51 protein-coding genes, 7 tRNA genes, 1 other RNA gene and 1 other annotated feature (1 of these 60 running past the window's edge) are annotated in these 57671 nt (G+C 27.7%); of the genes, 10 read left to right on the top strand and 49 right to left on the bottom strand.

The features are described from left to right. Both OIF33_RS16860 and OIF33_RS16855 read right to left on the bottom strand, forming a co-directional pair. Positions 1-650 carry the 5' portion of an MFS transporter gene (locus OIF33_RS16860; RefSeq protein WP_322505398.1) on the bottom strand. 517 nt of this gene lie to the left of the window's left edge, so the window shows 650 of its 1167 coding nt (coding positions 1-650); its start codon is at positions 648-650; the stop codon falls past the left edge of the window. 404 nt (positions 651-1054) lie between these two features. Beyond that, positions 1055-1816, bottom strand: a complete 762-nt coding sequence (locus OIF33_RS16855; RefSeq protein WP_322505397.1) for a tRNA threonylcarbamoyladenosine dehydratase — start codon at positions 1814-1816, stop codon at positions 1055-1057. 309 nt (positions 1817-2125) lie between these two features. Between OIF33_RS16855 and OIF33_RS16850 the strand changes: the two genes are divergently transcribed. Next, positions 2126-2821, top strand: coding sequence for a 5'-methylthioadenosine/adenosylhomocysteine nucleosidase (locus OIF33_RS16850; protein WP_322505396.1), 696 nt, complete (start codon positions 2126-2128; stop codon positions 2819-2821). Between the two features lie 140 nt (positions 2822-2961). Here the strand turns inward: OIF33_RS16850 and OIF33_RS16845 are convergent, their stop codons facing one another. From OIF33_RS16845 to dnaX, 11 genes are all read right to left on the bottom strand, one after another. Further along, positions 2962-4191 (bottom strand): DUF1015 domain-containing protein, encoded by a 1230-nt coding sequence (locus tag OIF33_RS16845; protein WP_322505395.1) that lies wholly within the window; start codon positions 4189-4191, stop codon positions 2962-2964. Between the two features lie 118 nt (positions 4192-4309). Continuing rightward, the gene (locus tag OIF33_RS16840; RefSeq protein WP_322505394.1) at positions 4310-5215 is read right to left on the bottom strand and encodes a D-2-hydroxyacid dehydrogenase; all 906 of its coding nucleotides are present in this window, start codon (positions 5213-5215) and stop codon (positions 4310-4312) included. A gap of 67 nt (positions 5216-5282) precedes the next feature. Then, on the bottom strand, positions 5283-6359 hold the full coding sequence (locus tag OIF33_RS16835; RefSeq protein WP_322505393.1) for an alanine--glyoxylate aminotransferase family protein: 1077 nt from the start codon (positions 6357-6359) through the stop codon (positions 5283-5285). 201 nt (positions 6360-6560) lie between these two features. Next, the gene (locus tag OIF33_RS16830; RefSeq protein ID WP_322505392.1) at positions 6561-6743 is read right to left on the bottom strand and encodes a hypothetical protein; all 183 of its coding nucleotides are present in this window, start codon (positions 6741-6743) and stop codon (positions 6561-6563) included. A gap of 69 nt (positions 6744-6812) precedes the next feature. Then, on the bottom strand, positions 6813-6992 hold the full coding sequence (locus tag OIF33_RS16825; protein ID WP_322505391.1) for a hypothetical protein: 180 nt from the start codon (positions 6990-6992) through the stop codon (positions 6813-6815). A gap of 162 nt (positions 6993-7154) precedes the next feature. Next, on the bottom strand, positions 7155-8534 hold the full coding sequence (locus OIF33_RS16820) for a hypothetical protein (RefSeq protein WP_322505390.1): 1380 nt from the start codon (positions 8532-8534) through the stop codon (positions 7155-7157). Between the two features lie 298 nt (positions 8535-8832). Continuing rightward, positions 8833-9111 carry a pro-sigmaK processing inhibitor BofA family protein gene (locus OIF33_RS16815; RefSeq protein ID WP_322505389.1) on the bottom strand — a complete coding sequence of 93 codons (279 nt, stop codon included), beginning with the start codon at positions 9109-9111 and terminating at the stop codon, positions 8833-8835. Positions 9112-9126: 15 nt separating this feature from the next. Continuing rightward, positions 9127-9405: a YaaL family protein gene (locus tag OIF33_RS16810; RefSeq protein WP_322505388.1), complete on the bottom strand. Its 279-nt coding sequence runs from the start codon at positions 9403-9405 to the stop codon at positions 9127-9129. An 83-nt stretch (positions 9406-9488) separates the two neighbouring features. Beyond that, positions 9489-10085 (bottom strand): recombination mediator RecR, encoded by a 597-nt coding sequence (gene recR, locus OIF33_RS16805; RefSeq protein WP_322505387.1) that lies wholly within the window; start codon positions 10083-10085, stop codon positions 9489-9491. A 90-nt stretch (positions 10086-10175) separates the two neighbouring features. After that, positions 10176-10514 carry a YbaB/EbfC family nucleoid-associated protein gene (locus OIF33_RS16800; protein WP_322505386.1) on the bottom strand — a complete coding sequence of 113 codons (339 nt, stop codon included), beginning with the start codon at positions 10512-10514 and terminating at the stop codon, positions 10176-10178. Positions 10515-10625: 111 nt separating this feature from the next. Beyond that, positions 10626-12272: a DNA polymerase III subunit gamma/tau gene (gene dnaX / locus OIF33_RS16795; RefSeq protein WP_322505385.1), complete on the bottom strand. Its 1647-nt coding sequence runs from the start codon at positions 12270-12272 to the stop codon at positions 10626-10628. Positions 12273-12461: 189 nt separating this feature from the next. On the opposite strand from dnaX, the gene OIF33_RS16790 reads away from it, so the two are divergent. After that, positions 12462-12956: a dihydrofolate reductase gene (locus tag OIF33_RS16790; RefSeq protein ID WP_322505384.1), complete on the top strand. Its 495-nt coding sequence runs from the start codon at positions 12462-12464 to the stop codon at positions 12954-12956. Positions 12957-13199: 243 nt separating this feature from the next. Then, entirely contained in the window at positions 13200-13670 is a 471-nt protein-coding gene (locus OIF33_RS16785; RefSeq protein ID WP_322505401.1) for a GNAT family N-acetyltransferase, read from the top strand. 59 nt (positions 13671-13729) lie between these two features. On the opposite strand, the gene brnQ is transcribed toward OIF33_RS16785, so the two are convergent. The 10 genes from brnQ to OIF33_RS16735 all read right to left on the bottom strand — a co-directional run bounded on the left by brnQ (position 13730) and on the right by OIF33_RS16735 (position 22236). After that, complete coding sequence (brnQ, locus tag OIF33_RS16780; RefSeq protein ID WP_322505383.1) at positions 13730-15016, bottom strand: branched-chain amino acid transport system II carrier protein; 1287 nt, start codon at positions 15014-15016, stop codon at positions 13730-13732. A 469-nt stretch (positions 15017-15485) separates the two neighbouring features. Further along, positions 15486-15992: a hypothetical protein gene (locus OIF33_RS16775; protein ID WP_322505382.1), complete on the bottom strand. Its 507-nt coding sequence runs from the start codon at positions 15990-15992 to the stop codon at positions 15486-15488. A gap of 165 nt (positions 15993-16157) precedes the next feature. Then, an RNA gene (ffs, locus tag OIF33_RS16770) (signal recognition particle sRNA large type) lies at positions 16158-16422 on the bottom strand. 2 nt (positions 16423-16424) lie between these two features. Beyond that, positions 16425-16514: transfer RNA gene (locus OIF33_RS16765), tRNA-Ser, on the bottom strand. 196 nt (positions 16515-16710) lie between these two features. Then, on the bottom strand, positions 16711-17481 hold the full coding sequence (gene lgt / locus OIF33_RS16760; protein ID WP_322505381.1) for a prolipoprotein diacylglyceryl transferase: 771 nt from the start codon (positions 17479-17481) through the stop codon (positions 16711-16713). 201 nt (positions 17482-17682) lie between these two features. Beyond that, positions 17683-18402: a hypothetical protein gene (locus tag OIF33_RS16755; RefSeq protein ID WP_322505380.1), complete on the bottom strand. Its 720-nt coding sequence runs from the start codon at positions 18400-18402 to the stop codon at positions 17683-17685. Between the two features lie 12 nt (positions 18403-18414). Continuing rightward, on the bottom strand, positions 18415-19308 hold the full coding sequence (locus OIF33_RS16750; RefSeq protein WP_322505379.1) for a permease: 894 nt from the start codon (positions 19306-19308) through the stop codon (positions 18415-18417). A gap of 2 nt (positions 19309-19310) precedes the next feature. Then, entirely contained in the window at positions 19311-19901 is a 591-nt protein-coding gene (locus OIF33_RS16745; RefSeq protein WP_322505378.1) for a GTP-binding protein, read from the bottom strand. A gap of 20 nt (positions 19902-19921) precedes the next feature. Beyond that, positions 19922-20848: a GTP-binding protein gene (locus OIF33_RS16740; RefSeq protein ID WP_322505377.1), complete on the bottom strand. Its 927-nt coding sequence runs from the start codon at positions 20846-20848 to the stop codon at positions 19922-19924. Positions 20849-21042: 194 nt separating this feature from the next. Beyond that, positions 21043-22236 (bottom strand): phospholipase C, encoded by a 1194-nt coding sequence (locus OIF33_RS16735; protein ID WP_322505376.1) that lies wholly within the window; start codon positions 22234-22236, stop codon positions 21043-21045. 333 nt (positions 22237-22569) lie between these two features. On the opposite strand from OIF33_RS16735, the gene OIF33_RS16730 reads away from it, so the two are divergent. Further along, on the top strand, positions 22570-24042 hold the full coding sequence (locus OIF33_RS16730) for a protein adenylyltransferase SelO (protein WP_322505375.1): 1473 nt from the start codon (positions 22570-22572) through the stop codon (positions 24040-24042). Positions 24043-24181: 139 nt separating this feature from the next. On the opposite strand, the gene OIF33_RS16725 is transcribed toward OIF33_RS16730, so the two are convergent. From OIF33_RS16725 to OIF33_RS16695, 7 genes are all read right to left on the bottom strand, one after another. Beyond that, positions 24182-24844, bottom strand: coding sequence for a glucosaminidase domain-containing protein (locus OIF33_RS16725; protein ID WP_322505374.1), 663 nt, complete (start codon positions 24842-24844; stop codon positions 24182-24184). 109 nt (positions 24845-24953) lie between these two features. Next, a complete protein-coding gene (locus tag OIF33_RS16720; RefSeq protein ID WP_322505373.1) occupies positions 24954-25319 on the bottom strand; it encodes a DUF2809 domain-containing protein in 366 nt (121 codons plus the stop codon). Positions 25320-25473: 154 nt separating this feature from the next. Beyond that, on the bottom strand, positions 25474-25932 hold the full coding sequence (locus OIF33_RS16715; protein ID WP_322505372.1) for a hypothetical protein: 459 nt from the start codon (positions 25930-25932) through the stop codon (positions 25474-25476). A gap of 63 nt (positions 25933-25995) precedes the next feature. Beyond that, the gene (tadA, locus tag OIF33_RS16710; RefSeq protein WP_322505371.1) at positions 25996-26427 is read right to left on the bottom strand and encodes a tRNA adenosine(34) deaminase TadA; all 432 of its coding nucleotides are present in this window, start codon (positions 26425-26427) and stop codon (positions 25996-25998) included. A 2-nt stretch (positions 26428-26429) separates the two neighbouring features. Further along, entirely contained in the window at positions 26430-27695 is a 1266-nt protein-coding gene (locus OIF33_RS16705; RefSeq protein ID WP_322505370.1) for a hemolysin family protein, read from the bottom strand. A gap of 153 nt (positions 27696-27848) precedes the next feature. Then, positions 27849-27923 (bottom strand) — tRNA-Arg (locus OIF33_RS16700). A 54-nt stretch (positions 27924-27977) separates the two neighbouring features. Continuing rightward, positions 27978-28547 carry a TetR/AcrR family transcriptional regulator gene (locus OIF33_RS16695; RefSeq protein WP_322505369.1) on the bottom strand — a complete coding sequence of 190 codons (570 nt, stop codon included), beginning with the start codon at positions 28545-28547 and terminating at the stop codon, positions 27978-27980. A gap of 166 nt (positions 28548-28713) precedes the next feature. Here OIF33_RS16695 and OIF33_RS16690 point away from each other — a divergent pair, with 166 nt between their 5' ends. Continuing rightward, positions 28714-29598, top strand: a complete 885-nt coding sequence (locus OIF33_RS16690; protein ID WP_322505368.1) for a phosphatidylserine decarboxylase — start codon at positions 28714-28716, stop codon at positions 29596-29598. A gap of 152 nt (positions 29599-29750) precedes the next feature. Here the strand turns inward: OIF33_RS16690 and OIF33_RS16685 are convergent, their stop codons facing one another. Both OIF33_RS16685 and OIF33_RS16680 read right to left on the bottom strand, forming a co-directional pair. After that, positions 29751-30890: a Card1-like endonuclease domain-containing protein gene (locus OIF33_RS16685; RefSeq protein WP_322505367.1), complete on the bottom strand. Its 1140-nt coding sequence runs from the start codon at positions 30888-30890 to the stop codon at positions 29751-29753. A 224-nt stretch (positions 30891-31114) separates the two neighbouring features. Beyond that, a tRNA-Arg gene (locus OIF33_RS16680) sits at positions 31115-31191 on the bottom strand. A 187-nt stretch (positions 31192-31378) separates the two neighbouring features. Between OIF33_RS16680 and OIF33_RS16675 the strand changes: the two genes are divergently transcribed. After that, a complete protein-coding gene (locus OIF33_RS16675; protein ID WP_322505366.1) occupies positions 31379-32254 on the top strand; it encodes a DegV family protein in 876 nt (291 codons plus the stop codon). Between the two features lie 73 nt (positions 32255-32327). Here the strand turns inward: OIF33_RS16675 and pepT are convergent, their stop codons facing one another. Next, entirely contained in the window at positions 32328-33548 is a 1221-nt protein-coding gene (gene pepT / locus OIF33_RS16670) for a peptidase T (RefSeq protein WP_322505365.1), read from the bottom strand. 233 nt (positions 33549-33781) lie between these two features. Between pepT and OIF33_RS16665 the strand changes: the two genes are divergently transcribed. Then, positions 33782-34942, top strand: a complete 1161-nt coding sequence (locus OIF33_RS16665) for a L,D-transpeptidase family protein (RefSeq protein WP_322505364.1) — start codon at positions 33782-33784, stop codon at positions 34940-34942. A gap of 30 nt (positions 34943-34972) precedes the next feature. Here the strand turns inward: OIF33_RS16665 and OIF33_RS16660 are convergent, their stop codons facing one another. Further along, positions 34973-35944 (bottom strand): 3'-5' exoribonuclease YhaM family protein, encoded by a 972-nt coding sequence (locus tag OIF33_RS16660; RefSeq protein WP_322505363.1) that lies wholly within the window; start codon positions 35942-35944, stop codon positions 34973-34975. 139 nt (positions 35945-36083) lie between these two features. Here OIF33_RS16660 and OIF33_RS16655 point away from each other — a divergent pair, with 139 nt between their 5' ends. Further along, positions 36084-37352: a CCA tRNA nucleotidyltransferase gene (locus tag OIF33_RS16655; protein ID WP_322505362.1), complete on the top strand. Its 1269-nt coding sequence runs from the start codon at positions 36084-36086 to the stop codon at positions 37350-37352. Positions 37353-37461: 109 nt separating this feature from the next. Here OIF33_RS16655 and OIF33_RS16650 read toward each other — a convergent pair whose 3' ends face one another. From OIF33_RS16650 to addB, 3 genes are all read right to left on the bottom strand, one after another. Then, positions 37462-39120 (bottom strand): GGDEF domain-containing protein, encoded by a 1659-nt coding sequence (locus tag OIF33_RS16650; RefSeq protein ID WP_322505361.1) that lies wholly within the window; start codon positions 39118-39120, stop codon positions 37462-37464. 149 nt (positions 39121-39269) lie between these two features. Then, positions 39270-43091: a helicase-exonuclease AddAB subunit AddA gene (gene addA, locus OIF33_RS16645; protein WP_322505360.1), complete on the bottom strand. Its 3822-nt coding sequence runs from the start codon at positions 43089-43091 to the stop codon at positions 39270-39272. Then, the gene (gene addB, locus OIF33_RS16640) at positions 43081-46557 is read right to left on the bottom strand and encodes a helicase-exonuclease AddAB subunit AddB (RefSeq protein WP_322505359.1); all 3477 of its coding nucleotides are present in this window, start codon (positions 46555-46557) and stop codon (positions 43081-43083) included. Before addB ends, addA begins: the two co-directional genes overlap by 11 nt. Positions 46558-46775: 218 nt before the next feature. On the opposite strand from addB, the gene OIF33_RS16635 reads away from it, so the two are divergent. Beyond that, positions 46776-46940, top strand: a complete 165-nt coding sequence (locus OIF33_RS16635) for a hypothetical protein (protein ID WP_322505358.1) — start codon at positions 46776-46778, stop codon at positions 46938-46940. Positions 46941-47029: 89 nt separating this feature from the next. Here the strand turns inward: OIF33_RS16635 and OIF33_RS16630 are convergent, their stop codons facing one another. Next, entirely contained in the window at positions 47030-47911 is an 882-nt protein-coding gene (locus tag OIF33_RS16630; RefSeq protein ID WP_322505357.1) for a metallophosphoesterase, read from the bottom strand. Positions 47912-48107: 196 nt separating this feature from the next. Between OIF33_RS16630 and OIF33_RS16625 the strand changes: the two genes are divergently transcribed. Further along, positions 48108-48290: a hypothetical protein gene (locus OIF33_RS16625; RefSeq protein ID WP_322505356.1), complete on the top strand. Its 183-nt coding sequence runs from the start codon at positions 48108-48110 to the stop codon at positions 48288-48290. Between the two features lie 37 nt (positions 48291-48327). On the opposite strand, the gene OIF33_RS16620 is transcribed toward OIF33_RS16625, so the two are convergent. The 11 genes from OIF33_RS16620 to OIF33_RS16570 form a co-directional block, all read right to left on the bottom strand. Continuing rightward, a tRNA-Ser gene (locus OIF33_RS16620) sits at positions 48328-48419 on the bottom strand. 5 nt (positions 48420-48424) lie between these two features. Further along, a tRNA-Ser gene (locus tag OIF33_RS16615) sits at positions 48425-48515 on the bottom strand. A gap of 107 nt (positions 48516-48622) precedes the next feature. Beyond that, the gene (locus OIF33_RS16610) at positions 48623-48889 is read right to left on the bottom strand and encodes a hypothetical protein (protein ID WP_322505355.1); all 267 of its coding nucleotides are present in this window, start codon (positions 48887-48889) and stop codon (positions 48623-48625) included. 286 nt (positions 48890-49175) lie between these two features. Continuing rightward, a tRNA-Ser gene (locus OIF33_RS16605) sits at positions 49176-49266 on the bottom strand. A gap of 33 nt (positions 49267-49299) precedes the next feature. Continuing rightward, positions 49300-49390 (bottom strand) — tRNA-Ser (locus tag OIF33_RS16600). 113 nt (positions 49391-49503) lie between these two features. Next, positions 49504-50352: a hypothetical protein gene (locus tag OIF33_RS16595; protein ID WP_322505354.1), complete on the bottom strand. Its 849-nt coding sequence runs from the start codon at positions 50350-50352 to the stop codon at positions 49504-49506. 197 nt (positions 50353-50549) lie between these two features. Then, positions 50550-51827 carry a serine--tRNA ligase gene (serS, locus tag OIF33_RS16590; protein ID WP_322505353.1) on the bottom strand — a complete coding sequence of 426 codons (1278 nt, stop codon included), beginning with the start codon at positions 51825-51827 and terminating at the stop codon, positions 50550-50552. Between the two features lie 85 nt (positions 51828-51912). Continuing rightward, positions 51913-52116 (bottom strand) — a binding site (T-box leader). 57 nt (positions 52117-52173) lie between these two features. Beyond that, on the bottom strand, positions 52174-52407 hold the full coding sequence (locus OIF33_RS16585; RefSeq protein ID WP_322505352.1) for a DUF1667 domain-containing protein: 234 nt from the start codon (positions 52405-52407) through the stop codon (positions 52174-52176). A gap of 13 nt (positions 52408-52420) precedes the next feature. Continuing rightward, a complete protein-coding gene (locus OIF33_RS16580) occupies positions 52421-53815 on the bottom strand; it encodes an NAD(P)/FAD-dependent oxidoreductase (RefSeq protein ID WP_322505351.1) in 1395 nt (464 codons plus the stop codon). A gap of 172 nt (positions 53816-53987) precedes the next feature. Continuing rightward, positions 53988-56744, bottom strand: coding sequence for a UPF0182 family protein (locus OIF33_RS16575; RefSeq protein WP_322505350.1), 2757 nt, complete (start codon positions 56742-56744; stop codon positions 53988-53990). Positions 56745-56894: 150 nt separating this feature from the next. Next, positions 56895-57398: an HD domain-containing protein gene (locus OIF33_RS16570; protein ID WP_322505349.1), complete on the bottom strand. Its 504-nt coding sequence runs from the start codon at positions 57396-57398 to the stop codon at positions 56895-56897. Between the last annotated feature and the right edge of the window lie 273 nt (positions 57399-57671).

Genomic DNA, 57671 nt, shown 5'->3' with positions numbered 1-57671 from the left:
AATCCTAATGCAAGCATGTATGCAATTATTAATTTATTAGACAAAGCTTCAAATATAGTCATTTTATCTTTTTCTTTAACTACCTCTGTTCTAGGAATCTTAACGAATATAAAACATATAAATACTATTAAATAAATTATACCCACTGCAAAATATATAGTTCTCCAGTTTATTCCCCTAGCAGTTAATGCACCGAAAAGCCCTTGACCAACAGATGAGCCTAACCCGTAACAAGCATGCATAACATTCATTATTACATTTTGGGCCGTCAATGCTAGTATAGGAAGAACAGTATTACATGATATTGCAACCATTGCTATTCCCGCACTACTTATTACCATTCCTGTATATAACATTGTATAATTTTTTGTAAAAAACAAAAATATAAGTGATAAAAATATCACCATTAATCCACCTAAAAATACTTTTTTCTGTCCTAACTTTTCGCAAAGCATTCCACCTATAAATGTTAATACCATATATGCAGCTGAAGTAGATATAAGTAAATTACTTATAGTATTATCGTTAACTCCAAATTCTTGTTTAAATACAGGTATGAATATACCTTTTGTATTTTCAACTATAGCCGCTAATATCATCATTATAAATAGGAAAGCTAATGCAACATAATTTTTTTTCTTACTGTTCATCATTATTTCTCCTTATTATTTTTTACGATAAATAAAATTAGACCTTAATTCAAATCGAGCTTAACATGCTTAATTTGAAATTTAATCAAATCTATATTATTACTACCTTGACATACTTTTAAAAATATAGATTTAAAGTAGCTAACCATCAAATAAAAACATAAAAATTATACCATAAAAAAGTTAAATAGTACTTAATAATATCCCCATAATACAATAATTAAAAAGTTCTTTATATTTATGAAATATAGAATATTTCTAATATTAAACAAAAATCCATACTTTAAGCGGATGTTGATTTTTATATAATTCTTCAGACCTATCTAAAAATCAATTATAGTTTAAAATATAGCCAAATAAAAAAAGAAAAACATCTAAGAAAACTTAGATGTTTTTTCTTTATATTAAAGATATTCTTTTATTAAGTCTTTAACTACCTCTGATGCTATTATCATACCTGCTACTGGAGGTACAAAAGATATACTTCCTGGTATTTGTCTCTTTGAAGCACATTTTTTAGTTCCACCAGTACAAACACATCCTGTTTTACAAGTAACTACATCTTCAACCTTTGGTTTTCTAGGCATTTCTTCTGAATAAACAACCTTTAACTTCTTAACGCCTCTTTTTCTTAGCTCATATCTCATTACCTTAGCTAAAGGACATACCTTTGTCTTATATATATCAGTTACTTTAAATTCAGCAGGATTTAATTTGTTTCCTGTTCCCATTGAACTCATAAGTTTTATTCCTTTTTGCTCACAATAAACAGCAAGAGCTATTTTAGCTGAAACTGTATCTATAGCATCTACTACGTAATCTACATCATCAGGAATTATTTCTTCTAAGTTATCTGGAGTAACAAAAACTTGTATAGTCTCCACATTACATTTTCTATTTACTGAAAGAACTCTTTCTTTCATAACTTCTACCTTATCTTTACTTACAGTTTTATATGTAGCATGTATTTGTCTGTTTAAGTTTGTTAAACAAACAGTATCGTCATCAACTAATATTAAATTTCCTACTCCTGCTCTAGCTAATGCCTCTACAGTGAAACTTCCTACTCCACCTACTCCAAATACCATAACTTTGCTATTTGCTAATTTATCTAAAGCATCTTTACCTATAAGTAATTCTGTTCTTGACAATGAATGTTGTAACATAAAACTTCTCTCCTTCTTAAGTTAATAAAATTTCCCCTATGTTAATCTTCCAATAATACTCTAAAAGTAAGTATCTAAAGAACTATATATTCCCTAGAATCTTATTTGATAATACACAAATTCATTAATATTATATACATTATAGTGATTATAAATAAAGTTTTTTCATGTATATTAACACAGAATTCTTTAATATATCAATGTATCTACAAAATTTACTTAAAATAATTCCAATATTTAAATTTCTATGATATCATCTTTTTTTAATATATAATAACTTTATGAATTTATTTTAAGGAGGAGTTAGAAATGACTTTAGGAATCATAGCTGCTATGAGCGAAGAATTAGAAATTCTTTTAAAAGATATGGAAGTAAAATCTAAAGATACTAAAGCTAACATGACTTTTCACCAAGGAACTCTTTGGGGTCAAGAAGTTGTAGCTGTTGTATGTGGTATAGGTAAGGTTAACGCTGCCGTTTGTACTCAAATATTAATAAGTGAATACAAAGTTAATAAAGTTATAAATGTTGGTGTTGCTGGTGGTATAGGAATGGAAATATACCCAGGTGATGTTGTTATAGCTAACTCACTAGTACAATACGATATGGATACTTCTGCTTTTGGAGATCCTATAGGACAAATCCCAAGATTAGATACATTTGATTTCAAATGTTCAAAAGAATTAGTTGAGCTTTGTGAAGAAGCTTGCAAAGAAAATGAAGATATAAAGAGCTTCACTGGAAGAATCGTTACTGGAGACCAATTCGTTGCTAGCGTTGAAAAAGTTAGATGGTTAGGAGAGGAATTCGGAGCTTCTGCTTGCGAAATGGAAGGTGGAAGTATAGCTCACGTTTGTTACTTAAATAATATTCCATTCGTTGTTATAAGATCAATATCTGATAACGCAAATAATGGAGCACATATGGACTTTGCTGAATTCACAGCAATCGGAGTTAAAAACTCTACTTCAATATTAAAATCAATGATTTTAAAAATGGCTTAATCTTTAAAGTTTGTTTAGGAGCTTTATAGCTAATAAAATTGATAAATATATTCCGAGAATTAATTGTATTTCATCAAGAATTTATGCAAATATTCTCTTTATAAATTTTATTAGTTTTGCTCTCTTAACAAACTTTTTTATTATATTTCGTGAATGAATATACCACTTCTTAGTTTTGGTTCAAACCAGGTTGATTTTGGTGGCATTATTAGTTCTTGATCTGAGATTTCCATTACTTCTTCTAAGCTTGTTGGATAAAGAGCAAAAGCAATCTTCATATCTTTATATACTCTTTTTTCTAATTCTTTAAGTCCTCTTATTCCACCAACAAAATCTATTCTTTCATCATTTCTTACATCTCTTATTCCCAAAATAGGCTCTAAAATATTATTTTGAAGTATTGATACATCTAAATTCTTAACAACATCATCCTCTTTGCTAAGATATTTTAATTTGAACCATTGATTATTTAAATACATTCCAAATTCACCTTTATTTTGTGGTTTAAACTGTTCTCCCTCATTAACTTTAGTAACCTGAAACTTATCTTCTATTTTTGATATGAATTCTTCTTCACTTAAACCATTTAAATCTCTAACTACTCTGTTATAATCCATTATTGACAGTTGAGTTTTAGGAAATAATACTCCTAGGAAATAATTACACTCATCCTCCAGTAAACATTGACCATCTTCTCTTCTTTCTAAACATACTTTAACGGCAGCCTCAGACCTATGGTGTCCATCTGCTATATATACTGAGTTAACCTCTTTGAAATCACTTATTACTTCATTTATTATATCTTCATCATCTATTTTCCAAACTCTATGAAAAACTCCATCATCAGCAATAAAATCATATAAAGGTTTTTCTGAACATATCTGTGAAACCTTATTATTTATTTTTTCTGAATCCCTATAAGTTAAAAAAATAGGTCCAGTTTGAGCATTACACGCCTTTATATGATTAATCCTATCTGCTTCTTTTTTAGCTCTTGTAAACTCATGCTTCTTTATAGTGTTATTTAAATAATCATCAACAGCTAGGCATGAAACAATTCCTTTTTGAGATTGCCCATTTAAACTTAATTCATAAACATATAAACAGTCCTTTTCTTCTTTTATAAATACCTTATTCTTAATAAAGTTTTCTAAATTTTCACCTGCTTTTTTATAAACTTCTTCTGAATATTCACTAACATTTCCTGGGAAATAAACCTCAGCTTTATCAACATTCAAAAATGAAAACTCGTTATTTTTAACTATTTCTCTTGCTTCCTCTCTATCTAAAACATCATAAGGTAATGCCGCAACCTTTTCTACCAAATCACACTTTGGTCTTAAAGCTCTAAAAGCTTTTATATTAACCATTTTACTCACTCTCCCTTTTATACCTGGCTCTGCTTTAAGTAAATATTGAAATTAATATATTCTTACAATTCTACTTAAAAATCAACAATAGCTTAAAATAGAGCCTATACTTCAATTTTTATTTATCTAGAACCTCTTTTATTATTTCAACAACTTCTTCTCCTATTTTTCCTTGAGCTTCCTTCGTTGAAGCCCCAATATGAGGAGTAACACTTACTTTAGGATGGTTTATTAATTCAAAATTCTTACTTGGCTCCTCACAAAAAACATCTAATCCAACTCCACCTAAAGTTCCATTATTCAAATTATCCAATATGGCTTTCTCATCTAGTGCCTTACCCCTAGAACTATTTATTATAAATACACCATTTTTAACTTTCTTTAATTCTTCACTTCCAATTATACAATTGGTTCCTGAAATATTTATAGAAATAAAATCTGATTCTTTTAATAGTTCATCAAATTCTACTTGCTTATAATTTTTATTTGAACAATCGACCTTTATTAAATCAAAATATATTATTTTCATTCCTAAGGCTGTACACTTTTTAGCTAACTCTATTCCTATTCTCCCCATTCCTATTATCCCTAAAGTTTTTCCTCCTAATTCAGTTCCAACATAACTTTTTTTATTCCAAAGACCTGATTTCATTGTTATATTAGATTGATTTAAAAATCTCGCTAGTGAAAACATATGAGCTAATATTAATTCTGCAACTGATGATGAACTAGCATTAGGAGTATTTCTTACCTCTATACCCTTTTCTTCAGCATATTTAACATCTATATTGTCAATTCCAACGCCACCTCTTATAATTAATTTTAAATTTCCTCCCTTAACAGCCTCGTCTATCAAATCTTTTCTTATTTTAGTAGCAGATCTTATTACTATGCAATCTACATCTTTTATTTTTTCTTTCAATATTTCTAAATCATAGTGATTAGTATCAACTTCATAACCTAAGCTTTTCAATTTATTGATAGCTTCTTTATCTAAACCATCATTTAAAAGTATTTTTAACATCCTCAAACAGCCCCCTGTAAATTATTTTTTATTAGAAAAGCCCACACTAACCAGTGTGGGCTTAAATTTATTTTAATCCTAAAATATCATTTATATTAGTTAACAATTCTTTTATATCCTTAACCTGGCAGTCAGCCATATGCGCTATTCTAAATGTCTCATCTTTTAGCTTTCCATACCCATTAGATATCTGAAATCCTCTTTTCCCAAGTTCTTTATTTAATGCCCCAACATCTATATTCCTATTATTTTTTATGGTTGTAAGAGTATTTGAATAGTATCCTTTCTCAGGATAAATTTCAAAATATTTTTCTGCCCATTCTCTAACTATCTTAGCCATCTCAATGTGTCTATTGAATCTATTTTCTAATCCTTCTACATTTAATATATAGTCTAATTGATAATCTAAAGCATACATGTGTGAAATAGAAGGTGTTGATGGATACTGATAATCTTTCTTTTTAATATATTTATATAAAGCTAATAAATCTAAATATGTCCCTCTAAACTTAACTTTTTCTGCTCTTTCCTTAGCCTTTTCTGAAAATGTACATATTGCCATTCCTGGAGGAAGTCCTAGAGCTTTTTGTGAAGAAGTAATACATATATCTATGTTAAACTTATCAACTTCAATCTTACTTCCACCTGCAGAACTAACTGCATCAACGCAGAATATAACATCTGGATATTTTTTAAGAACTTTACTTATCGCTTCTAAATCATTCATAACTCCTGTAGATGTTTCATTATGAGTCACGGTTATTAAGTCATATTCACCAATTTTAAGAACTGAATCAACTAACTTTGCATCCAGTCCCTTCCCCCAAGGAACTTCAAACTTATCCACAGGAACATTATTACTTATCCCCATTTCATACCATCTATCCCCAAAAGCACCCACAGAAAAAACGGCTGCTTTCTTTAGTGTACAACTTCTTATAGCTCCCTCCATTAATCCACTGCCTGAAGTTGTTGATAGTAATATTTCATTGTTAGTAAAAAATAACTTTCTTAAATTATCGCTTATTCTCCTTTGCAATTGAGATGCCTCTTTACTTCTATGACCAATCATAGGAGTAGCCATTTTTTCTAGAACCTCATCTCTTACCTCGACAGGTCCTGGTATAAATAACTTCTTATGCATCTAATCCCCTCCCTTTGTTTATTCAACGATTATTTTATTTAATAGTATATTACAAATTTTCCTCATTGGTGATAATAAAATTTTTATATTACGTGAAATTAAGCAAATCTGAAAGACCTGCTAAAAATCAACATTCACTTAAAAAATTTTATAAATAAAAAGAGTTTTATTATTTAAATAATAAAACTCTTTAAAGTATTCTTAAATCATATCCTGTAAAATGTTGAATTTATTCTCCATTTCTTTTTCGCAAGTTCCACTATGAAACTTACTACAATTTAAACAGCTTTTACAAGAATTCATTGAAGATACAGCTTCTCTATGTCTAGCTGAATAATCAACGCAATTTTCAGCTATATCTATAAATTCTTCACTAATAGCCATACAAATTCTCCTTTCTCAGAACAATACTATATTTTTAGTATTTTCTAAGAAAGATTTTTTTATACTAATTTATTCCTCTTCATCATTCCAAAACAAAACTGATTCTGTTTCTCTACAATACTTTACACATATACATTGACCTAAGTTTCTAGGACAAAGTCTACAAAGACAATTTTCCTCAGTTCCATCACATCTATTATTCTTAAAATCTATACAATACTTACAATTTATACTTGTTCCAACAGCCATAATAACCCTCCTGCCTATATCTTACATATAGTTAAGTATATCACTTTTAATTAATTCTTTAAAATAAAGTTTTTAATCAATAAATTTATATATAAGGTTAATTATTTAGCTGTTTTTTTTAATATAGTATAAAAATTAAAACTAATTTTAATTTGATTATTGCTATTCTTTATTAGTCTCATTTTCTATCTCATCATAAACAAAGTTTTTTAGCATATCATCAACATCATCAATGTATAAATCCTCTTCTAAGATTTTATTTTCTTGAATATGGTCTATTTTTTCAGATTCCATATTCTTAAATGTCTTATTAAATTCATCCTTTAATATTTCCTCTTCCTCTACATCAAAATTGCTTATTTTTTCTAAGATTTTATTTTTATTATGAGAGTTTTCTTCCTCTTGGAAGATTTCTTTTTCTTTTATATCTTTACCCTCTTCTAAAAGCCCAGTAGTTTCATCAAACTCAATAAATTCTTCTCTATAGGGTTGTATTTCATTAGATTCTTCCTGAGCATATGCCTCTATTTCTTCTACCAATACTTTTTTTCTATATAAAGCTTCTAAGAAAATAAATATACCAACCATAGAAACAACAGAGAGTATATTAACTATAAATGTTCCATTAACATAACTTATACTTGGAATAAACATTATAAAGAAATATCCTATACCTGTCATAACTGTAAAACCAACTAACATGCTCATAAATACATATATAACATACCTTGGTATTTCAAAAAAATATGGTCTTTTTAGATATTCAACATTTACTATTTTCATAAGTAAATATGAAAGATAAACCAACAGTGCTGATATTGATAATAAAATTATTAAAAGTAAAGATTGCCTCAAAGCTGAAAATGTACTAGGCTCAAAATCTAAAAACAATAACTTAAATACTAATAATACTTGTTCTCCAATCATATTTAAAAAGTTTCTTATCCAACTAAGCCTATCACTAATCAAAATTCTACTTATAGCAAAAAATATAATCATTCCATCCGCCAAAAATATTGGTAATATTCCTGCTAATAGTTTATCCTTAACAATTAAATTCATAGTAAAAATTATAGAAGTAAATAGTATTCCGATTGTAAGAAAATAAAATGAACTTATAAATAACTTATCAATACTAAAAATATCTTTATAAGGAAAATAACAAATCATTTTGATTAATATGTTGATTAATATAGCGCCTAAAGAAACACCATAAATAAGTATAGCTTTAGAGATAAAATATTTTTTTATATTATCTCCTCCTATAGAAATATTTTCTCTTATTTCATCCTCTTTATCTTTAAATAAAAATCCAACTACCCACACTAAAAATAAAAAGAATATAAATTTATTTATATGACTCATAGAAAAACATGTATTTATTATAGTTCTATCAATATTTCCTCCATCTATTTGAGAAAAATATTTTATAGTATGATAGTTTCCCATTAAAAAGAAAGAAGAAACTCCTAAAATTATTAGGGCTATAATTCCTCTTACTCTATATTTCTTTAGTAATAAATCATCTAATAAAACTCTCATATAAATCTCCATTCGCAAAAGTATAAACTCTCTATATTTATACTTTTAAATAAATATTTTTATGATTTTTTTTATTGATTTAAGTAGCAAATTTTATTTCATAACATATATTGATATAAAGAATGATTAATTGCTTCTTCATTTTTTTGACTACTCCTCTCCTTAGAAAAGGAAGAAGTACTTAATGCATTCCTTGCTTACTTTGCAAGTTTCCTCCCATCTAAAAAAATAAAAAAACAGGTGATTTCACCTGTTTTTTTATTTCTATAATATAAATTTTCGTAAAATTACTTTTCAATTATCTAACAAAATATCGGAATAATACCATTAAAATTACTCCCGGTATTCCTAAAATTCCTGCTATTAAAGCTGTTAATAAATTTATTCCAATAGTTATACCAAAATAAGCTCCAAAATAATTAACAATCATAAGCAGTATAGCACCAAAAATACTGTTAATAACTAATCCTATTATCTTTTTCATTGATCCAAATATTAATTTTAAAATTAATACTGCAACAAGCACACCTATAATCAGAAGAATTATATCATCTAACGATAAAGCTCCCATATCCATAAACATACCACCTTTTTAAATTATACTTATCTTGGCATTCTTAAATATATGTTCTAAACTAACTTTTATACCTCTTTTTTTAGCTTCTCTTAAGAGGTATTCATATCTAGCATTAATGTCTTGCTCTTTATATATTAAAGAATCTATAAGTTTATCATCATAAGCATTTTGAAAAGCTGACCTAGCAACCTGCATTTCTAATATGGTTTGCTCAATAGCTTTCAATATCTCTTCATCCTCATTTGAGTAATCTATTTTTTTTATTAAGTAATCAGAAATTTTCTTTTTATCCATACCAACACCTCCAACTTATTCTTTTGAAATTATATCCAAAATGTCCAAGTTATATTCCGGTGTTATAAAATTTTGACTTTTACTTAAATAACTGTTCTACCCTCTAATGCTTTAGATAAAGTTACTTCATCTGCATACTCTAAATCTCCACCAACAGGTATTCCAGCTGCAATTCTAGTAACCTTAACATCTAATGGTTTTAATATTTTTGAAATATACATAGCAGTAGCTTCTCCTTCAATAGTAGGATTTGTTGCTACTATAACTTCCTTTACATCTCCACTCATTCTCGCTACTAATTCTCTTATTCTTATATCTTGTGGACCTCTTCCTTGCATTGGAGAAATAGTTCCATGTAAAACATGATATAATCCATTAAACTCCTTAACCTTTTCCATTGTCATTATATCCTTAGGTTGCTCCACAACACATATTATATCCTTTTCTCTATTAGGATTTGAGCATATGGCACAAGGATCTGTATCTGTAAAGTTTCCACAAACTGAACAATATTTTATAGTTCCTCTTGCTTTTATTAAAGCATTGGCAAATTCCTCAACCTCATCCTTTGGTAAATTTAAAATATGTAAAGTTAATCTTTGAGCTGATTTTTTCCCTATACTAGGTAGTTTAGCAAACTCTTCAATTAACTTTTCTATAGCTACTGGATAAAATTCCATCCTTTTTCCTCCTTAAATTAATTCTCTCTATTTATAAAAAACTCTGCTGAGAAATTTCAGCAGAGTTTTGAAATTTAATAAGTATCTCTATTAGAATAATCCTGGCATTCCCATTCCACCAGTTAATTTACCCATCTTTTCTGAAGTTTCTTCAGAAGCTTTTTGTAAAGCTTGCTTAACAGCTGAGAAAACTAGATCTTCTAACATTTCAACATCATCTGGATCTACAACTTCTGGCTCTATATTAAGTGCAATTAATTCTTTCTTTCCGTTAACTTTTGCAACAACTGCACCACCGCCAGCTGAACCTTCGAATTCTGTTGATTCGATTTCCTCTTGCATTGATTGCATTTGCTTTTGAAGCATTTGTGCTTGCTTCATTAGATTATTCATATTTCCCATTCCGCCTGGAAATCCACCTCTTGCCATACTTACATCCTCCTTAAAAATTAACTCTTTAATATTATATAGTATTTTTGAATAATTTACTATATTATTAGATTATATGATTATGTGTTCTTTTGTTACTATTTTTTTATGCTATTCTTCGACTATTTCTAGTCCATCACCCATTATTCCTGAAAGTCTAGCTTCTAAATCTGCTTCTTCAGCTTTTTCTTGTTCTGTGCCTCGTTCAACACTATAAACAACCCTTACAGGCTCTTTTAAAACTTCTGAAAAGACATCATTTACTATTTTAGAGAAATCATGCTTTTCAAGTCTTTCTTTATTATGTCTATATTCATAAGTGTATCTAAACTCAACGACTCCTTTGTTACAAGAAACATTGCTTATTCCTTTTGCTAAAGCTATGTACACCATATACTTTCCTCTACTCTTAAAAGCTTCAAGAATATCTTTCCAAACCTTTCTTAAGTATTCAGGAGTTAATGTTGAATTTTCATTCACAGCTTCATAATTATTTGAACTTTGAGAAGCAACTTGTTGTCTAAGGTTATTATTAGTATTTTTATTAATAGTTTCATTAGAAACTTCTGATTTAACAGCCTCTAAATTAGTATTAACTTTTATATTGCCACTCTTTATCATTTGCTCTAATTTATTTATCCTAGCAAGCATAACTTCCTTAGAAGTATCATACTCGATTTTACACATTTTTATTACAGCAAGTTCTAAATAAACTCTAGCCTGCTTACTAAGCTTAGCATCTTCATCACATTCTTGCACAATCCTTATGCATCTCATGATTTCTTCAACCTTTAACTTAGCACCTTGCACTTTAAGCTTTTCGATATTTTCTTCTGCAGTATCTAAAACTTCTTCTGGGTTTGAAGTTACCTTTATCATAAGCAAGTTTCTATAATGTACTATTAAATCTTTTATGAAAAGAGTCATATCCTTTCCTGTAAGAACTAATTCTTCTATGATTTCCATAGCACTCTCTATGTCTCTCTTTATTATAGAATCTACTATTTTAAATAAATTATCATTAGTTACAAGACCCAGCATAGAAACTAATTCATCATAGTCTACCTTACCATCCCCTATGGAAATAGCTTGATCTAATATGCTTAGGGAATCTCTCATAGCTCCATCAGATACTCTTGCCACAAGGTCTAAACTTTTATCATCACAGAATATTCCTTGCTCTGTAACTATTTTTCTAAGTCTTCCTGTTATATCTTTTCTACTAATTCTCTTAAAGTCAAATCTCTGACATCTTGATAGTATAGTTATAGGTAGTTTTTGAGGATCTGTTGTTGCTAGTATAAATACTACATTCTTTGGTGGTTCTTCTAAAGTTTTTAAAAATGCATTAACTGCACCAATAGAAAGCATGTGAACCTCATCCATTATATAAACCTTAAATTTAGCTTCTTGAGGTGGATATTGAACATCGTCAATTATATCTCTTATGTTATCTACCCCGTTGTTTGAAGCTGCATCAAGTTCTGTTATATCTATTGCTAACCCTTCATTTATTTTTTTACACATCTCACACTGATTACAAGGCTCTCCGTCTTTTAAATCTAGACAGTTCAAAGCCTTAGCCATTACCTTAGCTGTAGAAGTTTTACCGGTTCCTCTAGTACCACAAAATAAATATGCATGAGCTGTTCTTTCATTTATTATCTGATTTTTTAATGTAGTGGTTATATGTTCTTGACCTACAACATCATGAAAAGTTTGTGGTCTCCACTCTCTATACAAAGCTTTATATGCCAAATTATTCACCTCTCTAAGCCTGCATTAACATATAATTATTATACATCAAAACAAACCATAATACCTATTATACTTGATTTATATTTTTTCTCAGTTAAACTATTATATCATGATTAATATTTTCTTTTTTTAAAATATTATATAATTAACTTAGTAATATAATTAAGTTAACCTTGAAAGGATTTTTATATGTTTTCTATAATTGTTGCCAAAAGTATTAATAATATCATTGGGGTTAATAATTCCATGCCCTGGAATATTCCTTCTGATTTAAAAAGATTCAAGGAACTTACTATGGGCAAAAAAATATTAATGGGAAGAAAAACTTTTGAATCTCTTCCTTGTGTATTGCCTGGAAGAACCCATTTAGTATTAACTACAAATAAAGATTTTTCTTATGACCATAAAGATGTAATTATTTATAATGATTTAGAAAAATTAATTAAAGAGTATGAAAATAGTAAAGAAGAAGTTTTTATAATAGGTGGCGGTAAAATATATTCTGAGCTTTTAAAATATTCCTCAAAATTATATATAACTGAAGTCTTAAAAGAATTTAAAGGGGATACTTATTTTCCAGAAATAAATTATTCTAATTGTATAAAGACTTATGAAAGCCCTATTTATGAAGAGAATAACATTGAGTTTAAATTCTTAAATTACAAAAAAAATAAATATATTTAGTCATCATTTATTTAGAGGTGATCATAAATGCTTATTCCTTATGACTTAATAAAAAAATTCAATTCAAGTTGTGATAAAAACATAAATAAATTAGATAAGAAAAAAATTTTTTTACTAAAAGCTATTTTTGTTATTTTATTAATTTTATTTTTAATATTAATTATTAAAAATCAGAATGAAATATTAGCTTAAAGTACATTATTCTAATATTAAACAATAATAATCTACATTACTTTAGGAGGAATCATGATAAGAGAGATCCAAGAAAAGGATAATAAACAAGTAGAAGAACTTATACGAACATGTCTAATTGAATTTGGAGCTAATAAACCTGGGTGTGCTTGGTCTGATCCTAATTTAGGTTGTTTTTTTCAAGTTTATCAAGAAGATAAATCTAAATATTGGGTTGTAGAAGAAAATAATAAAATAATTGCTGGTTGCGGTATTGGTCCTTTACATGGAGTTGACAATGTATGTGAACTACAAAAAATGTATTGTCTAAAAGAATCTAGAGGCAATGGAATTGCAAATGAACTATTAAAGTTAGCTTTAGAATTTGCAAAAAAACACTATAAAGAATGCTATCTTGAAACTTTTAGTAATATGACTGCAGCAAATAAATTTTATAAAAAACATGGTTTTGTACAACTTGATAAACCATTAATAGAAACAGAACACTATGCTTGTGATGTATGGTATAAATGTAAATTATAAAATAAAAAACTAGGTAAATTTATATTACCTAGTTTTTTATATACTTTATATTTAATTACTTAACAAGCTTCTTCTAAAGCTACAATTTCTCTTTTCTTAAATATTAAACCTGCTACTAATCCTCCAACTATAGCTGGAACAACCCAGTTAAATCCTAAGTTTGCAAGAGGCAATTTATGAACAAATGCAATTTTCATTCCTAAACTATCAATTACAGTAAATAAACTTATTAAAAGAGTTACATAAGTTGCACCCTTTATGACCGCATTATTTGAAATGAAATTTCCAAATATACTCATTATCACTAATAATATAGAAACTGGATAAATTAAACTTAATATAGGTACTGCTATTTGTATTATTTTATCTACTCCTAAATTAGAAGCTAATGCACTAAATATACATATTGCTATTACTATATGCTTATATTTTAACTTTTTATTAGTAACATCTTCAAAGTACTTAGCAGTAACAGAAGTTAATCCTACAGCGGTTGTAAGACATGCAAGTCCTATCACTATTGCTAACATGATAGTACCTGTAGAACCTAATACTCTGTTAGTTATATTCATAAGTAAAGTTGTTTGAGAAATACCACTATCATATAAAGCTGAAGCTGTAGCTCCTAAATATGTCAATCCACCATAAACCATAGCAAGTCCAATACATGCAATTAAAGCAGATTTTATTGTAAGTCTTCTCTTTTCACCTTTATCCTTATATCCTTTACTAGCAAACGAAGCCATAACAAGAGCTACAATTCCACCAGTTCCTAAGGCATCCATTGTTTGATATCCTTGAGTGATTCCATTCATAAATGACTTCCCTGAATTAACTTTTTCTAATTCTCCAATAGGATTAGTAATTCCTTTTATTATTAATACTGCTAATGCTAATAATAATAAAGGTGTTAGAACTTTTCCTATTATGTCCATAACCTTATTAGGTTTTATTGTTAATATAATTACTATTAAAAAGAATACTATAGAGAATAAATACGGATTAATGTTACTAAGTAAAGGTGATATACTCATTTCAAATGTTGTTGCAGCAGTTCTTGGAACTACCAGTATAGGACCTAAACAAAGCATCATTAAAACTTCTAAGGTAATTCCAAACTTTTTACCAGCCTTTCCTGCTACCCCTTGGAATGATCCTGTTTTAGAAATAGCAACAATTGATAAAAATATTATTCCTACATCGGATATTATGAATCCTAAAAAACTAACTAACCATTCACTTCCTGAAGTTAATCCTATGTATGGAGGGAATATTAAATTTCCTGCTCCAAAGAATATAGAGAATAAAGCGAATCCTATTATTAATATATCTTTCTTTTTATTCATGTCTTTTGTACAACCCCAATCTAATTAATTTATATTTTTCATATAAAAAAGCCACATAGTGTAAAACTATGTGGCCTTAGTTGCCTAGGATTAAAAAAAGCCACATAGTGTTTATCTATGTGACTCTACATGCATTGTAAACTTAGCCATCATAGATACAAACTTTTAGTTTGCATCTATGATTCCGTATGTATCATAAACACAAACTTAACTATAATAGCTAAAGTAAAAGGTATTTAATTGTAAAGCCTTAGTTAAGTTTAAATTATTCATCTTACCATACTCTCCAAAAATTTTAATTTGTTATGTTAATAGTATTTTAATTGCTTAAATGCAAAAAGTCAATAAAAAATAATGAGATAATATCAAAATAATTCAACAAATTCTATAAATAATATAAAAACATATTTATAAATTTAGTTGTTAGAGTTTGATACAACCTAATTATCTAAGTTTAATATATAAACTTTTAGCATCCAGCATAATATAATAAAACCTTATCTATTATATGAGATATTTCTTTATTAGATTGAATAAATTTATTTGCATTATTTTTTATATCTTCTTTGTTTTCAGAATTTTTTAATACCTCTAAAGATGATTTAGCATCATTTAAACTATTTAATATATCATCATTATAGGAAACAAATTCCTCTGGAACATTTAAACTTGTGAAATCATCAACTAAAGACTGAAAAAAGTTGTTTGATTTATTTAACTCTTCAATCATAATATCATTTAATTCTCCTGTTTCAGATATAGTTCTCATATTATTTATTGAGCCATCTACACTTATATTAACAATAGTTGATGAAAGCTTGTCTATATATTCTTCTTTACTTTTCTGTTTTTCTTCTTCGCTTCTTTTTTCTACGGGACTATTTGTTACATTCTTTTCAACGCCTACACTTCCACATCCAAGGATGAATAATGATAAAGTCGCTGATAATATTCCTACCAAAATTTTTTTTCCCATAAACTCCTCCGTAAAATTACATTTTTATCGTAAGTTGACGTATATAATTATACCAATAAGTCTAAAGTTTATTTATTAACTATTTGTAAATATATAGAAAACATAATTTTACAAATAAAAAAAACTTTTAACTAAATAAGTTAAAAGTTTAAAAACATAATAAAACCGTGCACCTCACTTCGACAATAGCTTATGAACGTTACCTATGCAGTTAGCTCAAGCCAGACTGATCCACGGCACATGAAAATGACTGCTTATCGCTGCTTCCTTCCGGACCTGACGAGGTTCACAGGTTTTCATTGCGTGGGGCCCAACTCTCAACACCACTTACATAGGGCAGACTCCACAAGCTAGAGCCTCTATGAGGACTTCGATCCTGCTGTAGCGGATTGCAGGTTACAGGGCACCGCTAACTCCCCATCTAGCACGGCATGGCGGAGAGAGAGGGATTTGAACCCTCGGTAGAGTTTCCCCTACACACGCGTTCCAGGCGTGCTCCTTCGACCACTCGGACATCTCTCCATAATAAATATTAATTTATGATACTTTTTCATTCTAACATATAAATCTAACCAATTCAATACTGAAAATTTAATTATAATTATTCCATTTTTATAACAAATTTTCCTTCAAATAAAAATTTTTAATAAAAAACCAATATGTATAAGTAAGAGCTCATACATATTAGTCTATATTAAAATCTAATTTATAACTATTCTTATTCTTTTTTCCTTGCTTTTATGATAATAAATATTATAGCTCCTACTCCAACTATAATCCCTAATAAGCTTATTAGCTGAGCAACTCTAATATTCATAAAATATAAGCTATCTGTTCTTAATCCTTCAATGAAAAATCTTCCTAATGAATATAAGGCTATATAAGATGAAATAACTACACCTTTATATTTATTTGTAATATTGTATAAGATTATCATTAAGATAATAGCAACAAATATATCCCATATGCTCTCATATAAAAACGTAGGATGATAATAAGTTCCGTTTATGTGCATTCCTTTTTGAATAAACTCTGGAAACTTACTTATAAATTCACTACTAACAGGCCCCCCATGAGCTTCCTGATTAAAAAAGTTTCCCCATCTTCCTATTCCTTGAGCTAATATAAAAGCTGGTGCTACAATATCTGCATAAGCTAAAAAATCTATTTTTTTAACTTTACAATAAATAAATGCAGTTAAGAAAGCTCCTATTATTCCCCCATGAATAGCTAGTCCACCTTGTCTTATATTTATCATTTCCCAAAAGCTATGATAATTTTCAAGCTCAAAAAGCACATAATATGCTCTAGCTCCTATAATAGCAAAAGGAAAACACCATAAAAACAAATCAAGTATAACATCAAAGTTTAAATTCTTTTTCTTAGCATTAATGCTTATTAATGCCATTGCTATTAGAATTCCTAAGGCAATTATTATCCCATACCATCTAACCTCAAAACTCCCAATTGAAAATGCCACTGGATTCATCTAATCCCTCCAATTCCTTTTTAGTTTTTATAATAATATTACAGAAAAATTGTTAAGTAAATATGTATCTCAAAACCTTTAAAAATAAAAAATCTAAAAAGTAATTAAAATATTAGTTACTTTTTAGATCTTATATAAAATAAACCTACTAAAATATTTTCTTTATAATCTTTTTTTATGTGAACCTTTATTTAAAACTTCTTATTGCAAAGTATCAGTATAGAATGCATTTATTAGTGGTATTTTTATCTCTTCTCCAGCATTATTCCTAATTGTTTTAGATTCAACTATTCCTTTAATTTTTATTTCACTTCCATTATTTAAATCAGGCAAATCTCCTTTACATAATACCCCTAAATAAGTTGAATCAACTATACAACAGGTCATTTCTATTTGTGTTATTGCAAATTCACCCTTTTCATATAAATCACTGACATATAAAAGTCCTTCTATAGAAATTTCTTTTCCTATGTAGTCATCTAAGTGAATTATTAGTTCCTCTACAGAGTTATGAAAATTTTCTTCTGTAAAAACTAAAGCCTCTTCAATATTTACAGCATCATGAGAGTGACTATGATTATGACTTAAATCCTTATGTCTATCATGATATAATTTAACTCCTTTTAAACTTAAAGAAACTTGATTAATATTTAGTCCATTAGCTATATTTAAAATTACTAAAGCAAAAATAAATATAATATATCCTGTTTTAAGAAATTTTCTAGTAGATACCTTGAAAATATTAAAAAACTGAATAATTAAAAGTAAAAATAATATTATTGTAGATAAAATCATATATGCTTTCATATCTCTTGATATAATCAAAAAAATTTTTTCATTTAACAACATTTTTATAATTATAAATTCAAAACAAACTAATATAAGAAACCATATGAATTCACTAAAATTAAATTTTCTCATATAATTTCCTCCTTAAAACACCAAAGCTGAAGCTATAAAACAAAGTGAAAAGACTACAAATAAAAGCTTAATTACAAAGGATTTTTTAAATACTGAAAATAACATTATTGTGTTTTTTAAATCTATCATTGGTCCTATAATTAAAAATCCAGTTATTGATCCTAAAGAAAATCTATTCATAAAAGTACTAGCAACAAAAGCATCAGCTTCTGAACATAAGGAAATTAAGAATGAAAATACCATTAGTATTATTATTGATAATACTGTACTATTTTCAAAGTAAAAAATACTCTCCCTTGGCACAAAAGTCTGAAATAATGATGCCAAGGTAGCACCAATTATAAAATACTTACCTATTTCATAAAATTCAATGGAGGTATGCTTTAAAAGCCTTATTGGCTTACTAGAATCATCATCTATTTCTGAACAGCCACAAAGACATCTGCCCTCTAAATCTAAGACCTTATCTTCTCTTAAAATATTATTTCCTTCACTTAAACAAAGCATAATTAGCCCAGCTATAACTGCTACTCCAAACCCAATCCCTACTCTCAACAATACTACTTTTATGTTTCCATCAAAGGCATAATATGTTGATAAAATAACTAATGGATTAACTATAGGTGCAGCTAACATATAAGTTATTGCTACATTTATAGGAACATTCTTACCTAATAACCCCTTTGTTATAGGTACAGTTGCACACTCACAAACAGGTAAAAAAACACCTATTATACCAGCTTGAATTGAACCTAATAATTTATTTTTAGATATTATTTTATTAAATATATTATTTGAAATATAAACTTGCATAAAGGAAGATAGCACTGCCCCTATAAGTATAAAAGGCAGCGCTTCTATTACTATACTAGAAAAAATTATAGAAAATTTATTTAAAAGCTCCATACTTATCCCATCATCCTATTTATAAGTCTATCTTTATTAAAATTCATATTTCTCTCTTCCTTGCCTATGCAATTAATTATATGTGCATTAGGGTTAAATCTTCCTATCATTTCTTTATATTCTTTTAAAGAAGCTGGACTTATTTCATTACATTTATTTAAAACAATAAGATTGCTTAATGATATGTTCGGTATTATCATTGATGGTATGTTCTTTAAAAACATATTAAAGGTTGTCATATCTATTAAATTAACTATAAGCCCAATTTTTAAATATTCTTTAAGCTTTCCATCCTTAATTTTCTCTATAAATACTTTTGTTTCTGCAGCACCATTACATTCAATTAAAATTCTCCTAGGCGCATAAAATTTTATACTTCTTATTAAATCTTCTTCATTCATTTCATCCATGCTAGAAAAATATTTTACATTAACATTTCTATTAAATTTATTTGTAAATAAGGATTCTTTTCCTGATTCACATTGTATTATCAATATTTCTTCTTTAGAAAAGTCATTTAAAATATGATTTATAAAAGATGTTTTTCCAGATGATAAAAAACCTGTAATCAAATCAATAGAACACTTTTTCACCTAACCCCTCCCCCTTATTATTATGAAAATAATTTATCTATACTATCTTTATTTAAATTTCTTCCTATGACACAAACTCTTCCTGTATAATCACTTTTATAATCAACTATGGAAATATCATTTGGAACAAAATCAAATTTAAACCATTTATCATTCTTTGATTTAATTATTCCCTTTGCCCTTAGAACTTCACCATGTTTATTATTTTGAAATTCATTCAGGATTTTTAATAACTCAGAATACTCAAAAGTTTTCGGTGTTTCTACTCCCCAATTTTCAAAGAACTCTGGTGCAGATACTCTTCTTAATCCAATAATCCTAGGCTTTTTAATAGTTGTACTACTTATTAATTCCTCAACTTTTCTCTCAGATACCTGAATTATTCTCTCTGCACTTAACTTGTCCAATTCAGTTGTTATAATATTAGCTTTACTATTTATACTTTTTATTTTATTACACACCTCTGTAATTTCGTCGTTAGAAAGTTTTTCTACTCTGGTTAGTATTATTGTGTTCGCATTAACTAACTGACTCCTATAAAAATCACCAAAGTTTCTCATATACATATCAACATTTTGAGCATCAACCATAGTAATTTTCATATTTATTCTTAACCCGTCTATTCCAGCTTCATTTATAGACTCAAGCACCTGAGAAAAATTAGCTACTCCTGAAGGTTCCACTATAATTCTGTCAGGTCTATAATTCGAGATTATATCTAATATATTCTGCTTAAAATCACCTTTTATTGTGCAGCATATGCAACCTGAATTAATTTCTTTCACCTCAATCTTTCTATCTTGAAGTAATGCTCCATCAATTCCAACTTCTCCATATTCATTTTCCACAATAGCTACCTTCTCATTATCTACTAAAGTATCTAAAAGCTTTTTTATTAAAGTAGTTTTACCAGCTCCTAAGAATCCAGAAATTATATCTACTTTCATTTGAATCCTCCCAATATAGCAACAATATTCTTATTGATTATATTCTTAAAATAAAAGGATTATTACTTTAAGTACTAATCCTATAAAAGCTATTTAAATATATGTTTTAAACTATTACGATTTTCAGATAAAGTAAAAAAAGCCTAAACAAGATTTTTATCTTGCTTAAGCTTCTTTAATACTACCAAAACCTATTATTTTATATTATATGTTGTATTTCCAATCCATTCATTTATATCCTTATCCACTACAACATTTCCATTTGATATTATCTTTATATTTGCAGGTTTATAGTCATCTGCAAATTCTGTAAATTTACTTTTTCTAATCCACATATTTTGTATATCATCAATTTTTAAATTTTCATCTTTTAACTTAAATGTATAAGTATCTTGACTTCCACTCATAAAGTCATCTCCAGGGTTGTCCATTTTCCACTCTTGAGTTTGTCCATCCTTTGTTTTTATTCCAAAATACATATAGTCATTTGTTCCAGAATAATCTTCATTACAAGTTGTTATGTAAGCCACTAATTCATTTACATTTTTGTTGTTTGATGAAGTATTTTCATTTGATACATCATGTAAAAATCTATATATGTACCCTGCTGTTCCTTTTTGAGAGTTTGCTAAAGCTACTTTTGCTGCATAATCCCAATCTTCCCAACTACAATTCATATTAGCACGACTATAATATAAATCCTTTGCTGTTTTAGCATAACCTCTAACAAATTCTTTTGACCATGAATTGAAATCTTCATTAGTCAATATATTAGCATAAAAAGCTTCATCAGTTTTACTTCCTGTTGTATTTATTTTATAATGATCTTTTTTCTCTTCTGCGAAAGTCTCAAATTTAACGTGTCCTGGACTATCAACTGCAGTTACATTAGCAGCATGATATGGAGTATCTGCATCTCCAAAGTAATGCATTGCTTCCCCAAGATAAAAAGTACCTTGTTTATAATTTCCTTTTTCCCACTCATATCTAGCTAAGGCTGAAAATTTCCTTATTTGAGATTCTGCTGTATCTGGTATTGAATAAGATAAATACCAATTATTGTCCTTTGAAAAATTATTTTCTGTATCAGGATCCCAAAAATGATCTTGATATAAATCATAAGCATTTTTATCATAATCAGGATAAGTAGATCCTAATTGAAAATCATGCATGTTCTGTTTCAAAATTTGTAAATTATCTCTTATACTTGCTGATTCACTATTTGATAAATCGTTTTCTAAAATTTCAACACCCTGAGTTGCAATCATAGCATGAGTCCCAGTTCCATCAGCCTTTCCATCCCAAGCATAAACTTTAGTTGTACGCACAGACCATAATCCAGCTGCTAAAGTTGCACAAATAAGTACTTTAAAAATTTTTCTTTTCATTTTTATCCCCCGTTATTCTTTTAAGCTTAAATATCCCCTTTGTTTAATAACCATTAATACTTGTATTTACATTATACCATAAAATTACCAGCAACTCACTAAAAAATTGAATATTTTTTAAATGAATTTTAAATACAATTCAAATTGTGATAATAATTAATTCATTTCTTTTATGAAAATCATTATTTTTAGTTATATATACTATAAAAACTTATATTTAATAGTGTTATAATGAGGTAAATATTGTTTTTAATTTAATATAAGAATTTTACACATAATAATAGGGATGGAATAAAATTTGAAATAAATTATAAAACAAAGGATTTGAAAAATATGAATGATAAAAATTTAGAATTAAAGGCAGGATTTAATTTAGAAAATAGTTATTCAACTCTTCCAAGTATATTTTTTAGTGAACAAAATCCTAAGGGTTCAAAAAATCCAAAACTTATTAAATTTAATTCCTCTCTTGCAAAGGAACTTGGACTTAATGAAGAAGTTTTAAATAGTGATTTTGGGCTTAATATATTTGCAGGAAATAAAACTTTTGAAGAAATTAAGCCAATTGCTCAAGCCTATGCTGGCCATCAATTTGGTCATTTTACAATGTTAGGTGATGGTAGAGCGGTTCTATTAGGTGAACATATATCTAAAGATGGAAAAAGATTTGATATTCAGCTTAAAGGTTCAGGAAGAACTATATATTCAAGAGGTGGAGATGGAAAAGCAGCTCTTGCTCCTATGCTTAGAGAATATATCATAAGTGAAGGAATGTATGGCCTTGGAATTCCTACTACTAGAAGTCTCGCTGTTGTTGATACTGGCGAGGAAATAATAAGACAAAAATTTGAAACTGGTGCTATATTAACTAGAATAGCATCTAGTCATATTAGAGTAGGTACCTTTGCTTATGCGGCACAGTGGGGAACTCCAGAAGATATTAAAGCTCTTACCGACTACACTATTAGAAGACATTTTCCTAACATAGAGAATAGTGAAAATAAATATATATTATTCCTTGAAGAAGTAATAAATCTTCAAGCAAGGCTTATATCACAATGGCAAAGCGTTGGATTTATTCATGGAGTAATGAATACTGATAACGTAGCTATTTCTGGTGAAACTATAGACTATGGTCCATGTGCATTTATGGATACCTATAATACTAATACAGTATTTAGTTCTATTGATGTTGCTGGAAGATATGCCTATGGAAATCAACCTAGTATAGCTATGTGGAATTTAGCTAGATTTGCAGAAACCTTGCTTCCTCTTTTCAGTGATAATTTAGAAGATGCAATTGAAATTGCAGGAAAATCAGTATCAAACTTTTCCAAAATATATAAAGAGTATTGGTTTGATAAGATGAGAGCTAAACTTGGTTTATTTAATAAGAAGCCTGAAGATGAAGCCTTAATTGAAGACCTTTTAAGTACAATGCAAAAATATGCTGCTGATTATACTAATACTTTTGTTGCTTTAACTCTTAACAAAATTGAAAATGAACCAATTTTTAATACTGATGAATTTAAGACTTGGTATACTCTTTGGAAGAATAGATTGAAAGAAGAAAATAAATCAAATGAGGATGTTAAAAACTTAATGATGAAAAATAATCCTTACGTAATTCCTAGAAATCATAGAGTAGAAGAAGCTTTAAAAAGTGCTGAAAAAGGAGATTATACTGTTATGAATAATCTTTTAGAAGTATTAAAGAACCCTTATGATTATTCTCAAGCTTTTGAGTGTTATACTGAGTTACCTGAAAAAAATAATATTCCTTATGTAACATACTGCGGAACTTAAAATTTTTTGCTATAAATAAAAAGGCTATATCAAAATTAATAAAAAACTTATAAATTTATTTCAAGAATTGCTAAATTACAGTAAGAATTTATAAAGTTTTATTATTTAAAGTTTTGATATAGCCCAATTTTTTTATTTATTAAAATATATTTATTACCTCTATATCTTGATTTCCTGCACTTTCAAGCATTTCATTGTACATAGCAAGAATCTCTTCTCCATAAGTTTCACTTGGAGCCCAACTTTTACTTAAATCAACTACTGATTCAGCCTTTCCAAGTATTGAAGGAAAATGTCTAGGGTCATTAGTCTCAACTTTCGGATATCCTTCAGCACCTGCATATAAAGCTAAATGATCTAAATGAGCTTTTACTCCTTCATTCCAACTTTTAAACCTCATGTGAGCATTAGGATCTTTATCACTCCCACCTTTGTTAGTTTTTAACCCACAAGGATTATGATACGAAGCATCTAAAACTCCACCAAAATTACCATACGCAGTTTCTTTTGCGGCTTGTACATAAGCTAAAGCTGGATTTACATCACCATGTTCACCTGAATATTTCCAATATAAATCAGCTAATTCAATAAACTCACTAGTAGCTCCTTTTCCCTCTGCCCATCTTTTAGCATCATTAGCTGTTATAAAAGCATTTGAAACTATAGGAACATCCTCTTCTGTTTCTATCTCTATATTTATATTTTGAGCTTCAGTTATATGAATCACATCTATATTTATAAGTGTCAACATTATAAGTATTGATACTAATAATGTATCTATACTAAATTGATCTTCATTCACAAGAAGTCCTCCTAATACTATTACATAATATTCTCTCTAAAATAATATGCCCTCATCTCTTCATTTATGTAAAAAAAGTGAACTCAAAATTTGAGTCCACTTTAAATAATTAATTTTTATTTATAAATTCCCAGAAAACTAAAATTAAACATCCAACTAAATAACATAAAATATCTTTTATATCAAAGGACGTTCCTATAAGTATTGTGAAGAACTTACTATTTTGAAGATTTAATAATTCAACAATTTTAAAGTATTGTAAAACTTCAACTAAAACACCAAATAAGAAGATATAAAGAGGTAAAAATTTTATTTTCCTTCCTACTACTCCTCTTATGAATGTATATATTACTATTACAACTAAAACATCACCAATATATGGTCTAATAAAATTATCTTTAACAAAAAGCGCAATAAAAACTTCAACTATTAGCAATACAAAAAATGTAAATAAATATTTTTTATTTATTTTCATAAAAACACTTCTTTCACACTATCTTATGTAATTAGTTCTAAAAACCTTTTAATTTTATCTATTAATATTTTCTAAGTTTTAAAACTGTTTATTAATTATATAATATAAACAAAATCAGTAAGTAAAGCTTTACTTACTGATTTAAAAAACATTATTATGAAACCTTTAATGATCTTACTTTACATTCTTTTTGTAAGTAGTTATCCTTAATGTAGTCGAAAACTTCCTTGTAGTCTTCTTCACCATATTTTTTAACTAACATAACATTTAAACTTGTACCAAACCATACTCTACAGAAAGAAGGATCTATCATTAATTTTGCCCCTTCTTTACCACTTATTTTTACATTCTTATCTTCTAATAATTTGTTAAAGTGGTTTATAAGTCCCATCATTATTCTGTCACCCATTTTAGGATCTTCATCAGCTATCGTAACAAAATAATATGACCAAGCATATAAAAGATTCTCTTCAATAGCTATTCCAGCAACTTTTTCCCCTATAGTTTCATTAAAACATCTATGCATATAGTAAGATAATTTCTTTACATTTTCATCAAATTTCTTTTCATAGAAATTTATTTCATATCCTACCATCATGTCTAATTTGTTCATAATGCACCCCCCACCAATATTTGTATTTTCAGTATAACATAAAATGGGTAAGTAAATCATTACTTACCCACGTCTATCTTTGAAAAATTTTGTTAATATTTTACTACAATTCTCGTCATTTTCCCACTTAACCTCAAGAAAATGATTAAGATTAGGATTTTGAAGAATATTTACTATGGAACCAGCTGCTCCAGTTGTTTCATCAAAGGTTCCTATATGAATTTTAGAGATTCTACTTTGGAGAATTGCACCAGCACACATGGGACAAGGCTCTAAAGTCACATACATCTCACATCCTTGAAGTCTCCAGTTATTAATTTTATTACAAGCTTCTCTTATAGCAAGAATTTCTGCATGAGCTGTTGGATCATTTAAACTTTCTTTTAAATTATGGGCTTTTGCAATGACTTTCCCATCTTTGACGATTACAGCACCTACAGGAACTTCTCCTTTTTTTCTAGCTTCTTCTGCCTCTTCCAAAGCTAAACTAAGCACTATTAACTCTCCTCTTGTTCTCTTTTATATGTGTAAACTCTAACTTTTTTTACTCTGTTTCTATCTAATTCTTCAACAATAATTCTAAGATTATTTGTTTTTATTTCTTCTCCAACCTCAGGCATTCTTCCTAAATGCCCTATGACATAACCTCCAATAGAGTCAAACTCTTCAGACTCTATATCAAAGCCTATCATATCACTTAAATCTGAAAGTCTTGTGCTTCCATCTACTACAAATTCATTTGCTTTGATAACTTCTATATCCTTATCTCTCTCATCGTATTCATCTTCAATATCTCCTACGATTTCTTCTATTAAGTCCTCAATAGTAACTATACCAACTGTTCCACCATATTCATCTAATACTACTGATATATGGTTTCTAGTTGTTTTCATTTCTGAGAATAACTCTGTTATCTTCTTAAATTCAAATGTTCTAAACGGCTCTCTCATGTACTTAGTTACATCAAAGTTTTCCTCATAACTATCTAAAAGAATTAAATCTTTAATATATAATATACCAACTATATCATCTATTGATTCATTATAAACTGGTATTCTTGAAAACTGTTCTTCCTTTATAACTTTTATTACCTCTTCATAAGTAGCTGTTACATTAACTGCAACAACATTTACTCTTTGAACCATTATATCTTTTACCTGAAGGTCTCCGAATTCAAAAACATTAAATATCATTTCTTTTTCTTCAACTTCAAGAACACCTTCTTCTTCACTTACATCGACCATTGTTTTTAATTCTTCTTCAGTTATAAATGGCTGACTCTTATTTAAATCACCACCTAACACTTTTACTATTAATGATGATATTAAAGAGAATAACCAAACAAATGGTTTAAAAACTATAACAACTATATTTATTACAGGTGCCACAAATAAAGAAACTTTTTCTGCATTTTGTTTAGCTAATGACTTAGGTGTTATTTCTCCAAAAATTAAAATAAGAATAGTCATAACACCAGTTGCTAAAGCAACTCCACCATCACCAAAAATTCTATAAGCAAGTGTTGATGCTAATGATGATGCCCCTATATTAACTATATTATTTCCTATCAATATTCCACCTAATAATTTATTAGGATCTTCTAATAGCTTTTCTAATAATTTAGCTCCCTTTACTCCCTCATCAACCATATGTCTTATCCTAATTTTACTTAAAGACATTAATGCAGTTTCTGATGCTGAGAAAAATCCAGATAGTATTATTAATACTATCAAGAGCAAAATTTGAGACGTATATTGGTCCAACTAAACCACTCCCATTATTTTATATATTTTCTTCATTTTTATTTTTCTTATATAATATTATATTATACAAAATTTTCTTATTAAATATATTTTTATAAATATTCAAAAAAAACTCCATATATATATGGAGTTCTTTCTTCACAGTTAAAACCGTGGTATCCCCAGTAGGAATCGAACCTACATTTATCCCTTAGGAGGGGATTGTTCTATCCATTGAACTATGGAGACTTATTAGAATTTTATAATAATTTTAACTCTTTAACAAATATATGTCAACACAACTTATTTTATTACAATACCATTTAAAGTGTTTTCTGTAAGTTCCTCTATAACATTATTAACATCTATTATTTTATCTATACTTAATTCATATAACGATGCAGATATAAGGCTTCCAAATAAGCTATGAGCTAATAGAGAAACATCACACTCTCTTATTTGCTTTTTCACCATTGCTTCTCTTAGTATTCTTTCTACCCCTTCTATATATTCTTTAATCTTACTTCTTAACCCATCTTGTCTTGTTTCCTTACCCCATAATTGACTTATTACAAGTTTAAAAAATGCTCTATTATCATATAGTAATTTAAATTGCATTCTAAAAAGAGCTTTTAATTTATCTATAGGTTCATCATTGGAAATTTCTATTTCAGCTAATTTAGCATTCCAAATCTCTAAACCATTTTCTACTACAAAATTAAAAATTTCCTCTTTACTTTTAAAATTGTAATAAAGAGTTCCTTTAGCAACATTTGCCTTAGCTGCAATCTCATCAACTCTTGATCCATTATAACCTGAAGTAGCAAAAACCTGTATAGCTGCTTCAAAAATAGCATTCTTAGTTCTACTCATACTACTCACTCCAACATTTATTTATAAAACAATTTAATGATATACCACTTATTTTATTTAATCAATAATATATAATTTTGTAATTTATTTGTTTACAATTTGATTTTATATATATAATAATATAAGATATGTATTTAACATAATTTTTTTAGGAGAGATATAATTTATGATAAAGGTTTATAATAGGAAAACTAAAACTTATGACATCGAGCAAGTAGCTGGTCTTAAATATATAAATTGGTCTTATTCATCTCCTGTAGGAAAAAGCTTCGTTGAATTATTTGTAAAAAAGAAGATATTCTCTAAGGTTTACGGAAATTATTGTGATTCTTCTTTAAGTAAGAAAAAAATTCAACCATTTATTGATGAGTTCAATATTGATATGTCTCTTTGTAATAAAAACATAAATGAATTTGAAAATTTCAATGATTTCTTTGCAAGAACATTAACAAATGAAGCTAGACCTATTGATTTTAGCGAGGATATTTTAATTTCTCCTGGAGATGGTAGATTATCTGCATTTGAAAACATAGATCTTGATAATGTTGTACAAATTAAAGGATTTACATATTCTTTAAGGGAATTAATAGATGATCCTAAGGTTGCAGAAGAATTTAAAGGTGGAACTTGCCTTATACTAAGATTATGTCCTACAGACTACCACAGATTTCATTTTGTAGATAACGGAACTTGTGGTGAAACAAAGAAAATTTCAGGTTTTTATTACTCAGTTAACCCAATAGCTCTTAATAATATCTCTGAACTTTTCTGTAAGAATAAAAGAGAATGGTCTCTTTTTAACTCTGATAATTTTGGTGAAATTCTTCATGTAGAAGTTGGTGCTACTTGTGTTGGTACAATTCTTCAAACATATACTCCTGGTAAAAGAGTTACTAAAGGAGAAGAAAAAGGATACTTTAAATTTGGTGGTTCAACTACTATACTATTCTTTAAAAAAGGTATGGTAAAAGTAGATTCAGATATAGTTGAACAAACAAAATTAGGGTTTGAAACTAAAGTTAATATGGGTGAAACTATTGGACACAAATAGTTAAACAGGAGCTTAATTATTGAAAAATAATTAAGCTCCTGTTTTTTATAAAATAAGATTATAGGAGAATTTATATTTATTTTCTCCTTATTTTTTTTATTTATCCTAGAAATAAATTTTATTTTATATAAAATAAAGTTTTAAAATAAAATTTATTTTATTATTTTTTCTAACTCTTCCTTAAATGCTTTTTTGTCTCCATCAAAAATTACTAAATTTATATTCATCTCCTTAGCTCTCTTTGAAGTAGATGATTTAATAGGAGGTTTAGTAGCTACTAATATTTTTATTACATTTTCTCCTCCTAATTGTTCTGAATAAACATTTAATTCATTTAAAGCAACTTCATCATATTTTTTTGAGTCTTTACAAGAAACACATATAAGAACTGAATCTTTTATAGCAACAACATCTAGCTCATTTTTAACTCTAACTTCTTTATCATTCCAGAGAAATAAAACTCCACTTTTTATATCATCAACACTTTTTATTTCTTCAATAATATTTTTTGTTAAAACTTCAAGCCAAGTTCCACTTTTAAAAATAAATCCTTTTATAAATTCATTTTGAAATATTACTTTTAAACATTGATCTGTATTTTTTATTCTTATTTGATTATTTTTTTCTAAGAACTCAAGTATCTTGTCTAAAAGTATTACCTCTTCTCTATTCAACAACTCTTTATCTATCTTTATGCATCTTGGATTTGAAACATCATGAATAAACACACTGTTGTCGCTAAGCCTTGTCTTGTAATTTTCCCATAATAATAAATTATCTGCTATGTAATTAGTCATACTCTCTATGATATTAATCTCAGAAATTTCTGTTGAGTCTATAACAATAGATGCTCCAATACTATTTATAATATCCTCAACATCTAAATCTACAAAACTACACTTTTCACATTGTATATTTTCTAAATTAAATTTTAAAAGTTCTTCCTTTGGTATATCTATAAAAAAACCATCTATATTATGCTTTAGAGCTAAAGTATACATTATTAAGATGTCCTTTTTATTTCCCTGATTTACACATATTGCTACTTTTCTATCCTTAATTTTTTTTATGGCTCCTTCAATAGAAATTAATTTATTCCCACCTAATTTTTCATCGTTAAAAACACAATTAGGAAATTTATTTAAATAAAATTGTCTTAAAGGATTTAAAATTTTTAATTCATCATCACTTTCATATAAATAAAGTATTTCTTTAGGATTTAATTTTTCAGTTAATAAAATACTGGATTCATTATGTTCATCTAAAATCGTAATTATAAAATCATAATTCATACTATTTCACCTTTAGCATATTATTTTATCTTTCTTTAAACTTAGATAATTTGACTAAAATTCTTAATGAATTAAGCGCTTCATTTTATAATTATTTTCACCTAAGAAAACTTTTTTATTCTAAATTCCAATTATATCTAAAATATAAAGAGGATATTTATAAAGTTTTTAGAATATATTAATGGGTATAAAAAAAAAGCTTGTAACCTTAAGTTACAAGCTTTTGGTGCGGCGAAGAGGATTCGAACCCCCGACCAATCGGTTCGTAGCCGACTACTCTATCCAGCTGAGCTACCACCGCATATTAACAGACTTATAATATCATATATTAATTAATAAATCAAGATATTACATATTATTCCCAAAGCTTAATTTATTATTAAATATATTATTAATGTCTAATACAATATTCTATTAACTAGATATTTTTTATATTAAATATTATACTTAGTTAGTAATATTATATTAAAAAAGGAGGAAAAAGTGCATTGAAAAATTTTGTTATATTCGCTGACTCAGCAGCAGACCTTCCAAAGAGCATGGTTAAAGATTTAGATATTAATTATTTAGGACTTATATGTAATATTAATAATAAAGAATATGTTGATAATTTTGACGGAAAATTAACTCATAAAGATTTTTATAATAAAATAAGAGAAGGTGCTATGCCATCAACAAGTCAAGTAAATTCATTTAGATTTGTTGAAGCTTTTGAAGAGTATGTAAAACAAGGAATCTCAGTGCTATATTTAGCATTTTCATCAGCTTTAAGTGGAACACACAATAGTTCACTTATGGCTCGCGAAGAACTTTTGGAAAAATATCCTGATGCAGATATAAGAATAATTGACACTAAAGCAGCTTGCTTAGGTGAAGGATTAATTGTTTATTATGCTGGTTTAATGAAAAAAGATGGAAAATCTATAGATGAAATTTCTTCTTGGGTTGAAGAAAATAAAAACAAAGTATGCCACTATTTCACAGTAGATAGTTTAGATCATTTAAAAAGAGGTGGTAGAATTTCTTCTACAGCCGCAACTATTGGTAGCTTACTAAACATAAAGCCAATGTTATATGTAAATGATGCAGGTGAACTTCATAATTTCGCAAAAGCTAAAGGAAGAAAAAAATCTATAAAAGCTCTTTTCCAAGGACTTGAAAAACACATTGTAAATCCAGAAGAGCAAACAATATTTATAGCTCATAGTGATTGTATTGAAGATGCAGAAATTTTAGCTAATATGATTAGAGAAAAATATAATGTTAAAAACATAATTATAGATTATATAGGAATAGTTATAGGTTCCCATACCGGAGTAGGAACTTTAGCATTATTCTTCTTAGGCGATACAAAAGAACCTTAAAAAATAGAACCTATAAATATATTAAGAGAAGAATTCAAAATATATTTATAGGTTCATTCTTTAATCTAAAAATCTACTTTTCAGCATAAAGTTTTATTATGTTTAGTATTACTTCAACAGCTTTTTCCATTGAATTTATTGAGATATATTCATATCTTCCATGGAAGTTTTCACCACCAGTAAATATGTTTGGTGTTGGTAATCCCATAAATGATAATCTAGCACCATCAGTACCACCTCTTATAGGGTTCTTGATTGGTTCAATTCCACATTCCTTCATAGCTTTTTCAGCGGTTTCAACAATGTGCATTCTAGGTTCTATCATTTCTTTCATATTCATATATTGGTCTTTTAAAGTTACAGTAACTGTACCTTCACCATATTTTTTATTTAATTCATCAGCGATTTCATTAAATTTAGCTTTTCTATTTTTGAATCCTTCTTTGTCAAAGTCTCTTATTATGAATGATAATGTAGTTTTTTCTACTTCTCCTTTTATATCTAATAAGAATGAGAATCCTTCATATCCTTCAGTTTTTTCTGGAACTTCATCTAAAGGAAGCATAGAAATAAACTCATGAGCAACTAAAATAGAGTTAATCATCTTTCCTTTAGCACTTCCTGGGTGAACATTTTTACCTATTGTTTCAACCTTAGCGCCTGCAGCATTAAAGTTTTCATACTCTAATTCACCTATTCTACCACCATCCATTGTGTAAGCAAAATCTGCTCCAAATCCTTTAACATCAAAGTGATCTGCACCTTCTCCAATTTCCTCGTCTGGAGTGAATGCTATTTTAATATCACCATGTTTAATCTCTGGATTATTTACTAAGTATTCAATAGCAGTTATTATTTCAGCTACACCAGCTTTATCATCAGCTCCTAAAAGGGTTGTTCCATCTGTAGTTATTAAAGTCTGTCCTTTATACATAGGAAGTTCTGGTGAAAACTTTGGTGATAATACATAACCATTTCCTAATTCTATATCTTTACCATCATAGTTTTCAACAATTTTAGGATTTACATTTTTTCCACTCATATCTGGTGCAGTATCCATGTGTGAAATAAATCCTATTTTAGGAATATCTTTGTCACAATTGCTGTTTAAAGAAGCATATACATATCCCTCTTCGCTTATTCTTACTTCATCTACTCCAATTGCCTTTAATTCCTCTGCAAGCATTTTTCCTAGTTCTAGCTGGCCTTTTGTACTAGGAGTCACTCCTGTTGTTTCATCTGATTTAGTATCTACTTTTACATATTCTAAAAATCTTTCATGAACTTTTTTCATACTCAACACCACCTTATTACAAAATAAATTGTTAACGTTTTATTTAAGCGATTACTTTATATTAATATTATGACTGTTTAATACTAAAAATACAATAGTCCTTATTTAAAGGACAAAAATGTAATATAATGATTAAGGTTAATATTTTTTTGATATTATGATAATTATTGTCTATTATTTAAATTATTGTCTATTATTTAAATATAAATATTAAATTTTTTAGGAGTACATAAATGAAAAAACAAAAACTTTTAATCACAATCTGCTCAACATTATTAATATCATTAGTATTAGTTGCAGCTTATTTTACAATATCATTTAAAAATAATTTAAATGAATTCAATGAAGCTTTAGAATCAAATAATTATGAAGCAGCTTCAAATTATTTTAACAAGGGAACAAAAAATATTTTATTAAAAAAATCATTTCTTAATTCATCAGATGACATAATAATAAAAAAGTTCTCAGATATAAAAGCTGATTTTTCTTCTGGAGATATATCAGAAGAAGTAGCAGTAGAACAATTAAATCACTTACTTTCTTTCAATGTATTAAATGAAGAAATATCAAACTTTAAATATACAGTTCCCATAATTAAAAATTCAAAGGAATATTTTGATATTGGAGTTTCTAAGTTAAATGAATATAACTATTTAGAAGCTTTAAACTATTTTAAAAGTGTACATAATCTTTCTGATTTTAAATCAAAAGCTTCAGACTATGAAGAAGTATGTTTAAATGAAATAAGAGAACCTATCTTAGAAACTGTAGATGAATATATTTCAAATGAAAAATATTCAAAAGGAATAGAATATTTAGATTCTCAGCTTGAAACTTTACCAGAAGATTCAACATTACAAGCCAAAAAAGATGAATTAGAAAAACTTAGATTAGAGCATCTTGAAAATTATAGTCAAAAAAATATAGATAAGGCTACAGAAAGAACTGCTCCCGTTATGGAATATTATAAAAAATTAAATTCAGATACAATAAATCAATTTGATATTAGTAGTAAAACTGATCATTTAGTTTTCGTTAATATTGCTGAACAAAAGACTTATGTATATGAAGGCTCAGAAAATAATTGGTCTTTAGAAAAATCTTTCCTTTGTTCAACAGGTATTGAAGGAAAAGAAACGCCAGTTGGAGTATTCACTGTTCAATCTAGAGCACCATGGTTTTTCTCACCTAAATACGGTCAGGGTGGAAAATACTATGTTCAATTCATGGGAAATTATTTATTTCATTCAATTCCTTTTGATGCAGACCAAACAACAGTATCTGATTCAACCTTAGGTGTTCCTTCCTCTCATGGATGCATAAGATTAGCTGTTGAAGATTCTAAATGGCTTTATGATAATGTTAAAAACGGCTCAAAAATAATAATATATTAAATAAAAAACAGCTCTAAAAGAGCTGTTTTTTTAATTATTTTTTTTACTTATTCCATGGTTATATATTCTTCTGCTATCTAAAGACCAAATTCTTTCTGAGAATTCATTTACTTTAGTTTCACTAATTGCCTTCTTCATATCATACATTCTAGCATCCATTACATCTAAATAGTGTAACATTTCTGCCTCTGGTATAAGAGGCTTAATAGGACTTCCGTATTCAGGTTCATAATGATGAGATAGAACCATATGTTGAAGTAACATTATAATCTTGCTATCTGCATTCACTTCTTTTCCTATTACCTCAATTTCTTTTATTCCTTGAGTAATATGCCCAAGTAAAGTTCCCTCTAAAGTATATTCATCAACTATTCCCATTTCATTAGAAGACATTTCCTTTATTTTAGCCATGTCATGAAGTATTACCCCTGCATAAACTAAATCTTTATTTAAGAAATCATATATACCACAAATATTCTCTGCTAACTTTAACATAGTTGTTATGTGATATAATAAGCCTCCCTTTATTGAATGATGATTAGATTTCGCTGCTGGATAATATTTAAGCTTATCCTCATTAATTTCTAAAATTCTATTAAGAATATTCTTTACATCTATATCATTCATATTATCAACAACACATTTTATAGTGTTAATCATTTCATCGCTAGTATATGGTGCACATTGAACATAATCATCTAAATTTATGTTATCTTCCTCATTAGTTTCTCTAACATGTTCTACTTTAAACTGAAGCGTTCCTTGCCAACTATTTATAGTTCCTCGCATCTTAACAACAGTATTGCATTTTAACTCTTCATGCTCAGGTTTAATCTCCCATACTTTGCCTAATATATCCCCAGTTTTATCACTTAGAACTAAATCTAAATACTTTTTACCACCTGAATTAGTAGTCTTTAAAGTAATTGATTTTAAAAGAAAAAAACCTTCGACTCTTTCTCCTTTAACGAATTCACCTATTTTTTTTACCGGTATTTCCATAAGTCTATCCTTTCTTTCATTTTAATAATCTCTATTTTAATTATTACATATTATTAAATTTTGTAAACAAATAAACTTCTTATTTATAGCTAAAATTTATATTAATTGATAAAATAACTTATATGGAGGTGGCTAGTTAATGAATTTACCCAATAATGTTCAATATATCTTAGATAAGTTTAACACCAATAATTTTGAAGCCTTTATCGTTGGTGGTTGCGTAAGAGACTCATTATTGAATAAACATCCACAAGATTATGATATTACAACTAATGCATTGCCTGAAAAAATAGAAGAACTTTTTGATAAGACAATTCCTACTGGTATAAAGCATGGAACTGTAACAGTTTTAATAGATAAAACTCCTTATGAGATAACTACATATAGAGTCGATGGTGAATATCTAGACAATAGAAAACCTAAGGATGTAAAGTTCGTTTCTAATATAGAAGAAGATTTATCTAGAAGAGATTTTACTATAAACGCAATGGCATATAGTCCCTATTTAGGATTCAAAGATTATTTTGATGGAAAAGGCGATTTAAAAAAGAGATTAATAAAGTGTGTAGGAGATCCTGACAAACGTTTCTCTGAAGATGCTTTAAGAATGCTTAGAGCTATTAGATTTAGCTGTCAATTAAACTTTAAAATAGAAAAAGAAACTGCTGAATCAATAAAAAGAAATTTTAAATTAATAAAAAATATAAGTATGGAAAGAATTCAAAGTGAATTCACTAAAATCATCCTAAGTAATAATCCCGACAGAGGACTTATGCTTCTTAGAAAACTTGGTTTTGCTGATTTATTAATTAAAGAATTTAATGATTTAAAACTAATAAATTGTTATGATGCATATGATGATATTCATGATACTTATGGATTATTAAATTCACTTCCTAAAAAACTTCATGTAAGATTAGCAGGTTTATTTCATAAAGTTTATAATTCTGAAAATGCAGTTGATAAATGCAAAATAATTTTAAAGAAGCTTAAATATGATAATAACACCATAAATAGTACATGTAATTTAGTAGAAAATATAAATAAGATTTCATCCAATATGACAAGAAAAAAACTTAAGCTACTTATAAACTCAGTAGGAGCTGAAAATATTTTTGATCTACTAGAGTTAATAAAAGCTTATTTAACTTATATGGATGAGTATGATACTGAGTATATAGATATTTTAAAAGATAGAATTTCTGATATACTGGCTTCAAAGGAACCTATATTTATCAAGGATTTAGCCATAACAGGTAATGATTTAATTACTGAACTTAACTATACACCTGGAAAGAATATAGGCATTACATTAAATTTTCTTCTTGAAAATGTACTAGAAACCCCAGAATTAAATACAAAAGAAAATTTACTAAACCTTAGTAAACAATATTCTTCTTATAGATAATGAAAATGGATTGTATCAAAACTTAAAATAATAAAACTTATAAATAACATGAATAGTATATTAGAATAAGTTTTATTTTTAGCTACTTTTGATACAATCTCTTCTCTATTTAAATGCAAACCATATTTTTCCCTTTATTTTTAGCCTCATATAAATTTTTATCAGCCTTTTTTAAAGTTTCTAAATATCCACTTTTCTTTCTAAAATTATGTTTAGCAACTCCAATACTAATAGTTAATTTAGCACCATTTTTCCACCTTAAATTTTCTATACTTGTCCTAATACGTTCTGTGCTTCTAACAACATAATCAAGTCTCTTATTTTTATAAACTACAATAAACTCTTCCCCTCCAAATCGTCCTAGAAAGTCACCTTCTCTAAGTTCATTTTGGATACTCCAAGCCACATCTTTCAAAACATTATCTCCAAATAAATGACCATATTTATCATTTATTTTTTTATAATTATCTAAATCAAGCATAGCTATGAAAAATTCATTTTCATTATTCTCTATTTCATTTATTTTTTCTATTATATATTCCTTGTTATAAACTCCCGTCATAGAATCTCTGCTTAATCTTTCAGCAATAACTTTTATCGTTTTATTTTTTTCATTAATTTGATTTTGAACACTATTTAATTCATCAACTGTGGTTATTAGTTTATATGCTAGTTTTTCAATATCCTTGTTATAAGCTAACTTTTGCGCACTTAATACCTTTTCTTTTTCAATATTTAATCTTTCCATATGAAACTTGCTTACGCATTCTAATAGCATATAATCTTCCTCTACAGTGTTTACCTTACTATTAAACTTCATGAATAATTTTCTAAACTTTAATTCATTAAGTACATCTTCCTTTTCTTCATAATAATCTATTATTTTTTTTAATGAACGTAAAGCCTCAGAATATCTTTCATCTTTTTCATACATCTTATATGCTATAATATAATATTCATTTGCTCTTCTCTTTTCTCCCTTGGCTTCGTATATTTTACCATACAAAAAATAAATATATCCCCTATTAAAATTTAATTTTTCTTCAATAACAAATAAATTTTTTAAAGCTAAATCTAAATTTCCAAGCTTTATATCACATTTAACTATAGGTATTAAGCATTCCATTAATCCCTTTTCTGGCGTTCTGTTCTTTGTGTTTTTCATTAAATTAAAACATTTCTCTGCATTTTCTTTTGCTAACTCAAAATTTGAATTCATGTAATAACAAGTATATAAATTATAAAAAATATCACTTCTAGTAATTTCTCTAAGATCAAGTACATCTACAACTTCATTAAGATAAAAGTTTCCCATACTTGTTACACCTAATTTAAAACAAGTACTTGCCATGAATAAATTTATAGCTATAAGTTCATCTTGACATTCTTTATCTCCAGTTTTATCATAAAGCTCCTGAGCTATTTTCAACCCTTTGTAGGCATACTTAAACGTCATTTTATAGTAACCTTTTTTATTATGAAAAGTGGCTACTATACCATATAGATCTAGTAAAAGTTCATCATATGATAGCTTTATAAGTAATTTTTCAGCCTTTTCAACATACTCAGTTGTTTTTTTATAATTAAGTACATGTGAATTTAGATAACTTAAAACAAAATAAATCATACCTAAAGATTCTAGATCGTCCACTTCTACAATCTCAGATATTAAATATTCACAGTAATCAATGGCTTTCTCCCAATCATTATGAAACCTCTCTAGAATATAAATTCTAAAATCCTCACATAAAACTTTATACCTACTCATAACTTCACCTTTTTATAGTATTTTTAACTTTATTTTACAATATTTTAGCATAAAATGTCTTGTTCTATGTTGATTTTTAAACTTTTTTAACAATTTAAGCACAAAAATGAAATAAGCAAAGATTTAATTCTTTGCTTATTTTAATTAAATTATTTTATTTTCAATTCTTTTTCAAGATAGAATGAGTAAAGATAAGACTCCTTAACCTCTTCTCCTAAAATTTTATTTAAAGTATTTTTATATAAATCAACTTGTATTTTATATTTATTTATAAACTCCTCCTCTTCTCCTTCTTTAATATAATCAGTTTTGTAATCTAGAAGAACATAGCCATCCTCTTCTTCAAAGAAAGCATCTATAATACCTTGTAATCTAACTTTTTCATTTCCATAAACTTTAGTATCAAGACTTTTTTCTACAATGGAACTTGGAATTTCAGTTATAAATGGTAGCTCTCTATAAACCTTTTTACCTGATTTATATGAACTCAACATTCTCTGTCCTAAATCGCTTTTAAAGAATTTTTGTATTTTAAAAACATTTACTACTTTTCCTTCTTCTTCTGTTAAAAGCTCTTTTTGAACCATCTTTTGAACTTCTTCTTTTATTTCATTTATATAAATTACCTTATCTAAATCAATGTGTTGCATTACAAAGTGAGTTATAGTTCCTTTTTTAGCCGCTGAAAATTCTTCTTGTTTTTCTTCCATGAACTTTGGCTTTCTTTTTATTTTTTCTTTTTTATTTTCTTCATTACTGTCATTATCAATAATGTTATAACTTTCTTCCATAAAATCTTCTTCTTGATGAGCTCTCTTTAATTCAGTTACAGAAATATTTGAAGGAGTATTACATGACTCTATATATTTATATTTAAACCCTAGTCTATTTCTTATTTCTATAACTTCTTTTATATCTTTTTTAGATTCAATCCAATTACTACTTTCAAAAGCATCAATATTATTTTTTTCTTGCTTATTTTCATTAGTACTTAAAAGTTCACTTTTTTCCCAACTTTTAAAACTCCAGTTTGAATTATCATCTAAGTTTAAATTTATATCTCCATCACCAATGTTTCTTATAGCATCTCCATCCTTATGTTTAGTTAATGCCATACCAATCCAATCTAAATAACTCTTTCCTTTTAAAACGCTACCAGGACTTATTCTATTGTTTTCAGAAGAAGCTCCCGCCTTGCACCAATTTTCACAAGATTTTTCTAAATCTGATACAGCACCAGTTATGATCAATTTCTCCTTAGCTCTTGTGAATGCAACATATAAAATTCTCATTTCTTCTGATAAAACTTCTAATTCACATTTTTTCTTTATAGCATGTTTTTGAAGTGTATCATACTTTATTCTCTTCTTAACATCTATACAATTCGTTCCTATTCCTAAAGTCTCATGAAGAAGTATATCTTCTCTTAGATCCATCTTATTAAATTGTTTTCCTGTTCCACCTAATATAACAACTGGGAATTCTAGCCCCTTACTTTTATGGATACTCATTATTCTTACAACATCTTCATTTTCTCCAAGTATTTTTGCACTTCCCATATCCCCTGAAGATTTTTTAAGTTTATTTATGAAGTTTATAAAATTAAATAACCCTTTGAAACTTGTTGATTCATATTGTTTTGCTCTTTGGAATAATATTCTTAAATTAGCTTGCCTTTGAATTCCATTTGGCATTGTTCCAACATATCCATAGTAAGATGTATCAGAATATAAGAACCAAATAAACTCATCTATTGGCATATAAGCAGATTTTTCTCTCCACTTATTTAAATACTCTAAGAAATAGTTGCACTTACCCTTTAACTCATCAGAGATAGTTCCGTCATAAGTACCCTCAACAACTTCCTTTATTATTTCAAAGAAATATTTATCATTATTTAATAACCTTAAATCTGCAAATTCTTCAGATGTAAATGAAAATATAGGTGAACGTAATGCAGATAATATATAAATATCTTGCATTGGGTTATCTATTATGTGAAGTAATGCCATTATTGTTCTAATCTCAATAGTTTGAAAATATCCTGTACCAGTGTCAGCATAAACAGGAATGCCCTCAGTTCCTAATTCATCAACAAAGGTTTCAGCCCAGTTTTTAGTTGCTCTAAGCAAAATTACAATATCCTTATATTTAATTTTTCTATACTTTCCTAAATCCTTATCAAAAACCATATAGGTGCTTCCATCTTCAGGATTCATTAACTCCTTAATTTTTTTACCAACTATTCGTGCTTCTAATTGTATGCTATCTAAATCTTCCTCTTCTTCACTTTGCCCATCATCATCACCATAATCTTTATTATCATCTTTACTACCTGCCTTATTTAATATATTTAATTCTATATCACCAGCAACTTTTAAATTCGGTATTTCATCAATATAATAAATCTCTACATTTTCTTCATTTATCTCGCCATAGTTAGCACCTAAGTTTAATGCTTCTTTTTCATCATACTCAAGTTCTCCAACAGTATTACTCATTAAAGTTTGGAAGATGTAGTTTACTCCATTTATAACCTCTTCCCTACTTCTAAAGTTTTTATAAAGCATTATTTTTCTATTTGAATCTTCAAACTCTCTATAATTAATATATTTATCTAAGAAAAGTTCTGGATTCGCTTGTCTAAACTTATATATACTCTGTTTAACATCACCAACCATAAATACATTAGAATTTTCTACATCTCTTCTTGATACCATTCCAACTATAGTTTCTTGAATTGTATTACTATCCTGATATTCATCAACTAAAACTTCTTCAAATTTTTCTCTAAATTCTAAAGCAACCTGTGAAGGCTTTATATTACCATCTTCATCTTTATCTATTAAAATTTCTAAACAAAGATGCTCTAAGTCATTAAAATCTAAAATATCTTTTTCTCTTTTCTTATCTCTATACCTATTAGAAAATTCAATTACTAAACCACTTAAGCATTTCATTAAAGGATACATTTTTTGCATTCCTAAAACTGCTTCTTCTAGAGATGTTTCAAAAACTTTATCCCTTAAATTTTCTATTATTTTTTTACTGTCATCTCTAAGATTTTTAGTTTTTACTAATGCTTTTTCATCATCTACACTAGTTTTTCTAACTGATTTTAGCCTTCCAAAACTTGCTTCCATAAGCTTATTATAAAATGGAACTATTCCTTCTTTTAAAGCAAGTTTAAGCTCTTCAACTTGGATTATTTCAGGATATATATTTACTAAATACGGGTCAAGTCCTACTCCCATTTCAGCTATATCTCTAGCCTGAGCAAGCATTGAATAAGCATTATTTAAATCTAAGCTTATACTTTCTTTTAAAACTTCTATCCACTTTTTACTTTCAAGTTCATTTACGGAATTTATGTTAAACTCCTCTACTTTCTCATTTAACCAATTTTCTGGCCAAGGACCACTCATTATGAAATTATAAAATTTTAATATTATACTATTTAAATTATCATCACTTTTACTTCCACCATAAGCTTCAACTAAATCTTTAAAACATTCATCATCTTTAGCATACATATCTTCAAAAAGGTCCGCTAAAATATCTTGCTTTATAAGCTCACATTCTGTTTGATCCCCTATTCTAAAGCCAGGATCTAAATCTATTAAGTGAAAATTATTTTTTATAACTTCTAAACAAAAAGAATGCATAGTCGTTATACTAGCTCTATTTAAAAGTGCTAATTGTCTCTGAAGTATTTCAGAACTAGGATCCTTCTCTAAAGCTTTAGATATGGCATCTCCTATTCTCTCTCTCATTTCAGAAGCAGCAGCATTAGTAAATGTAACAACCAATAACTTATCTATATCAATAGGATTTTCTCCTTCTGTTATCATCTTTATTATTCTTTCAACTAGTACAGCCGTTTTTCCAGAGCCAGCCGCAGCAGCAACTAAAAGGTTGCATTTTCTAGTATTTATAGCTAATTCTTGTTCTTTAGTCCATTTAGTCCCCATTTACTTCACCGCCTACTTTTTCGTTTATACTCTTCCATATCTCTTCTTCTTTTTTCTTTGCAATAACCTTATATCTATTATCCTCTAAGCTAGAATCAAATTGACATATGTGTGAGTAATTACAATAATCACATACTATATTTTTATTTTCCTTACATGGCTCTATATCAATTTTACCCTCTATCATGTTTTGGCATATCTCAACCATTTTTTCATTAACATATTTTCTTAATAACTCAAATTGTTCCATAGTTATTAATGCCTTATTTTTTCCTAAATCTCCTGCCTTTTTCATATTTGCAGGTATTATAAGTGAGTGCATTCCAGGCTCTAAGCTATTATCCATAGCCTTAATAACTTTTACATCATCAAGTAAAAGCCCCTCTAATTTTAACTCTTTTAAAACCTCTTCTTTTATTTCTTCCTCTGTTAAGTCTCCTTTAGATTTTAATATAGGGTCATCTATTCTAAAATAAAGGATAGCCCCTGGCATAGCCTGATTTTCAACTATATTTTCTGAATTATTTATAAGAGCATCTAAGTAAACTAAAAGTTGTATTTGAAGACCATTATAAAATTTATTTAAGTCAAATTTTTTTGAACCAGTTTTATAATCTATAACTCTTAAATATGTTTCACCATCTAAATTTAATTTATCAACTCTATCTATTCTTCCATTTAAATAAAAACTCTCTCCTGAAGAAAGATCAAGCTTTATAGAATTAACATCTTTCGAAAATCCAAACGCTAACTCATTTTTGTAGATTTCAAAGTCACTTCTCTTCATTTGTTCACTGATTACCATAACTGATTTTGTAAGAATTCTCTTAAATCTATCTGTGAAATAAGAATATCTCTTTGAACTATTTAATATGGATGATTTATTATTTTTAACTTGATTATCAACTAATGAATTTATTATATTTCTACAGTTTTCATGGCTTAAATCACTCCACTTTAAATCTTTCTCCTTAACTTCATTAGTAAATTCATCTAATATTTCATGCATAAAGCTACCTAAATCAGGTGCTGTAAACTCATATATTTTTCTATCTTTAGCCTTTAATCCATATTGTATATAGTAAGCAAAAGGACACTGAGCATATCTTTCTAGTCTTGAAACACTTAAAGAAATTTTATTTTTATTATCTTCATAAAGTCTTTTAGCCTTCTCTTTTGAAATATTATTAGTTAGGTTAGTATATTCAAGTCCTTTCTTGACATATTCTATTTTTTCTTTCCATTTAGGTTCACCTAAATACCAATCGTAAACATACTTCCAATAATCCTCTATTTCAATATCCTCATAATTTTTCCTAATTGCTATCATAAGTTCATTTAAAGTAGGAATCTTAGCAGAAATCTTTTCATACTTATCATTTATTAATTTAAATCCTTCACTTTCTTCTTTTACATTAGGAAGTATCTTCTTTAATCTATGAACTATAATAGATGGTCTTTGAGATTTCCCTTCAAAATCTGCTAAAGGATAAGTTACAACTAAATATTCCTCAGCTATAGTAAAGGCTGTATAAACTAAAAACTGTTCTTCAAACATTTTTGTTCTTGTATCAGAAGCTAATGACACACCTTTTTCAAATAAGATTTCTCTATCATTATCTGATAAGATTCCTTCTTCTTTATTAGCAGAAGGGAGTACCCCATCATTTACTCCAATAATATATAAGGCCTTTGCACCTCTACTTTTTATTCTAGTTATATCTCCTATATTTACTTGGTCTAATGCCACAGGAATTAATCCCATTTCATATTGAGATAATCCAATATTTAATACTTTCATAAATTCATTTAAATCCATAACTTCATTTCCTAGAACATCAACTGCCTGTTCTAAGACATCTATGAAAATATCTCTTACCTCTGAATACTCTTTTGCCTTAATTGCCATATCATTTTCTTTGAAATATTCAACATATTGGTCTATAGTGTCCATGATTTCTAATTTAGAATCTATAAATTCATATAAATTTATAGCAAATTCTTTTAAAGTTTTCTTTCCCTTACATTGCTTATTAAATTCTTCTAGAGGATGAACTATGTTTTCTCTAATGTCATTTAATCTACTTAATCTTTGTTTATTTTCTTCAGATATTTCTTCTTCTTTTAAAATGCTAGAACTATAATTAACCCACTCTTCCATCCACTTCTTTCCCTTTATTCCATAGGCCAATACATAGTTTTCTAATTCATCAATAAACTCCGCACCCTCAATACCTCTAAACTCTTTTATCAATCCAGTTTTAAGATATTTAAACACACTTTCATAAGTCCAATTTTTACTTATTATATCTATTGCTGAGTTTATAAAAACAATAAGTGGGTTACTAGCTATATCTATTTTCTTATCTATATAATAGGGAATCTCATATTCAGTAAAAATAGCTGATACAACCTTCTCGTAATTATCAACATCTCTACATATTATTGAAATATCCTTAAATCTATATTTCTTTTCTCTAACAAGCCTTAATATATCTTTAGCAACGAACTCAACTTCATCATAATTATTATTTGCTCTATAAAGTCTTAAACTTTCATTTTTTCCTCTATACTGTTTAAAAGGATAAGCATAAAGCTGTCTTTCTATATGCTCTAATTCTTTATTTTCTTTGAATCTATATGGGACATCTTCATTCAAATTAATATATCCACTAAAAGCTATTCCCTCTTCTTGAATTAAATTCATTAACCTTTTTTCTGTATTTTTTGTAGCAACAAAAAGGTCACTTTCACCTTTAGCTGAATTTACCTCATCAATAGATAAAGTTATGTTAACGCTCTTAGCTCGCTTTAATAACTTTCCTATCACACTTAACTGATTTGGAGTAAATGAAGTAAACTCATCTATCCAAATTTCAGCTCCATCATATAAAGAACATCCATCTAGTTTTTCATTTAACAGAAGTAACTGATCTTCTCCATCAATATGTCCCTCGTGTAATTTTGAGTTAAATTCATTAAAAACATCCTTTAATTCTTCCATCTTCATTTTAAGATTTTCATCTTCTATTTGATCTATAGTTAAATCCAAAATTTCATTATTTACGTTATATTTTTTAAACTCAGTTATTGTTTTGGAAGCTATATCTATAAATCCTTTTTGTCTAGAAGCATTTTTAAAAACTGTCATATCATCAGATAAATCTTCTAGTACTTTAAAAATAAGCATGCTTTTACCAGCATCACTCATAATTGTTCTTGTTGCCCCTCCACAATCATTAAAAACTTTGTGTGCAAGTCTTTTAAAACTAAGCACCTCAGCATTTAACACATACTTTTCTCCTATAGCTTCTAGCATTCTATTCTCAGTCTGAAAAGTAAATTGCTCTGGAACAATTAAAATTAATTTATTATCAGGTGAATTATTTATCTTCTTTTTTATTTGATTTATACAAAAAGTACTCTTACCAGTACCAGCTCTTCCATATATGATTCTTAATCCCATGTTTACACCTCAAAAATTTATTTATACATTTCAAAATTATTACCTATTATAATAACATTTTATACTTATTTCTTTCTTTTAAATAGCAATATCACAAAAAAAATATATCGTGTATTTTACTATAGAAATTGTTTACAATACGGTATATAATAATGATGAAATCTATAAATTTTATAAAAAGAACTAATATTTTTATTTATTCAAAAGGGGTGTTTTAAATGAACATAAGTAATACTTTCAAAAAAATAATGGATGCTACAGCTGAGATTGAAACCAACCTTGGTAATCCAATGGCATGCTTTCTTGAAAAACAAGAAAGAGAAGAAAAACAAAGAAAAGCACACCGTAATGAAGTAAAAGCTAAGGGAGAAAAAAAGAATTAAAAGATTAACTTATTCACATAAAAATTTTAATTATCAACAAATAATCTAAAAACTCTAATGTTTTTGTGTATAACATTAGAGTTTTCTTTTTAATAGTTCTGTATTTTAGTAGGTCCACCAATAATATCTCTTCCAACAAACAATGAACCTTTTTCATCAACTTTTATTGTCCATTTTATTAGAGCAATTTCTCCTCTTTCAATCTCAATAGCCGTAACAGTTCTAGGAAGCACACAACATCCTATATTGAAATATGTTGAATCATTCCTACTTCTTGGAAATAAAGTTTTATGAGTATGTCCAAGAACAACTCTTGTATCATTTTCTTCAGCCCAATTAATTATTTTTTCATCAAATTTATCTCTTTTATTATTACTCTTAGCAGGACTTATAGGATCTTTAAATCCCATAAAAGCCTCTAAAATAGCCCATACATATCTAACTAAAAATTTTGATAGAAAAGCCAATTCATTATTTAAAAAATCTACTTGATGTCCATGTAATATAAAGAAATCTCTCTTGCTCTCCTCATGTACTAGAACTAATGATTCATATATTTCTAATGTACTATAAAAATCACAAGCAGAATGATTTCGCCTATTTCTTCTTTTATTTTTTCTTAAAAATTTTATTTTACTTTTATCTTTATCATGATTTCCATATATCATATAAAGCCTATTTTTTTCTTTGAAATCATCTAAAACTTCATATACATCATGATTCATATCATATATTTCTTGTAAATTCTTAAACTTCCAAAGTTCATCTCCGTCTCCAACTTCTATATAAGTAAATTTATTTTTATGATAATACCTAAGTGCCGTTAGATATATGTTAATATTAGGAGCCAAGCTATCCTTATATGTTCCATCCCCTCTATGACAGTCACTAAAAAAAACTATTTTAGAATCATTGTTAAAAACAATTCTTTTAGAATTATTTTTTAATTCATTTAATTTTTCAACTCTCATTAATAACTCCATATAATATTACTTCATATATATCTTATGTTTCTTTTTAAGTAATAGATACCAATTGATTAATAAGTAATTTATCACAAATAAAAAAACAATATCTGATCTATGTTATAAAAAGATTTTATAATCCTTTTAATTCCTATTACAGAAAATAATAGTATAATATTAAGAGTTAAAGGAGGAAATTTATATGGATATATTTTTTTACTTAGTATTTTTTATTTGTATCTTCTATATTCTATTGAAAGTATTCTTTAAAAAAGTTTTAAAAGAAATATTTATTGAACTGTTAGATGATGATAATGAAAAGCTTAAATTATTGATTAAAGAATGTCTTAGAGAACATGATTTTTCTAAAAGAAATAAAGATTAAGTAAAATAAAAAAAGCATCTAGTAAAACTAGATGCTTTGGCGGAGAATCCGGGATTTGAACCCGGGCGCCGCTTAACACGACCTACTCCCTTAGCAGGGGAGCCTCTTCAGCCACTTGAGTAATTCTCCACTTGTGGCGGAGAGAATGGGATTCGAACCCATGGTACGCTCACACGCACGCCGGTTTTCAAGACCGGTGCCTTAAACCAACTCGACCATCTCTCCATACTTGACACATTTATTATTATATCATTTTTGATTTATATGTCAACTATTTTTTTTAAAAAAGATACTAATTTTATTATTATAGTATCTCTTTATTACGTAATTAATTATTGTAAAGGTATTTTCATAAATAATATCCAAGTGAATACTGTTAATACAAACCCTATTATATTTAATATTAAAGGAAACTTACTTTCATTGTGCTTTTTAAAAGCTATGTACCCAGCAATAATTCCTGGAATTGAAAAAGGTAATCCAAGCATGAAAAAGTATAATGCTGCAAAAATACTACTCCATCCTAAATATATAGATAGTGTATACGCTGTTGACTTTTTAGGTTTTTTAGCTCTAACTGGTCCTGATGATCCTTTCAAAATATCTCCTCCCAATAAAAATTCATATACTTAAATTATACATTTTAAATTAATAAAAAAATTATATTATGTATAAATTTTATATTAATAATTTTAATAGTTGTAATAAAAATTATTGATAGACTCATTTATTATTGACTAATATTTAATCTTAAAATATAAAATAAAAATTTTGTTACCATAAGAAAGTTTATCTAAAATTCAACGTAAAGTAAATTATATTTTAACATAATATCATATTTTTTATATAAACATAAATAAAAGCATCTAGTAAAACTAGATGCTTTGGCGGAGAATCCGGGATTTGAACCCGGGCGCCGGTTGCCCGACCTACTCCCTTAGCAGGGGAGCCTCTTCAGCCACTTGAGTAATTCTCCACAATATTCCATTTTTATTTTTTGTAAAAAAAATGGCGGAGAGAATGGGATTCGAACCCATGGTACGCTCACACGCACGCCGGTTTTCAAGACCGGTGCCTTAAACCAACTCGACCATCTCTCCGCGGTACGTTAATTATTATATCAACTGTTTAAATTTATGTCAACACTTTTTATAAAAAAATAAGAGATACTATATTATAGTATCTCTATCATAATATCTCTTATTCGATTTAATTAATCTTCATAATCTCTTTCTTTTTTGCATTTACAGCAACATTTACAACAGCACTCTTTGTCTTTATCTTTATCCTTACAATTTTTATAACAATCAATTGTAGCATACAAATACTTAAATGCCTCATAAACTGTTCTTTCTAATAATTCATCTAATTCCATCGCTTCGCATAATAAAGCCTTTTCTTTTCTCATTAAGCATTCTAATTCTTCTTTTAATTCATCAATTTCTTTTTTAACTTCTTTTGCTTTTTTAACTTTTTCTTTAACAGCTTTATTAATCTTAGTAGCTTCTTTAGTTAAATCTTCAGATTTTTTCTCTAACCATTTACATTTATCACAGTCTTTTTTACACTTATCGTCTTCCTTTTCACACTCTGACTCTTTGCATTTGCAACAGTCTTCTTTACATTTGCAACATTCTTTTTCACAGCATTTGCGACATTCTTCTTTACATTTATCCCATTCTTTTTCACAACGTTTGCGACATTCATCTTTACATTTATCGCATTCTTTTTCACAGCATTTGCACCATTCATCTTTACATTTATCGCATTTTTTTTCACAGCATTTGCAACATTCTTCTTTACGTTTTTCGCATTCTTTTTCGCATTTTGACTTTTTGCATTTGCAACAGTCTTCTTTACACTTATCCCATTCTTTTTCACAGCATCTGCAACATTCTTCTTTACATTTATCGCATTCTTTTTCGCATTTTGACTTTTTGCATTTGCGCCAGTCTTCTTTGCATCTGTCATCTTCCTTTTCATATTCTGACTTTTTATATTTGCGATATCCTTTTTCATATCTATCGTATTCATTTTCATAATCATATCCATAGTTATCCATAATAGTACACCTCACTTTAATTTAAACCTAATTTATAATATGTTAATTAAGATTTTTTTGATACTATAAAAATAAAAACGGTATTTTAAATACCGTTTTTATAATTTTGATATTATAGATTTAAATCATATAATATGACATCTATTATGTTTTATATAAATTTATTCAAATTACTTTAGTCTTCTAAATAATAAATATTACTTTAACAAGTCACATCTCATATATTCTTTTAAAGCTTCTGGTATAACTACTGAACCATCTTCTTGTTGGTAGTTTTCTAATATAGCAGCTACAGTTCTTCCGATAGCAACTCCTGATCCGTTTAATGTATGAACAAATTGTGGTTTTTCTTTTGGAGAGTTTTTGAATTTTATGTTAGCTCTTCTAGCTTGGAAATCTTCAAAGTTTGAACAACTTGAAATTTCAACATATCTATTGTAGCTTGGCATCCAAACTTCTATGTCATATTTTAATGCAGCTGTAAATCCTAAGTCACCTTTGCATATTCTAACTATTCTATATGGTAATCCTAAAGCTTGTAATACAGATTCAGCGTCTTGAACTAATTTATCTAATTCCTTATAGCTATCTTCTGGCTTACAGAACTTAACTAACTCAACTTTATTGAATTGGTGTTGTCTTATAAGACCTCTTGTATCTCTTCCTGCAGATCCAGCTTCTGCTCTGAAGCAAGCACTGTATGCAGCGTGTTTTATTGGAAGTTTATCTCCTTCTAAAGTTTCGTTTCTGTACATGTTTGTTACAGGAACCTCAGCTGTTGGTATTAAGAAATATCCATTGTTTTCTACTTTAAAAGCATCTTCTTCGAATTTTGGAAGTTGACCTGTACCAGTCATACTATCTCTGTTTACCATGTATGGAGGTAATACTTCAGTATATCCATTTTCAAATGTGTGTTTATCTAAGAAGAAGTTTATTATAGATCTTTCTAATCTAGCACCCATTCCTTTATAAACTGTGAATCTTGATCCAGCAACTTTTCCACCTCTTTCGAAGTCTAAAAGATCTAAATCTGTTCCTAAATCCCAGTGAGCTTTCGGTTCAAAGTTGAATTTAGTAGGTTCTCCCCATCTTTTTATTTCAACATTATCCTCATCAGTTTCTCCTTCTGGAACAGATGGGTTTGGTATGTTAGGGATTCTTAACATGATATAGTTGATTTTATCATTTAACTCAGCAACTCTAGCATCATCAGCTTTGATTTTATCTCCTATTTCTCTCATTTCAGCCATTACTTCAGTAACGTCTTCTCCAGCTTTCTTTCTCTTTGGAATTTCAGCTGATACTTCATTTCTTTGCTTTTTTAAAGCCTCAACATCAACTAATATTTTTCTTCTTTCTTCATCTAAAGCTATAACTTCGTCTATAACATTTACGTCGAAATCTTCTCCTCTATTAGATAAAGCATTTTTTACTTCTTCAGTATTACTTCTTAACTTTTTTAAATCTAACATTTCCATTCTCCTTTCAGAACTTTATTTATATTAAAAATTTTATTAACTAAAAAAATATATAAAAAAGGAGCCTTCGTTCCCTATAAAAAGGGACGAAAAGACTCCGCGTTGCCACCCTAATTGATAAAACATAAAATATTTTATCCTCTTAAAAACTTTAACGGTTAATTCCGTACTGCTCATCACAGTCCCTCACAGGTGGATTCATGAAAATATTGTACTAGTTCACACCAACCACTAGCTCTCTGAAAGCAATATATAACATTACTAGCCTGCTCACAGGTTTAATATTAACTTAAACTTAATATATAAAAAATATACTTTAATATTTGTCTTTTGTCAATTCTTAACTATCTTTTGGTAGATTTTTTGTGCATATAATGTCTACTCCTGTATTCATTATATTCTTACAGACCACATTTCCACTTTTAGTAGGTACTCCAACATATAATCTACTTAAAACACTTGAAAAATCAATCCATTTAGACATTTCAACTGGTTTGTTGCTTTTCACAGGCACTACATTATATTTTTTAGACCCTCTAACTCTAACAACACTAGTAAATATATCTTTATGCATTAAAAACACCCCTTTAGACTCTATTAAACTCCTTAATTCTAGATGCTAAAACCTTAGAATTTTTAGAATCCTCAACTATTTCTGTTGGCTTTTTATCAAGCTCTCTCGCTAATATATTTATTATTTTACTTATGCAATAAGCTCCATGGCAAGTTCCAAAGGTAGCACCTGTTCTTCTTTTTACGCCTTCAACGGTTCTTGCCCCTAAAGGACGTCTAATACAATCTACTATTTCTCCTTCACTAATACCATTACAAAGACATACTATTTTTCCATATCTCTTATCTAAGGATATAAGCTCATTTCTTTCTTCATCTGATAATTCTCTAAAACGATAAAATTCTCTTCTTTTATCTACAAAATTTTTATTTAAACTACAATTTAATTTTTCAATTATTTCATCACATATTATTTTTGATACAGCAGGAGCTATGGTAACTTCTCCGTAATGTTTTCCCATAACCTTTATATATCCATTATTCTTTCTACTATCATCTATAATCATTCTATCGTTACTATGATCATCATAAAAAATATCTTTAACATTTTTTCTACTAATGCTATTTATCATTTCTTTAGCTAATTTTAAGGATTTCATAAATCCTAATGACTGATTTGAATTTATACCAATTAACGTATCTCCATTAACAGTATTTTTTTGGATTATAAATTCTTCCTTATTTTTTAGTTTGACAACTATATTTGATGTTTTTTCTTTTATTTCATCATTTAATAATAAATAATAAGTTTTTAAAGCATTTTTTTGCTCATAATCTTTATCTTGATCTATGGTATAATGCTCACCTGGCGTTGTATTAATAACAAATCTGCAAGTAAACTTATTTTTATTTGTAGTTACTCTAAATCCTTTTGCTATACCTTGAATATCTAAAACTATTTCCTCTAGTCTGAAGCTTACTCCATTATCATAAGCTATTTCTGCAAACCCTATTGCCAAATCATATGGACTTGTAACTGCTATATTTTCTGAGTATATAGCTTTTTTTATTTCACCCTTATAGTTAGGTTCTATTTCTCTTGCTCTTTTCTCATCAACTAAGTAAATATTATTTATTCCTCTAGATTTAGCTCTTCTATAGTTCTCTTCAATTATTCTAACCGTCTCATCATTTTCAGCTATAGTTAAATGGCCTACTCTTTTAAATGGAACATTTAATTTTTTAGTTATTTCAGGTAACATCGTGTTTCCCATATTTTCTAAATAACCCATTAAATTATCCTTACATTCAGAACCATCATATACAATTGCTGTATTAACAAAGGAAACATCATCTGCAATATCAAAATCTTTCTCTATAAGAGCTATGTTTAAGTTATATTTTGATAACTCATATGCAACAGAGCATCCTATGATTCCTCCACCTAATATCAACACATCATAATCCATATGTTTCACCCCTAGCTCTTAGATATCTTCCACTAAAAATTATATCATAAATTCCAAAAACTATTATAAATATTAGTAAAATTATAAACATATAAAAAGGAGTGTTTAAACACTCCTTAGAATTTTAATATAAAAATTCTAAAAAATATTTAATACACTCATATTATTTTTATTATTCTTGTGATATTTTATTTAAAATATCTCCTAATTGATTTATAAATTCACCATATGAAGCCCAATCACCATTCTTTTGCGCCTCTATAGCCTTATTAAATAAATCAGCAGCCTCTTTTACTCCGCCATTATTTACTGGTGCTTCATTCGTAGTATTTCCATTTATATTAGAATTTTCTCCCTCTCCTGGTGAACTATAATTAAATAATTTTAGTAATGCCTTTTCAACATTTTCTTCTATAACTATTTTATCACCATTAGAAAGTATAACTCTCTTCATTTCAGGCATACCATTTCCTGAATCAGCTTTTAAATAAATTGTATTCAAATATAATAAAGAGTCATCTATAGGAACAATAATTATATCACCATATATAACCTCTGATCCTTTTCCAGTCCAAAGACTTATTTCCTTAGATATATTAGGATCTTGTTGTATTCTATTCTTAAATAGAATTGGACTATATATAGTTCTTTGAGGAGGGAACTTGTACATTACTAATTCACCATAGTTATCTCCATCCATTCTTGCTCCAAGAAGAGCCACCATACTTTGTTTGCCTCTCATATTAAAATAATCTAAAAGCATCATTTCAACATTCTCTTCTCCAGGTAACTTTGTCATAAGATAAAGTCCTTCATTTTCAGATTCATTATTTTTAGATTCTCTTACACTACCGAAAATTGACTTTCCATTTCCTTCATCTTCCTGACTTGAACTTTCTCCTCCATGTTTAAGAACCTCTAAAGATCTATCCCATAAATCTTCTTCAGTGAATAATTTAATAGGATCATCTAAATGGTACTTTGTTAAAACCTTACTTTGTAGTTCAAATAAGTTTTGAGGATATCTGAAATGTTCCTTTAAATCCTGAGGCATTTCAGACATAGGTTTAAATAAACCTTTATATATTTTTGAGTAACACTCAATTATAGGATCATTTTCATCTGCTATATAGAAATTAACATCTCCATTAAAAGCATCTACAACAACCTTAACAGAGTTTCTTATATAGTTTATTCCTTCATGAGGCTCTGATAAAGGATATTTATCTGTTGTTGTATATGCATCCATCATCCAAACTAACCTTCCATCATGAATTACCACATATGGATCACTATCATAAGTTAAGAAAGGCGCTATTGCTTGAACTCTATCAACTATATTACGGTTAAGAATTATTCTACTTTCTGATGTTATAGAACTAGACATTATTATTTTAGGACTCTTTTCGTAAATACTAAATAATAATCTATTAAAAGGTGTCATTTTTATTCCACCAGTTCCATTATAATTAAATGTATTTTCAGTATCTCCTGTTGGATAATCAAATTCACCACCTTCAGTATTTACAATAACATAATCATTATCCCCTTCACCAAAATATATTCTTGGATTCTCAAGATTGATATCTGTATTGTTAACTGTTGGTATATCTTTCATAACGAAATCAGGTTGTCCAGCTTCTGTTACACTATTAACCCTACTCATAGCTACTCCATACCCATGAGTATATCTAAGATGTTTATTTTGCCATGTAGTCATAGCTTCTCTATTTATTTCTCTTGGTGAAATAAATACTTGAGTATATTTTCCATTTATATCATATCTATCTGTATCAGTATCATTAAATTGATAGTAATTTTTTATAAGTTGAACTTGTTGATAGAAACTTAGTAGAGGGCCTGTTGAATTAACCTTCAAGTTTTCAATTATATCCTTATTATCTTCTAACTCTTGGCTAGTTATATTCTCATTAGGCTCCATTTCTTTTACTGCAATATTATCAATATTAAAAGCCTTCTTAGTCGCCTCAATATTATAAGAAATATACGGTTTTTCTAACTCCATTTCATTTGGTTTAACAAAAAACTGTTGAGTAAGAATCGCTACTACAGGCTCTAAAACAATAAGTACAGCAATTGCCGCAATTGATATTATTATTGGTCTAAATTTTGTCCTTAATATTGAAACAAAAACTATTATTGAAGATATTACGCAGGCTACAGCTATAACCTTATAAAATAATAATGTTATCTTAACATCTGTATAGCTTGCTCCATAGACTACTCCCCTAGTACTATAAACTAAATTATATGATTTTAATAAGTAACCACCAGCTATAAGTAATGCTAATATTGATGCTAACACTGCTAGTTGTTTTCCCGCAAATTTTCTTATACCATCAACCCTATTATTTATACTTATAACATTATCTTGGTTTTGATAGAATTTATCTTTAAGACCTAACGCTAAATAGATTAAAACTGTTATAATAGCTAATATAACTATTAATGATATAGTAGCATTAAAAATAGATTGTACTAATGGAAGTTTAAAAACATAAAAAGATATATCTTTGTTAAATATAGGATCTACTTCTCCAAAAGGAACTGCATTAGTAAATTGAAGAATTTTATACCACTGAGTTGCTGCAGTAGCTCCAGCTCCTAATACTGATATTCCTAAATTTAATAACAAGAAATATTTTTTAATTGATTTAAACTTAGATTCCCCCACTAAATTATTTATACTTTTTCTCAAAGAAAAAAGATATATAGCTATAACAGCAAAATATACTATAAATATAGGTATAAATAATTTGCATATAGCCACTAATTTAGTAAAAAACACATCTAAATATCCTACTTCTTTAAACCATTGAACATTAATAATAAAGTTAGTTGAAACTAATAAAATTACAACTAGAAGTAAGACACTCATAAGAACTATATTTAGTATCTTATTTTTCAAAATTTCCCCTCCTTAAATTTTTAATATTTCATATATATACTTAAAATAAAACTTTATTAAAATTCAGATATATATTAATAACCTCTGAACTTTAATAAAATCTATATAGAAAATTATATTTATAAATTCTATAAAAAATATTTTTTTAAATTAATTCATATCATCTGCTTCTTTTAATATATCTAGCAATATATTATTCCCACTCTTCATAGAATGATGTCCCTTAATTGCTTCTATAAAATCTGGATCATAATCATTTTCTCTTAGATAATTAAATGCTTTATCTCCATGATTATAGTAAATATATATAGCTTTTATATTTTGAAACTTTCTTATTTCATTATTAGATAATCTTTTTCCCAAAATTAAAAAAGATTTAGTCATCACATTTAATGGATAATATAGTTTTCCTATATCATGTAATAATCCTAATTTAGAAACTTTTCTTAATTGTATATCTGAGTTAATTCCTTTAGCTCTAGCTAATCTAACACAATCCCTAGAAACTTTTATACAATGTAGCTGCTCACCTTTTTTAAGTTTTTTAAAAAGGTGTAACTCGTACTCAGTTAAAAAGCATTCTACATAAGCATAATCTAGCTCTTTAAAATTAGCTGAAATAGCCCAAAAGAATTGCTTTATTCTGTAAGTCATATTAGGTATTCACCTTCTGTTCTTATTAAAGATATTAATATTGTAAATTATAACATATAAAGATAATTATTATATATTATCTTTCCGTTAATATATTTATCCACTAACTAAATGTTTATATGTATATAACTCACATATTTCCTGTGGATAACTTGTTAGTTTTTTATAATTTATGTGGAAAATTTTTAAGATTATTTTGAACATTTTAGATTCTTTAGAATTGTATATGTATTTAAGACAATAAAAAAACTCTAAACAAATGTTTAGAGTTTT

It is taken from the genome of Clostridium sp. LIBA-8841, from assembly GCF_034439435.1.
GTDB lineage: Bacteria > Bacillota > Clostridia > Clostridiales > Clostridiaceae > Sarcina.
The sequence above is the reverse complement of the archived record's forward strand: the minus strand, read 5'-3'. Positions and strand labels throughout refer to the sequence as shown.

Bases quoted from the DNA above. Each gene is read 5' to 3' on its own strand.
- OIF33_RS16750 (WP_322505379.1), bottom strand. From the start codon at position 19,308: ATGGAGCTTTTAAATAAATTTTCTATAATTTTTTCTAGTATAGTAATA.
- serS (WP_322505353.1), bottom strand. From the start codon at position 51,827: ATGTTAGATTTAAAAAAGTTAAGAAGTAATACTGAAGAAGTAAAAAAT.
- OIF33_RS16685 (WP_322505367.1), bottom strand. From the start codon at position 30,890: ATGAATTATGATTTTATAATTACGATTTTAGATGAACATAATGAATCC.
- OIF33_RS16695 (WP_322505369.1), bottom strand. From the start codon at position 28,547: ATGAGTAGAACTAAGAATGCTATTTTTGAAGCAGCTATACAGGTTTTT.
- addB (WP_322505359.1), bottom strand. From the start codon at position 46,557: ATGGGATTAAGAATCATATATGGAAGAGCTGGTACTGGTAAGAGTACT.
- OIF33_RS16665 (WP_322505364.1), top strand. From the start codon at position 33,782: ATGAAAAAACAAAAACTTTTAATCACAATCTGCTCAACATTATTAATA.
- OIF33_RS16660 (WP_322505363.1), bottom strand. From the start codon at position 35,944: ATGGAAATACCGGTAAAAAAAATAGGTGAATTCGTTAAAGGAGAAAGA.
- OIF33_RS16830 (WP_322505392.1), bottom strand. From the start codon at position 6,743: ATGGCTATTAGTGAAGAATTTATAGATATAGCTGAAAATTGCGTTGAT.
- OIF33_RS16650 (WP_322505361.1), bottom strand. From the start codon at position 39,120: ATGAGTAGGTATAAAGTTTTATGTGAGGATTTTAGAATTTATATTCTA.
- OIF33_RS16595 (WP_322505354.1), bottom strand. From the start codon at position 50,352: ATGGATAACTATGGATATGATTATGAAAATGAATACGATAGATATGAA.
- pepT (WP_322505365.1), bottom strand. From the start codon at position 33,548: ATGAAAAAAGTTCATGAAAGATTTTTAGAATATGTAAAAGTAGATACT.
- OIF33_RS16800 (WP_322505386.1), bottom strand. From the start codon at position 10,514: ATGGCAAGAGGTGGATTTCCAGGCGGAATGGGAAATATGAATAATCTA.
- OIF33_RS16775 (WP_322505382.1), bottom strand. From the start codon at position 15,992: ATGGGAAAAAAAATTTTGGTAGGAATATTATCAGCGACTTTATCATTA.
- OIF33_RS16755 (WP_322505380.1), bottom strand. From the start codon at position 18,402: ATGAGAAAATTTAATTTTAGTGAATTCATATGGTTTCTTATATTAGTT.
- OIF33_RS16580 (WP_322505351.1), bottom strand. From the start codon at position 53,815: ATGGATTATGATGTGTTGATATTAGGTGGAGGAATCATAGGATGCTCT.
- OIF33_RS16715 (WP_322505372.1), bottom strand. From the start codon at position 25,932: ATGAACAAATTAGACATGATGGTAGGATATGAAATAAATTTCTATGAA.
- OIF33_RS16845 (WP_322505395.1), bottom strand. From the start codon at position 4,191: ATGGTTAATATAAAAGCTTTTAGAGCTTTAAGACCAAAGTGTGATTTG.
- OIF33_RS16635 (WP_322505358.1), top strand. From the start codon at position 46,776: ATGAACATAAGTAATACTTTCAAAAAAATAATGGATGCTACAGCTGAG.
- OIF33_RS16810 (WP_322505388.1), bottom strand. From the start codon at position 9,405: ATGGATAAAAAGAAAATTTCTGATTACTTAATAAAAAAAATAGATTAC.
- OIF33_RS16790 (WP_322505384.1), top strand. From the start codon at position 12,462: ATGTTTTCTATAATTGTTGCCAAAAGTATTAATAATATCATTGGGGTT.
- OIF33_RS16570 (WP_322505349.1), bottom strand. From the start codon at position 57,398: ATGACTTACAGAATAAAGCAATTCTTTTGGGCTATTTCAGCTAATTTT.
- brnQ (WP_322505383.1), bottom strand. From the start codon at position 15,016: ATGAATAAAAAGAAAGATATATTAATAATAGGATTCGCTTTATTCTCT.
- OIF33_RS16825 (WP_322505391.1), bottom strand. From the start codon at position 6,992: ATGGCTGTTGGAACAAGTATAAATTGTAAGTATTGTATAGATTTTAAG.
- lgt (WP_322505381.1), bottom strand. From the start codon at position 17,481: ATGAATCCAGTGGCATTTTCAATTGGGAGTTTTGAGGTTAGATGGTAT.
- OIF33_RS16815 (WP_322505389.1), bottom strand. From the start codon at position 9,111: ATGGATATGGGAGCTTTATCGTTAGATGATATAATTCTTCTGATTATA.
- OIF33_RS16630 (WP_322505357.1), bottom strand. From the start codon at position 47,911: ATGAGAGTTGAAAAATTAAATGAATTAAAAAATAATTCTAAAAGAATT.
- OIF33_RS16625 (WP_322505356.1), top strand. From the start codon at position 48,108: ATGGATATATTTTTTTACTTAGTATTTTTTATTTGTATCTTCTATATT.
- OIF33_RS16735 (WP_322505376.1), bottom strand. From the start codon at position 22,236: ATGAAAAGAAAAATTTTTAAAGTACTTATTTGTGCAACTTTAGCAGCT.
- OIF33_RS16820 (WP_322505390.1), bottom strand. From the start codon at position 8,534: ATGAGAGTTTTATTAGATGATTTATTACTAAAGAAATATAGAGTAAGA.
- OIF33_RS16655 (WP_322505362.1), top strand. From the start codon at position 36,084: ATGAATTTACCCAATAATGTTCAATATATCTTAGATAAGTTTAACACC.
- OIF33_RS16730 (WP_322505375.1), top strand. From the start codon at position 22,570: ATGAATGATAAAAATTTAGAATTAAAGGCAGGATTTAATTTAGAAAAT.
- OIF33_RS16740 (WP_322505377.1), bottom strand. From the start codon at position 20,848: ATGAAAGTAGATATAATTTCTGGATTCTTAGGAGCTGGTAAAACTACT.
- OIF33_RS16720 (WP_322505373.1), bottom strand. From the start codon at position 25,319: ATGAAAATAAATAAAAAATATTTATTTACATTTTTTGTATTGCTAATA.
- addA (WP_322505360.1), bottom strand. From the start codon at position 43,091: ATGGGGACTAAATGGACTAAAGAACAAGAATTAGCTATAAATACTAGA.
- OIF33_RS16690 (WP_322505368.1), top strand. From the start codon at position 28,714: ATGATAAAGGTTTATAATAGGAAAACTAAAACTTATGACATCGAGCAA.
- OIF33_RS16585 (WP_322505352.1), bottom strand. From the start codon at position 52,407: ATGCATAAAGATATATTTACTAGTGTTGTTAGAGTTAGAGGGTCTAAA.
- OIF33_RS16840 (WP_322505394.1), bottom strand. From the start codon at position 5,215: ATGTTAAAAATACTTTTAAATGATGGTTTAGATAAAGAAGCTATCAAT.
- recR (WP_322505387.1), bottom strand. From the start codon at position 10,085: ATGGAATTTTATCCAGTAGCTATAGAAAAGTTAATTGAAGAGTTTGCT.
- OIF33_RS16855 (WP_322505397.1), bottom strand. From the start codon at position 1,816: ATGTTACAACATTCATTGTCAAGAACAGAATTACTTATAGGTAAAGAT.
- OIF33_RS16850 (WP_322505396.1), top strand. From the start codon at position 2,126: ATGACTTTAGGAATCATAGCTGCTATGAGCGAAGAATTAGAAATTCTT.
- OIF33_RS16835 (WP_322505393.1), bottom strand. From the start codon at position 6,359: ATGCATAAGAAGTTATTTATACCAGGACCTGTCGAGGTAAGAGATGAG.